A 55,294-nucleotide genomic window follows, 5' to 3' on the forward strand; every position below is an offset into this window, starting at 1 on the left:
CGATCTCGCACGGGTCGAGGGGCGCGCAGGTGTCCTCGCCGTCGGTGATCAGCACGATCCTGCGGGTCGCGTCACCGCCGTCCAGGTCCTCCGCCGCGCCCAGCAGCGCCGGGCCGATCGGCGTCCAGCCCGTCGGCGCCAGCGTGGCGACGGCCGTCTTCGCCTCCGTACGGTCCAACGGCCCCACCGGGTAGAGCTGGCGGGTGTCCTTGCAGCCGCGCTTGCGGTCCTCGCCGGGGTAGTCGGCGCCGAGCGTCCGGATGCCGAGCCGCACCTCCTCCGGCACGGCGTCCAGTACCTCGTTGAACGCCTGCTTCGCGGCGGCCATCCGGCTCTTGCCGTCGATGTCGCGGGTCCGCATCGAGCCGCTGACGTCCAGCACGAGCTCGACCTTGGGGGCTTCCTTGGTCGCCGGTTCGTCGGCGACGGCGGGGGCCGGGGCGAGCCCGGCGATCAGCACGGCGAGCACGGCGAGGGCGCCGGCCGCCGGCCATCTTCTTATGATCATCGGCGGATCGTATTGGCGATCCCCCACGTATCCAAACCGAGCCCCGAACCCCCGCCCCCCGGGCCGGGGTTACGCCTCGGGGCGGGCTCGGCCCGCGCGCGGCGTCGGGCGCCGCTCCAGCGGAGAGCGCTGTTCTTACAAAGCAGATGTCGGCGGATCGAAACCGTTCGCGCCCACCAGTGAACAACTGCTGGTGACAGCTGGGTTCGGCTCTCCGGTCGTGATCGACCGGAGGGGCCGTTTCCCCACGGGAGGGCGTATTCCGCTCACCCGTCTGCGGGACCGAATCAGAGCGCAGCGGATGTACGGACGTTGGTGGTCGGCAGCGGACATCCGGGCGCACTTACCAGGCAGATGCCGAACGGTACGAAGCTCCAAGCCCCGGGGGCCGGCGTCAACGGGGCGGCTACCGACGTCCGGGGGGCCGCTCCGGCCTGTGGTTCGTGATGATCCGTGAGGCAGAGTGGGGGCATGCCTGCCTACGAGACGATGCCCTTCCACCTGGAGACCGAGCGGCTGATACTGCGGCCCTGGGTCGAGTCGGACGCCGCCAAGTTCTCCGCCCTGCTCTCCGAACGCGGCGACGGGACACCCACGGTTGAGCACATCCGGACGGCCATCGCAAAGCTGCTCACCGCGACGGCGACGACGGGGATCGCCCTGCTGCCCATACAGCGCCGGGACGAAGGGGACTTCATCGGGTACTGCGGGTTGATCATCGGCCGCTCCACCCTGGAAGAGCCCGAGATCGCGTACGAGTTGTTCCAGCGCGTGCATGGGCGTGGCTACGCCACCGAGGCGGCCCGTGCGGTGCTCGATGCCGCTGTGGTGACCGGGCGGAAACGGCTCTGGTCGACCGTCGCCACGTGGAACGCACCGTCGCTCCGGGTCCTGGAGAAGCTCGGGTTCGAGCGGGATCACGTGACCATGGAGGACAACGGGGAAGTCGTCTGGCTCACCCGCACGTTGCCCTGACGCGGGGTCGTGGGCGGGGGGTGTCCGGAAGCCGCCCCCCCGGCCCGGTCAGGGCGTGGTCGCCGACGCGCGGGTCGTGTCCGGGGACGGAGGGGACGGCGGGGACGCGGGGGACGGTGCGTTGCGGCGGAGGAGGCGGCGGGCCAGGGGTTCCGTGAAGCGGGCCGTCAGCGGGCCGACGATGACCAGGATCAGGACGTACGCCGTCGCCAGCGGCCCGATCCGCGGTTCGACGCCCACCGCGAGGCCCGCGATGACGATGGAGAACTCGCCGCGGGCGACGAGCGCCCCGCCCGCCCGCAGGCGTCCGCGGGGGCCGATGCCCGCGCGGCCGGCCGCGTACCACCCCGTGGCGATCTTCGTCAGCGCGGTGACGAACGCGAGGATCAGCGCCGGCACGATGACCGGCGGAATGGCCGCGGGGTCGGTCGACAGACCGAAGAAGACGAAGAAGACCGCGGCGAACAGGTCACGCAGCGGCGCAAGCAGATTGTGCGCGCCCTCGGCGACCTCGCCGGAGAGCGCGATGCCCACGAGGAACGCGCCGACGGCGGCGGACACCTGGAGTTCCTGCGCGATGCCGGCGACGAAGAGGGTGAGGCCGAGGACGACCAGGAGCAGCATCTCCGGGTTGTCGGAGGAGACGGCCCGGCTGATGAGGCGGCCGTGCCGCAGGGCGACGTACAGGACGATGCCGACGGTGCCGAGCGAGATCAGCAGGGTCAGGCTGCCGCCGGCCAGGCTCAGTCCGGCGAGCAGCGCGGTCAGCAGCGGCAGGTAGACGGCCATGGCGAGGTCCTCGATGACGAGGACGCCGAGGATGACGGGTGTCTCACGGTTGCCGAGCCGGCCGAGGTCGCCGAGGACTTTCGCGATGACGCCGGAGGAGGAGATCCAGGTGACGCCGGCGAGGGCGACCGCGGCCACCGCGCCCCAGCCGAGGAGGAGTGCCGCCACCGCGCCGGGCAGGGCGTTGAGGACGAAGTCGACGAGTCCCGACGGGTACTGCGTCTTCAGGTTGGTGACGAGCTCCGAGGCGCTGTACTCGAGCCCGAGGAGGAGCAGCAGGAGGATCACGCCGATCTCGGCGCCGGTCGCGATGAACTCCTCGCTGGCGTTCATCGGCAGCAGTCCGCCGTGGCCGAAGGCGAGCCCCGCGAGCAGGTACAGCGGGATGGGCGAGAACCCGATGCGTCCGGCGAGCCGGCCGAGCAGGCCGAGGGCGAGGATGACGGCCCCGAGTTCGATGAGCAGCGCGGTGGTGTCGTGCACGGGTCTTTATCCTCCGGTGATCAGTTCGGCAACCGCGTCGACGCCTTCACGCGTGCCGACGACGACGAGCGTGTCGCCGATGGCGAAGCGGAAGTCCGGGGCGGGCGAGGGGAACGCCGCGGTGCGACGCAGTACGGCGACGATGGACGCGCCTGTGCGGGTGCGCGCCCGGGTGTCGGCGAGGAGCCGTCCGGCGTAGGGGGACCGTTTCGTGACGGGGATCTGTTCTGTGACGAGGTCGATCTCGAGGTGCTGGGAGAGGTCGGCGACCGGGTCGGGGACGAGGAGCTTGGACAGCGCGGTCGCCTCGTGGGGGGCGAGGGCGGCGGCGTCCTTGCAGTTGTCGTCGTCCTCGGGGTCGTGGAAGGCGAGGATGCGGCGGCCGTCCTGGTGCACGACGACGGACAGATGGGCGCCGGCGCCGGTCTTGAGGTCGTACCTCGTGCCGACTCCCGGCAGGGTCGCTTTGCTGACGTGGGCGGTGGGTTCCATGGGGGCTCCCGTACGGCGGTCGGTCGATCGGTGGGTGCGGCGCGGGCGCGCAGGTCCGGCTCCGGCAGCCGTCGACATGCCGGCGACGGCCGCGGGAAGATTTTTTCACCACGTGCCGCACGCCGGCACCCACCGGGCCGCGGCGGGGTCGTCCGATCCACTCGGCCCGTTCCGCCCGTTCCGCCCGTTCGGCCCGGTCGGCCCGGTCGGTCGTCAGACGCCGGGAGCGGTCCGGCAGCGGTCCGCCGGGCAGCCGCAGCGGGCCGGATCCGGCACCCCGTCGCGCGCACGGGCGTCGATACGCGCGGACCTCGGAGCGGAGACCGACAGGCCGGTCCGCGGCAGGGCGGCGGACGGCCGGTGGCCGTGGCGTCCGTGTGCCATCCCCGCCCCCTCCGTCCGGCCGGCGCGCAGCACGGCGCCGGCAACCCTCCTGCCACTGACGCACATCGCGCCGCTCCAGGAGCGTTGCAATGACTCGGTAAAGAATCGTACCGCAGGCCAAATGGCCTAAATCCTACGGTTGAGGCGTCATCCGCCGGTCCGCAGATGCGGGCGCCGCCCGAGGAGTTCGGCCGCTCCCCGGCGGGTCGCGGCGACGACCACCCGGTCCTGGGCCCGCAGCACGTACCCGGGATGGAGGTCCCACACCAGGCCGGTCCCGTCGTTCTCCGGGTCGCGGCGCGAGTACGCGAGGTCCGGCGGGCGCTCGTCGGGCGCGGCGGAGTCGAGGGCCACGATCCGCCACGCGCCGGGCCGGAACGCCTCGGCGACCGTGCGTCCCTCCAGCCGCGGGTGCCCGGCCACCTCGACGGCGGCGAAGACCAGCACCTTGCGTTCGACCGGCACGGCGCCGAGGATCTGGCGCCCCATCATGGCCACGGCGAAGGCGGGCGCGGCGAGCGTGGAGACGCTGCGGCTGCGGGTCAGGGCCTCGGGGTGCGCGGCACGCAGACTGCGGTAGACCGCGGTGGCGAAGTCGTCGTCGTAGACGCGCAGGGCGACCCGGAGGTCGGGTTTGGCGGAGCGCGCGTAGAGGGCCGCTTCGAGGTTGGTGGTGTCGATGCTGGTGAGGGCGAGCAGCGCGTGGGCCCGGTGGATCTTGGCGGCCTCCAGCACGCCTTCCTCCGTGACGTCGCCCAGTACGGTCGGCACCCGCAGCCGGCGGGCGAGCGGGACACCCCGGGCGTCCGGGTCCTCCTCGACGCACACCACCGGGATGCCCAGTTCGCGCAGCCTCATCAGTACGCGGGTGCCGACCTTCCCGAGGCCCAGCAGCACGACGTGGCCGGAGAGTCCGCGCGGCGGCCGGCGCAGGGCGGAGGCGCTGCGGAAGGTGCCGAGGGCCTCCAGCACGGCGGCGACGGTCAGCGGCAGCAGGAGCAGTCCGACCACGCCGGTGAGCAGTTGCAGGATCTGCCGGTCGGCGTCCGCGCCGACGGCGGGGTCGCCGATGCCGAACAGGTCGAGCAGGATCAGGTACATGGCGTGCAGGGCGGTGTCGCCGGTGGCCACGGCGGAGACGACGGCCAGGGCGACGACGGTGGCGCCGAGGGCGGCGAGCGACCAGCGCAGCCGCCGGGAGAACAGCTGCTTCAGCGGGGCGCCCCGGCCGGCGAGCCGGGCCTGACCGCCGTCGGCCGGGCTGTGGGAGATCGCTTCGAGGACGATGGTGCCGCGGCCGGTGGCCTCCGCGACGCTGCGGTCGTCAGGGAGCAGGCGTGGCCCTTCCTGGCCGCTTCTGTCGGAACCCTCGGCGCCGGCCGGGTCGTTGGTGGTGGACGACAGCAGGGCGAGGGTGCACAGTCCCGGGTCGGCGATCTCGCCGCGGGCCGGCGGGGTGCGTTCGACGGCCCGCAGCAGCAGGCCGTCGGCCTGTACGACCTTGCTGGTGCCGGCCACGGCGGTGGCGGCGAGCGCGGGCGCGGCGGTGTCGGCGTCCGACAGGACGGTGGTGGAGGCGTCCAGCGTCGCAGTGTCCAGGCCGGGGTCCGCCAGCGCGGCGGCCTGGTCGAGGAGTTCCTCGAGATGCTGGCCGAGCTTGCGGTTGTAGAGGCGGATCACCAGCCGCAGGTGCGGATTGTGCCTGCGGGCGGCCAGCGCGGCCCGGATGTTGGTCTCGTCGTCGTCGTACACCAGCGCCAGCGCGGCGGCGTGGCCGACACCGGCCTCGATCAGTGTGTCCTCGCCGAATTCGAGGACTTCGACGACCCGGGGGAGAGCGGGCGGCGGGGTGTCGCCGGGGTTGACGGGCGCGGCGACGGCACGTGTCATCACGGCGGACATCCGGCCGAACAGCGCGGAGGCCCGCACCCGGCCCGCCGGCTGCGTCTCCGAGCTGCGGGCCGCCGGCGCGGCGGGGACGACGAGCGTGATCCGCTCGCCGTAGACCTCCCGCAGTTCGGTGGCCAGCCGGTGGGCCAGGGCGTCGTCGCCGCACACGATCATATGACCGCCGGCGGTGGGGGGTTGGGCCTGGTGAGGCAGTGAGGAGGACACGCCCCTAGGGTGCCCTGCCCGGTCCGCCGGATACCCCCCGGGGCCTGCGGCGATGCCGGTCGCGCCGTCGTCCGCGCGCGCCCGGCCCGGCGGTTACGCGGCGGCCGCCTCCAGCTCCCCGGCGACGGCGCCGAAGAAGCGCGCATGGGCGCGGGCGCTGGGCGGGGTCTCCGGGTTCCACGGCAGGAGCCGCGCCCCGGCCGCGATGGCCTCCCAGTCCGGCACACCGCCCAGTTGGGCGACGGGGTGTGCGTTGGACCGTACGTCCGCGAGGACGATGTGCGGTTCCAGCCGCCGGGCGGCGGCCCAGTCGGTGGTGGACCAGTTCGCTCCGGGGCCCGGTTCCGGTTCCACCAGGCCGACTCCGTGCTCCGACAGCGCCCTGAGGTCCGGCCAGGCGCCGGGCCTGGCGAGATGGACGCTGCCGGGGCCCGCGGGCGACAGTGCCAGGACCCGCACACCTGCGGCCGCCCGGGCCGCCTCGCGCAGCCGGGCGCGTGCGGCGGCCAGGTCGGCGGCGGCCGACGGCCCCGGGTCCGCCCCGAGGGAGTGCGCGAGCTCCCCGACCCGGTCGCGGATCGCGTCGAACGAGCGGCCCTGGCCCACGTCGATCACCACCACGGGGACGCGTTCCTCGAGGTGCTTGGCCGTGTCCGGCTCCAGGCCGTAGATCTGGTCGGAGCCGTACGTCACGGCCACCACCAGCTCTGGTCCGGCCGCCAGCACGGCGCCGGCGTCGACTCCGGACCCCGACCCCAGGTACGGGACGCCGTCCAGCGGCAGGTCGCCGGCCTTGGCCGGATCGGGGCCGGCGCCGTCGTGGGCGGAGCCGAACAGCCCGGCCGGCAGCAGCCCGTGGTCGTACAGCGCGGCCCCCGCCTGTATGTAGGCGACCAGCCGGCCCGGTATGTGCGGCGCGGAGGCCAGCCGGCCGCGGTCGTCGAGGAATTCCCACTGTGTCCGTTGCGCCATGCGGCACGCCCCCCACATCGAGCAGTCTTCGGCCCTGTCCGGCCCGTCCCCGACCGTGTGACTGCCCAGCCGCACGGCGGCTCACGCCTCACGGCCGCGGCGGTTTCGCCCGCGCTCCGGTCGGTGTGGGACAGCGGCCGCCGGTCGGTGCGGGACCGTGCCCGGCCGGTCACTGCAGTGCGGCGGCCGCGGGCAGGGACACCTCGAAGCGGCAGCCGCCCGTCACGTTGCTCACCTCGGCGCGGCCGGCGTGGGCCTCCACGATGCCGCGGACGATCGCCAGGCCCAGGCCCGCCCCGGCCGGCGGCGTACGCGCCTGGGAGCCGCGCCAGCCCGTGTCGAACACCCGGGGCAGGTCGTCCTCGGGGATGCCGCCGCAGCCGTCGGTGACGGACAGGACGACCCAGCCCTCGCGCCGCTCGGTGGCCACGGCGACGGTCCCGTCGGCCGGGGTCCGGCGGATCGCGTTCACCAGCAGGTTGGCGAGGACCCGGGTCATCTCCTTGCCGTCCACCTCGACCGGCACCGGCTCCACGCCCTCGCCGACGAGACGCACCCCGTGCTCGCGGGCGAGCGGGTCCGCGCCCGCCAGGGCCTCCCCCACCAGGTCGTAGACCGACATCCGGGTCGGGGACAGCGCGAGCGCGCCCGCGTGGATACGGGAGAGCTCGAAGAGGTCGCCGACCATCGAGTTGAGCCGGTCGACCTCGGTGCGGATCTGTCGGAAGTAGCGCTCGGGGTCCTGGACGACACCGTCCTCCAGCGCCTCCGACATGGCACGCAGACCGGCGAGCGGGGTACGCAGATCGTGCGAGATCCAGGCGACCAGCTCGCGCCGGGACGTCTCCAGGGCGCGCTCGCGCTCCCGGGACGCCGCGAGCCGGTCGCTCGTCGCCGCGAGTTCCCTGCTGAGGGCGTCCAGTTCGGCGGTGGAGACGCCGCCGGGCGCGGCGAAGGCCCCGCCGTCGCCGAACGAGCGTGCCGCCAGGGTCAGTTCCCGGCTGCGGGCGACCACCCAGCGGCCGAGCAGCAGCGCCGTCGCGAGCGACACGACGGACGCCATCGCCACGACCATGGTGACGACGGTCAGGTCGTGGGGCGAGAGGAACATCGCCTGCGCGACCGCCAGGGTGCCGCCGAGCATCGCGGTGACGGTCACGGCCGCGACCACCGTCAGTGAGACGGTGACCGAACGGTGCCGCAGCACCCGCAGCACGAGGGCGCCGACGGCGCCGGCCGCCGCGGCGCCGGAGAGGGCGTACGCGGCGATGAGGAGCATGTCCCGCACGGTGATCAGCCCTCTTCCGGGACGTCGAAGCGGTAACCGACGCCCCACACCGTCTGGATGAGTTTCGGCTGCCCCGGGTCGTCCTCGATCTTGCCGCGCAGCCGGCGCACATGGACGGTCACGGTCGACAGATCGCCGAACTCCCAGCCCCACACCTCCTGCATCAACCGCTCCCTGCCGATCGCCTGGCCCGGGTGCCGCATCAGATGGGCGAGCAGATCGAACTCCCGGAGCGTCAGGGCCAGTTCGCGCCCGTCCTTCACCGCTCGCCGGGCCGCCGGGTCCAGTACGATCCCGGCGGCCGCCAACTCCGGTCCGGCGCGCCGCTCCCCCGCCGCTGCGCCGCCCCGGCGCAGGACCGACTCCACCCGCAGCACCAGCTCCCGCGGGCTGAACGGCTTGGTCACGTAGTCGTCCGCGCCCACCTCCAGCCCGAGGATGCGGTCGTCCTCGTCACCACGGGCCGTCAGCATGATCACCGGTACCGGCCGCGCCTCGCCGGCCCGCAGCCTGCGGCACACCTCCAGGCCGTCCATGCCGGGCAGCATCAGGTCGAGAACAACCAGGTCGGGGCGGCGTCCGGCGGCGAGCCTGAGCGCCTGGGGGCCGTCCGCGGCCCGGTCCACGACGAAACCGGCGCGCTCGAGATAGCCGGTGACGACCTCGGAGACCGTCGGATCGTCGTCCACGACGAGAATGCTGTGCATACCGCCAGTGTCCCCGCACGGCGCGCGGCGCGGTGGAGAGGGTCGCCTTACGAATCCGTGACGTCCGGCCCACCGTCCGGTCCGGGTCCGGGTCCGGTCCGGGTCCGGGTCCGGTCCGGGTCAGGTCGACGTCCGATTCGTTCAAGACCGCGGGCCCGGCGCCGTCCTACGTTGGGGCCATGACTCCACGATTCGACGCGGTCGGCCTGGTCGTCAGCGACATGGCCGCCTCACTCGCCTTCTACCGCCGCCTCGGGCTGGACATCCCCGCCGAGGCGGACTCCGCACCGCACGCGGAGGCCGAGCTCCCCGGCGGGCTGCGCCTGCTGTTCGACACCGAGGAGACGGTCCGCTCCTACGACCCCGGCTGGACCCGGCCCACCGGCGGCGAACGCATGGGTCCGGCGTTCCTCTGCGACAGCCCGGCCGAGGTCGACGCGCTCCACGACGAGCTCGTCGCCGCCGGCCACCGCAGCCATCTGAAGCCGTAGGACGCCGTGTGGGGCCAGCGTTACGCGGTCGTGCTCGACCCCGACGGGCTCGGCGTCTCCCTCTTCGCCGACGCGGCGTAGGCGCCGAGGGTCGTCCCGGCCAGTGCGCGCATCTCCCGGGCGAGGTGCGCCTGGTCGGCGCAGCCCGCGGCGAGCGCGGCGTCCCCGAACGGGACACCGCGGCGCACCAGCGTCAGCGCGCGCTGCAGCCGCAGGATGCGGGCCAGCGTCTTGGGGCCGTAGCCGAACGCGTCCAGCGACCGCCGGTGCAGCTGCCGGGCGCTGAGCGCGGCGGCGTCGGCGGCCCCGGCGACGGTGCCGCCGGCGTCCAGATGCCGTACGACGGCGGCCGTCAGCGGGTCCGGCGGCCCCGTCCGCTCCAGGGCGATCGCCTCCAGCGCGGCGGCCTCGTCGCCGGCCTCGCCGAGCCGCTCTTCGAACCTGCGGGCCGGTCCCGCGCCCCACAGGTCCGACAGCTCGACGCGCCGGTCGCGCAGCTCGTACGCCGGTACGCCGAGCAACCCGGGCGCGGTCCCCGGCGCGAACCGGACACCCGTCCACGCGGCCGCGCCGCCGGGCGGGTGGGCGCGGGTGTCGGGCCCGGCGACGATCAGCCGCCCCTGGGACCAGAGCAGGTCCATGCAGCCGTCGGGCAGCACGGGGCGCGTCGTTCCGGTCCCGACGGCGCGGGTCCAGACGACGGCGCCGGGGACTCGGGACGGGCGCTCCTCGTACACGCCTCCGAGGCTACGACGGCGGGCGCGACGCCGTTTCCGGGTGCGGGGTCGGCCGGTCCCGTCGGGGCGCTGCCCCGAGCCCCGCGCCTCAAACGCCGGCGAGGCTTGATGTGCCCGGCGGGCTGGATTGCCGCGCAGCGGTATTTCCAGCCCGGCCGGCGATTGAGGCCACCGCGCGGAGCACGGTACCGGGCCCGGGCGGAGCCCGGTTCGGGAAGGGGCGGGTAGGGGAACGCCCCGCGCAGCGGCCCTCGCCCCACCCCCTTACTCCCGCCCGTTCTCGCGCCCGTTCTCGCGCCCGTTCTCGCGCCCGTTCTCGCGCGTCGTGTGCAGCCGCGCCCGTACGTCGTCCACCGGCAGGAACTTGGACCAGCGTTCCGGGAACTCGGACGGCATGTCACCGCCGCCCTCCTCGTCGTCCGCGTCGGTGTCGCCGTACATCTCCGCCGCCCGCGCCCGCGCGAGGAGCTGAGCGGCGTCCGCGGCGCGGGCGCGTTCGTTCGCGGCGCGGGCCGCGGCCGTGGCGGCCGCAGGCCAGACGCGGTCGATCGCCGCGTTGACCGCGGCGCCGACGAGGACGGCGAAGGCGGAGATGCCGATCCAGAGCAGGAAGGCGATGGGCGCGGCGAGGGAGCCGTAGATCGTGGGGCCCTCGACCGTGTTGGTCAGGTAGATGCGCAGCAGGAAGCTGCCGAGGATCCACATGCCGAGCGCCACGAGCGCGCCGGGCACGTCCTCCACCCAGGGCGAGCGCACGGGCACGGACACGTGGTACAGCGTCGTCAGGAAGGCGATGGAGAGCAGGATGACGACCGGCCAGTACAGGACGCGGACCACTTCCGTGCCGAAGGGCAGGAGCTCCACGACCCGGTCGGGGCCGACGACGGCGAGCGGCAGCACGACCGCGCCGATCAGCAGGGCCACGAGGTAGAGCAGGAAGGCGAGGAGCCGGGTGGCGACGATGCCGCGGTGCCCGTCGAGCCCGTACATGACGGTGATGGTGTCGATGAAGACGTTGACGGCGCGGGAGCCGGACCACAGGGCGATGGCGAAGCCGATGGAGATGATGTCGGGCCGGCCGCCCTGGGTGACGTCCTCCAGCAGCGGCTTGGCGATGTCGTCGACGCCGCGGTCGGACAGCACGGTGCCGACGGCGGTGAGGATGTTCTCCTCGATGGAGGCGACGGTGGTGGTGCTGGTCCAGTCGTCGATGTAGCCGAGCAGGCCGATCAGACCGAGCATCAGCGGCGGCACGGACAGCAGGGTGAAGAACGCCGCCTCCGCCGCGAGGCCGAGGATGCGGTACTCGATGCCCGAGTTGACGGTGTCCTTCAGCAGCAGCCACGCCATCTTCCGCTTCGAGACGTTGCGGTAGAGGACTCGGGCCCGGTGGAGCCGGCCCGTGGGCCGCTCGGGTGTTTCGTTTGCTGCCTGCACGTCTTTACCGTATCGGCATGGCACCGAGCACCCACACAGTGACCAACCAGGCCCCGCCCCTGGTGGGGTACGACGTCTTCACCGCGGACCGTGCGCTGCGCGAGGCGGTGGACCGGCATGTCGCCCCGGAGGTCCGCGACGAGGCGCGCGGGGAGCTCTCCCGGCTCGGCCGGACGGCGGGCTCCGCGCAGGCGCAGGAGTGGGGCGCGCAGGCGAACGACTTCCCGCCGCGGCTGCGCACGCACGACCGGTACGGGAACCGGATCGACGAGGTGGACTTCCATCCCGCCTGGCACCGGCTGCTGGGCCACGCCGTCTCCGCGGGTCTGGTGAACGCGTGGGGCAGACCGGCCGGCCATGTCCGCCGGGCGGCGGGCTTCCTCGTGTGGACGCAGGCGGAGGCCGGTCACGGCTGCCCGCTGTCGATGACGCACGCGGCGGTGCCCGCGCTGCGTACGGACCCGGCGCTCGCGGCCGAGTGGGAGCCGCGGCTGACGTCGGCGGTGTACGAGCAGGGGCTGCGCCCCGCCGGGCTGAAGGGCGGCGTCCTGTTCGGGATGGGCATGACGGAGAAGCAGGGCGGCAGCGACGTACGGTCGAACACGACCCGGGCCGAGCCGCTGGCGCAGGACGGCGAGTACGTCCTCACCGGCCACAAGTGGTTCTGCTCGGCTCCGATGAGCGACGGCTTTCTGGTCCTGGCCCAGGCCGCGGAGGGCCTGACGTGCTTCCTGGTGCCGCGGGTGCTGGAGGACGGCAGCCGGAACGTGTTCGCGGTCCAGCGGCTGAAGGACAAGCTCGGCAACCGGTCCAACGCCTCGGCGGAGGTCGAGTTCGAGGGGACGTGGGCCCGGCGGGTGGGTGCGGAGGGGCGGGGTGTCCGCACCATCATCGGGATGGTGGCGGCGACGCGTCTCGACTGCGTGCTCGGCTCCGCCGCGCTGATGCGGCAGGCGGTGGCGCGGGCGATCCATCACACGGCGTACCGCGGCGCGTTCGGCGGGCTGCTGATCGACAAGCCGCTGATGCGCAACGTGCTGGCCGATCTGGCGCTGGAGTCGGAGGCGGCGACGACGCTGGGCCTGCGGCTGGCGGCGGCGTACGACGCGGACACGGACGAGGAGCGGGCGTTCCTTCGGATCGCGGTGCCCGCGGCCAAGTACTGGGTGACGAAGCGGTGCGCCCCGGTGGTGGCGGAGGCGCTGGAGTGCCTGGGCGGCAACGGGTACGTGGAGGAGTCGGGCATGCCGCGGCTGCTGCGCGAGGCGCCGCTGAACTCGATCTGGGAGGGCTCGGGCAACGTGCAGGCGCTCGACGTGCTGCGGGCTCTGTGGGGGTCCCCCCACGCCGCGAGGCGTAGGGGGAGGGAGCCGCTGGCCCTGAACGCGTTCCTCCAGGAGGTCGGCAGGGCGCGTGGCGCCGATCACCGGCTGGACGCGGCGATCAAGGACCTGCTGACGGAGCTGGCCGACCTGGAGGGCATCGAGGCGCGGGCGCGGCGGCTCGTGGAGCGGATGGCGCTGGTGCTGCAGGGGGCGCTGCTGGTGCGGTGGGCCCCGTCGGAGGTGTCGGACGCGTTCTGCGCGTCGCGGCTCGGCGGTGACTGGGGGTCGGCGTTCGGCACGCTGCCCCACACGCTGCCGCTGGCCGCGATCGTGGAGCGTGCGCGGGCGGTCGTCTGAACGGGCCGGCCGCCCTGTGGACAGGCCGGGTGCAAACACTCCCGCGGGAACGCCGCAGGGCGCGGGCCCCGGTGGCGGCCCGCGCCCTACGGCGTTGTGTGGGTGGTGCTGCGCCGACACGGCACCACCCGCACCGGCGAACCGGTGTGCCGCCACCTTCGTACACGCGCACACCTGTTCGCGACGGTTGCAAAGGGTTGCATTGTTGTCCGGCATGAACCGACGCGCCGTGACCGGGTGGAGGGAGGATTGAGCCGGCCACCCCAGCTTGTCGGACAGCGGCGTCGCCGAGGAGGGACCCGTGAAGAACACATCGCTCGATCTGGCCAGGCTCGCGGCCATGGACACCGCGGACGCCCTGCGACTGCTGAAGGGTGTGCGGGACGCCGCCCTGTCGGGCCGCAGACCGCGGGTCGGGCCGCGGGCGGACATCGACGAGTCGTGGCAGCGCATGCTCCGGCGGGGGCTGGATCCCGAGCGGGACCGCCGAGCGGGGCTGCTGCCACTGGAGGAGATCGAGCGCCGCAGGCACACCTCGCCGTTGCTGGAGGTGCTGCCGGTGCTGCGCGAGGGTCTGGTCTCCATGGCGGACGCGGCGCAGCACATCATGGTCGTCGCGGACGCCGAGGGCCGGCTGCTGTGGCGGGAGGGCAGTTCCGCGGTCCTGCGCAAGGGCGACGCGCACGGCTTCGTGCCCGGCGCCGACTGGAAGGAGGAGTTGGTCGGGACGAACGGCATCGGCACTCCGCTGGTGTCCCGGCGCCCTGTCCAGGTCCACTCGGCCGAGCATTTCGTGTCCACGCACCACACGTGGACGTGCGCCGGCGCGCCGATCACCGATCCGCGGGACGGCCGGCTGATCGGTGTCGTCGACATCAGCGGTCCGCTGTCGACCGTGCATCCGGCGACCCTGGCGCTGGTCACCTCGGTCACCCGGCTCGCGGAGGCCGAGCTGCGAAACCGTCACCACCAGACGCTGGACGTGCTGCGCAGTGTCGCCTCGCCGCTGCTGGCGCGCATGGGCGGCCGGGCGTTGGCGGTGGACGCGAACGGCTGGCCGGCCGCGGTGACGGGCATGGCGCCGCCGCGCGGCCGGCTGTCGCTGCCGAAGCAGGTCGGGGCGGGCCGGGCGTGGCTGCCGTCGCTCGGCATGTGCACGCTCGAGCCACTGCCGGGCGGCTGGTTGATCCGGCCGGACGAGGCGTGTCCCGGCGCTCCGGTGGCGGGCCGGGTGGTGCTGGACCTGAGCGTCGCGCGCCGGCCCGTGGTCACGGTCACGGGCGGCTCGGGCAGCTGGTCGCACGAGCTGACTCCCCGCCATGCCGAACTGCTGTACGCGCTGGCGAAGTGCCGCGACGGGCGGACCGCGGCGCAGCTCGCGCAGGACGTCTTCGACGATCCGACGCGGACGGTCACGGTGCGGGCGGAGATGTCCCGGCTGCGGCGGCATCTGGCGCAGGTCCTGGCGCACCGGCCCTACCGGTTCGCGGAGGAGCTGGAGGTGGAGCTGGTCGTGCCGGAGCGCCCGGAGGATCTGCTGCCGCACTCGAACGCCCCGGCCGTGCGGCTGGGACGGGTGCCGTGATTCCCTGTCGCGCATGAGCGCCATCACTGTGACCACCTGGTCCCTGGAGCAGACCTCGGCCGCGGACCTGCGCCCCGCGGCCGACCCCGGGGACGCCGTACGGATCATGCGGGCCGAGGTGCCTTCGCCCGAGTTCAGCCGCTTCCTCTACGCCTCGGTCGGCGGCGACGTCCGCTGGACCGACCGGCTCTCCATGACGTACGCCGAGTGGCAGAAGCTGCTGGACCGGCCGGGCGTGGAGACCTGGGTCGCGTACGAGAAGGGGACGCCGGCCGGTTATGCGGAGCTGGCGGCGCAGGAGGACGGGACGGTGGAGATCGTCTACTTCGGGCTGATCCCGGCGTTCCGCGGCCGGCGGATCGGCGGTCATCTGCTGTCGGTGGGGGCGGCCCGTGCCTGGGATCTCGCCGACCGGTGGCCCGGGCTGCCACGGACGGAGCGGGTGTGGCTGCACACTTGTTCCAAGGACGGTCCGCACGCGATGGACAATTATCTGCGCCGGGGCTTCCGTCTCTTCGACACGTTGGTGGCGGAGGAGACCGAGGTCCCGCCGCCCGGCCCGTGGCCCGGCGCCGCGGTCTGAGCCGTCGGCCGCGCCCGAACACGCCTCCGTCGGCCCGCCTCGTACGGTCTGCGGTGATCCAGGACACACTGTCTCGCGATGCGGGACAGTGTTGTCCACATTTTGGATGTCGGTGGACTGGGTCCAAAGTCCCATGACACGCTTCCGTCATGTCCAGCACTGGAATTGCCTTGGTGAGTCGGCGGCACGTCGACCTCGGCCGCATGTCCAGCGCCATCTGTCCGGCCTGCTGACAGCTCAGCACCGCCGCACTTCGACTCTCTTCACCCCGCCCTGCGCACCGTCGCGCTTTCCGCGCGAGTGTGCAGCTCAGAGCCGCCCTCCTGCAGTCTCGAAGGACTATCGCCATGGCCGCCAGCCCGGAACAGCCCGACTCCGTCACGCCTCGCCGCAAAGCCGGACGCCACCGCGGCGAGGGTCAGTGGGCCATGGGGCACCACACGCCCCTCAACGGCAACGAGCAGACGAAGAAGGACGACGACGGTCTCAATGTGCGGACACGCATTGAGACGATCTACGCGCACCGCGGTTTCGACTCGATCGACGGCGCAGACCTGCGCGGCCGGATGCGCTGGTGGGGTCTCTACACCCAGCGCAAGCCCGGGATCGACGGCGGCAAGACCGCGATCCTGGAGCCGGAGGAGCTGGACGACGAGTACTTCATGCTGCGGGTCCGCATCGACGGCGGCCGGCTGACCACCGAGCAGCTGCGGGTCATCGGCGAGATCTCCCAGGAATTCGCCAGTGGCACCGCGGACCTCACCGACCGGCAGAACGTCCAGTACCACTGGATCCGCATCGAGGACGTCCCGGAGATCTGGCGGCGTCTGGAGGCCGTGGGCCTGTCGACGACCGAGGCGTGCGGGGACACTCCCCGTACGATCCTCGGCTCTCCGGTCGCGGGCATCGCCGCCGACGAGATCGTCGACGGCAGCCCCGCCGTCGACGAGATCCACCGCCGGTACATCGGCAACAAGGAATTCTCGAACCTGCCCCGCAAGTTCAAGACCGCGATCTCCGGCTCGCCGCTGCTGGACGTCGCACACGAGATCAACGACATCGCCTTCGTCGGCGTGAACCACCCCGAGCACGGCCCCGGCTTCGACCTCTGGGTCGGCGGCGGCCTGTCCACCAACCCGAAGCTCGGCGTGCGGCTCGGCGCCTGGGTGCCGCTGGACGAGGTCCCCGACGCCTGGGAGGGCGTGGTCTCGATCTTCCGCGACTACGGCTACCGCCGGCTGCGCAACCGCGCCCGGCTGAAGTTCCTCGTCGCCGACTGGGGGCCCGAGAAGTTCCGCCGGGTCCTCGAGGACGAGTACCTGAAGCGCAAGCTCGTCGACGGTCCGGCGCCCGAACAGCCCGCGCAGCAGTGGCGCGACCACATCGGCGTCCACCGCCAGCAGGACGGCCGTTTCTACGTCGGCTTCGCGCCGCGCGTCGGCCGCGTCGACGGGGCGACCCTCACCAAGATCGCCGAGCTGGCGGAGGGCCACGGATCGGGCCGGGTGAGGACCACGGTCGAGCAGAAGATGATCGTGCTGGACGTGACGGAGGACCGGGTCGACTCGCTGGTCGCCGGTCTGGAGGCGCTGGACCTGCGGGTCACGCCGTCGCCGTTCCGGCGGGGCACGATGGCCTGCACGGGCATCGAGTTCTGCAAGCTGGCCATCGTCGAGACCAAGGGCCGCGGCTCCGCCCTGATCGACGAACTCGAGCGGCGGCTGCCCGGCTTCGAGGAGCCGCTCACCATCAACCTCAACGGCTGCCCCAACGCCTGCGCCCGCATCCAGACCGCGGACATCGGTCTCAAGGGCCAGCTCATGCTGGACGACGAGGGCAACCAGGTCGAGGGCTACCAGGTGCACCTCGGCGGGGCGCTGGGTCTCGACCCGGCGTTCGGCCGCAAGGTCCGCGGCCTGAAGGTCACCTCGGACGAACTGCCCGACTACGTCGAGCGGGTCCTCAAGCGCTTCGAGAAGGAGCGCGAGGACGGCGAGCGCTTCGCGACCTGGGCGGCCAGGGCCTCAGAGGAGGCCCTCTCATGAGCGAGCGCGCCGCGCCGTTCTACTGCCCGTACTGCGGCGACGAGGACCTTCGTCCCAGCGAAGAAGGTCACGGCGCGTGGGAGTGCGGGGCATGCAATCGGGCCTTCCGGCTGAAGTTCCTCGGGCTGCTGAGCCGGGGACTCCAGCAGGGCGACGGTGGAGGGGAAGCGACATGACGACGGTTCAGGCCGAGCGGGACCTCAAGTCACTGGCCGAGCAGGCGGGCCGGGACCTCGAGGACGCCTCCGCCCTGGAGATCCTTGACTGGGCCACCGAGACCTTCGGCGCCCGTTTCTGCGTCACCTCCTCGATGGAGGACGCGGTGGTCGCCCATCTCGCCTCCCGTGCCATGCCCGGCGTGGACGTGGTCTTCCTCGACACCGGCTACCACTTCGAGGAGACCATCGGCACCCGTGACGCGGTGGACGCGGTGATGGACGTCAACGTCATCACGCTCACCCCCCGCCAGACGGTGGCCGAGCAGGACGCCGAGTACGGCCCGAAGCTGCACGACCGCGACCCCGACCTGTGCTGCGCCCTGCGCAAGGTCAAGCCGCTGGAGCAGGGCCTGACCGGATACGACGCGTGGGCGACGGGCCTGCGCCGCGACGAGTCCCCGACCCGGGCGAACACCCCGGTGGTCGGCTGGGACGAGAAGCGGCGCAAGGTCAAGGTCTCCCCGATCGCCCGCTGGACGCAGGACGACGTGGACGCCTACGTCGCCGAGCACGGCGTGCTCACCAACCCACTGCTCACGGACGGCTACACCTCCGTCGGCTGCGCGCCCTGCACCCGCCGGGTGCTGGAGGGCGAGGACGCCAGGGCCGGCCGCTGGGCCGGGCGCGGCAAGACCGAGTGCGGGCTGCACGGCTGATGACGACCGATCAGATTCCTTTGGAGAACGACGTGACCGGAGCCACGATCTGGCTCACGGGTCTGCCGAGCGCCGGCAAGACCACCATCGCGTACGAGCTGGCGGACCGGCTGCGCGCGGAGGGCCACCGTGTCGAGCTGCTCGACGGCGACGAGATCCGCGAGTTCCTCTCGGCGGGCCTCGGTTTCAGCCGCGAGGACCGGCACACCAATGTGCAGCGGATCGGCTTCGTCGCCGAACTCCTCGCGTCCAACGGCGTGCAGGTGCTGGTGCCGGTCATCGCCCCGTACGCGGACAGCCGCGAGGCGGTCCGCAAGCGCCACCAGAGCCAGGGCACGCCGTATCTGGAGGTGCACGTCGCCACTCCGGTCGAGGTGTGCTCGGCGCGTGACGTGAAGGGGCTGTACGCCAAGCAGGCCGCGGGCGAGATCAGCGGACTGACCGGGGTCGACGACCCGTACGAGGAGCCCGAGACGCCCGACCTGCGGATCGAGTCCCAGAACCAGACCGTGCGGGAATCCGCCGACGCGGTCCACGCACTGCTCGCCGAAAGGGGTCTGCTGTGACGACCAGCGTCGACATCGTGAGCGAGGGTACGGACAGCCCGTACGCGCTGTCCCACCTGGACGCGCTCGAGTCGGAGGCGGTGCACATCTTCCGCGAGGTGGCGGGCGAGTTCGAGCGGCCGGTGATCCTCTTCTCCGGCGGCAAGGACTCCATCGTCATGCTGCATCTGGCGCTGAAGGCGTTCGCGCCGGCGGCGGTGCCGTTCTCGCTGCTGCACGTGGACACCGGGCACAACTTCCCCGAGGTCCTGGAGTACCGGGACCGCACGGTCGCCCGGCACGGGCTGCGGCTGCATGTGGCCTCCGTGCAGGAGTACATCGACGCGGGCAAGCTGCGTGAGCGTCCCGACGGGACCCGCAATCCGCTGCAGACCGTGCCGCTGACCGAGGCGATCCAGGAGCACCGGTTCGACGCGGTGTTCGGCGGCGGGCGGCGTGACGAGGAGAAGGCGCGGGCCAAGGAGCGGGTGTTCAGCCTGCGCGACGAGTTCTCCCAGTGGGACCCGCGCCGGCAGCGCCCGGAGCTGTGGCAGCTCTACAACGGCCGCCACGCGCCGGGTGAGCATGTGCGGGTGTTCCCGCTCTCCAACTGGACCGAGCTGGACGTGTGGCAGTACATCCAGCGCGAGAGGATCGAGCTGCCGCAGATCTACTTCGCGCACGAGCGGGAGGTGTTCAAGCGTTCCGGCATGTGGCTGACCGCGGGCGAGTGGGGCGGCCCGAAGGACACCGAGACGTCCGAGAAGCGGCTGGTCCGCTACCGCACCGTCGGCGACATGTCCTGCACCGGCGCCGTCGACTCCGACGCCACCACACTCGAAGCCGTGATCACCGAGATCGCCGCCTCCCGCCTCACCGAACGGGGCGCCACCCGCGCCGACGACAAGATGTCAGAGGCCGCGATGGAAGACCGCAAGCGCGAAGGGTACTTCTAGAGATGACCAGCCCCACCGAGCAGCTGGCGGAACAGGTCTCCGCCACCACCCTGCTGCGCTTCGCCACCGCCGGGTCCGTCGACGACGGCAAGTCCACCCTCGTCGGGCGGCTGCTGCACGACTCCAAGTCGGTCCTCACCGACCAACTGGAGGCCGTGGAGCACGCCTCCCGCAGCCGCGGGCAGGAGACCCCCGACCTGGCGCTGCTCACCGACGGTCTGCGGGCCGAGCGCGAGCAGGGCATCACCATCGACGTGGCCTACCGCTACTTCGCCACGCCCCGCCGCCGGTTCATCCTCGCCGACACCCCCGGCCACGTGCAGTACACCCGCAACATGGTCACCGGCGCCTCCACCGCCGAACTCGCGGTCGTCCTCGTCGACGCCCGCAACGGCGTCGTCGAACAGACCCGCCGGCACGCCGCGGTCGCCGCCCTGCTCCGCGTCCCGCACGTCGTCCTGGCCGTCAACAAGATGGACCTCGTGGACTACGCCGAGCCCGTCTTCGCGAAGATCGCCGAGGAGTTCACCGCGTACGCCGCCTCGCTGGGCGTCCCCGAGATCACCGCGATCCCGATCTCCGCGCTCGCCGGCGACAACGTGGTGGAACCGTCCGCGAACATGGACTGGTACGGCGGCCCCACCGTGCTCGAACACCTCGAGACCGTGCCTGTCAGCCACGACCTGGCCACCTGCCACGCCCGGCTGCCGGTGCAGTACGTGATCCGGCCGCAGACCGCCGAGCACCCCGACTACCGCGGCTACGCGGGCCAGATCGCCGCCGGCGCCTTCCGCGTCGGCGAGTCCGTCACGGTGCTGCCCTCCGGCCGCACCTCGAAGGTCTCCGGCATCGACCTGCTGGGCGAGCCGGTGGACGTGGCCTGGACGCCGCAGTCGGTCACGCTGCTGCTGGAGGACGACATCGACGTCTCCCGCGGCGACCTGATCGTGCCGACCGACGACGCCCCGCCGACCACGCAGGACGTCGAGGCGACCGTCTGCCACGTCGCCGACCAGCCGCTCACCGTCGGCCAGCGGGTGCTGCTCAAGCACACCACCCGCACCGTGAAGGCGATCGTCAAGGAGATCCCCTCGCGGCTCACCCTCGACGACCTCTCCCAGCACCCGGCCCCCGGGCAGCTCGTCGCCAACGACATCGGCCGCGTCAAGGTGCGCACCGCCGAGCCGCTGGCGCTCGACTCGTACGCGCACTCGCGCCGCACCGGGTCGTTCCTGCTCATCGACCCCGCCGACGGCACTACGCTCGCCGCGGGCATGGCGGGCGACGCCTTCGCCGCCGAGGCCGCCGCCGAGCAGTCCGCCGACGACGCGGCCTGGGACTTCTGATGACCGACGTCTTCTCGACCTTCGCCAAGGAGGGCGGCCGCGTAGGCAGCGGGGTTCTCGGCGCGGGCACGGGCGGGGTGGCGCGATGTGCGCGATGACCGCAGTACCGGGGGCGCTGCCCGAGCGCGCCCCCGGCGTCCCGCACCGCCGAAAGCCTGACCGCCCGCCGACGACCCGGCCCGACCTGACGTAGGGACCGGGCCTACGAGAGGAAGACCTCCCGTGCCAGCCACCCGTACGTTCCTGGGCCGCGGCCTCGCCGCCGCAGCCGCGCTGCCGCTCCTCGCCGTGGTCCTCACGGCCTGCGGCTACGGCTCCCAGGCCGTGAAGGCACCCGTCGCCCACGCGGCGGAGGGTCCGAAGGTCGGGGGTCTGGACACCGTGCGGATCGGGTACTTCCCCAACCTCACCCATGCCACGGCGCTCGTGGGCGACCGGGAGGGCATCCTGCAGCGGGAGCTGGGCGGCACCAAGGTGTCGACCGCGAGCTTCAACGCCGGCCCCTCCGAGATCGAGGCCCTGAACGCGGGCTCGATCGACATCGGGTTCATCGGCCCCTCCCCCGCCGTCAACGCCTATGTGAAGTCGGGCGGTGAGAGCCTGCGGATCATCGGCGGTTCCGCGTCCGGCGGGGTGAAGCTCGTCGTGAACCCGGAGAGGATCACGTCCCCGGCCGACGTCGAGGGCAAGCGGATCGCCACCCCGCAGCTCGGCAACACGCAGGACGTGGCGTTCCTCAACTGGGCCGCGGAGCAGGGCTGGAAGATCGACCCCCAGAGCGGCAAGGGCGACGTCTCGGCCGTCCGGATGCAGCCCAAGGTGACGCCGGGCGCCTACCGGTCCGGGGCGATCGACGGGGCGTGGATGCCGGAGCCCGCCGCCTCCAGGCTGGTGGCCGCGGGCGCGAAGGTGCTGGTCGACGAGGCGGACCTGTGGCCGGACGGGAAGTTCGTGATCACGAACATCGTCGTGTCGCAGAAGTTCCTCAAGGAGCACCCGGCCGTCGTCGAGGCGGTACTGCGCGGCACGGTGAAGACGAACGAGTGGATCGCCGCCAACCCCGAGCAGGCCAGGGCCTCGGCCAACGCCAAGCTCGAGGAGCTGACCGGCAAGCCGCTGCCGCCGGAGGTGATCGACCCGGCGTGGAAGTCCCTCCGGTTCACCGACGACCCGCTCGCCGCGACGCTCGACACGCAGGCCGACCACGCGGTGCGGGCGGGCCTGCTGGAGCGGCCCGACCTCGCCGGGATCTACGACCTGAAGCCACTGAACAAGGTCCTCGGCGCCGCGGGCGCGCCCGAGGTCTCCGACGCCGGACTCGGCGTCAAGTGATCCGTACCAGCCGAGTTCCCCAGGAGGTGACGACCATGGCCACTGCCATCGCCAAGGCCGAGGACCGCGTGAGTGTCGAGCAGACGTACGCGGCCCGTATCGGGCATGTCTCCAAGTCCTTCAACGGGCCCGCCGGGCCGCAGCTCGTGCTGGACGACATCACGCTCGATGTCGCGCCGGGCGAGTTCGTCACTCTGCTGGGAGCGTCCGGCTGCGGCAAGTCGACGCTGCTGAACCTGGTCGCGGGGCTCGACCGGCCGACCGCGGGCTCCATCGAGACGCCCGGCGGCCGGCCCGCCCTGATGTTCCAGGAACACGCCCTGTTCCCGTGGCTGACCGCGGGCAAGAACATCGAACTGGCGCTCAGGCTGCGCGGCGTGCCGAAGAGCGTACGGCGCGGCGAGGCCGAGCGGCTGCTGGAGCTGGTGCGGCTCGGCGGCGCGTACCGCAAGCGGGTGCACGAGCTGTCGGGCGGGATGCGGCAGCGGGTCGCCATGGCCCGCGCGCTGGCGCAGGACAGTCAGCTGCTGCTGATGGACGAGCCGTTCGCGGCGCTCGACGCCATCACCCGGGACGTGCTGCACGACGAGCTGACCCGGATCTGGCGGGAGACGAACGTCTCCGTCCTGTTCGTCACCCACAACGTCCGTGAGGCGGTGCGGCTCGCGCAGCGGGTGGTGCTGCTGTCGTCACGGCCGGGGCGGGTGGCGCGGGAGTGGAGCGTCGACATCGAGCAGCCGCGGCGTATCGAGGACACCGAGGTGGCGGAGCTGTCCGTCGAGATCACCGAAGAACTGCGTGGGGAGATCCGCCGACATGGCCAGCACTGACACGACCGGGACCGCCGGGAAGGGCGCGGGCCGGGCCGACGACCTGGCGGGTCTCGAGGCGGGGCTCGACGCGCTGGACGCGGTGCAGGTGAGCCGCACGCCGGTGCGCGAGGTGCTGCTGAAGAAGGTGCTGCCGCCGCTCACCGCCGTGGCGCTGGTGCTCCTCGCCTGGCAGGTGCTGGTGTGGGCGGAGGTCACCGAGGACTACAAGCTGCCCGCGCCGTCCGCGGTGTGGGACAGCGTGTCCGGCATGTGGCTGCAGGGCACGCTGTTCGAGGTCATCTGGACCAGCGTCTCCCGCGGTCTGCTCGGCTTCCTGCTGGCCCTCGCCATCGGCACCCCGCTCGGACTGCTGGTGGCCCGGGTCAGGTTCGTCCGTGCCGCGATCGGGCCGATCCTGTCGGGCCTGCAGTCGCTGCCGTCCGTCGCCTGGGTGCCGCCGGCCGTGATCTGGCTCGGGCTGAACGACAAGATGATGTTCGCCGTGATCCTGCTGGGCGCGGTCCCGTCGATCGCGAACGGCCTGGTCTCCGGCGTCGACCAGGTACCGCCGCTGTTCCTGCGGGCCGGCCGCACACTGGGCGCGACCGGGCTGCGGGGCGCCTGGCACATCGTGATGCCGGCGGCGCTGCCCGGTTATGTGGCGGGGCTGAAGCAGGGCTGGGCGTTCTCCTGGCGTTCGCTGATGGCCGCGGAGATCATCGCATCCTCCCCCGACCTGGGCCTCGGCCTCGGCCAGTTGCTGGAGAACGGCCGCAACAACGCCGACATGCCCGGCGTGTTCCTCGCCATCCTGCTGATCCTGATCGTCGGCATCGCGATCGACCTGCTGATCTTCAGTCCGCTGGAGCGGTGGGTCCTGCGCAGCCGCGGTCTGCTCGTGCGGAGCTGAGCCGATGACCCACGGACCGGCCCTCCTCGTCATGGCGCACGGCAGCCGCGACCCGCGGCACGCCGCGACCGTCGACGCCCTGGTGCGGCGGGTGCGCGCCATGCGGCCGGGCCTGCGCGTCGAGACCGCGTTCCTCGACTTCGACGCCCCCTCGGTGCCGCGGGTCCTCAACCGGCTGGCGGCCGACGGCGTACGGGACGTGGTGGCGCTGCCGCTGCTGCTGACGCGCGCCTTCCACGCCAAGGCGGACATCCCGGCCGTGCTGCGCCAGGCGCCGCCCACGCTGCGCGTCCGCCGGGCCGCGGTCCTCGGCCCGTCGCCGCTGCTGCTCGCCGCGGTCGAACGGCGGCTGTACGAGGCGGGCCTCACCCCCGCCGACAAGAGCTCGACCGGCCTGGTACTGGCCGCCGCGGGCTCCACAGACCCGGAGGCGATCGCAGTGATCGCTCACACAGCGCGGGAGCTGCGGCACACCGGTTGGTGCGCCGTGCGGCCTGCGTTCGCCTCCGCATCCCTTCCGCGCACCGAGGACGCGGTCCGCGCCCTGCGCGCCGACGGCGCCGCCCGCGTCGCCGTGGCCCCGTACGTGATCGCCCCGGGCCGCCTCCCCGACCGCATCGCGGCTGGCGCCGCCGACGCGGACACCGTGTCCGACGTCCTGGGCGCCGCGCCGGAACTGGCACGGCTGCTGCTGCGGCGCTACGAGGAGTCGCCGGCGGAACACCTGCTGGCGGTGGGCGCGTAGCCCTGCGGGCGGCGTCAGTCGAAGACGAGGCTGCCCGTACGGGCGCGCTTCAGTTCGAAGAGGTCCGGGTGGTCGGCGAGGACCCGGAAGCTGTCGAAGAGGCGTACGGCCTCCGCGCCCCGCGGGACCGAGTTGAGAACCGGACCGAACCAGACGGTGCCGTCGACGTGGATCGTCGGGGTGCCGACATAGGCGTCGGCACCGGGGTCCTTGCCCGCGTCGTGGCTGCGGCGGACGGCGTCGTCGTACGCGGGGTCGTGCGCGGCGGCCGCCAGGGACGCTGGCAGGCCGAGCTCGGCGAGGGACTGGGCGACGACCTCGTCGAAGTCCTCGTTCTTCTCCCGGTGGATGCGGGTGCCGAAGGCGGTGTAGAGGTCGCGCAGCACGTCGTCGCCGTGCTGCTCGGCCGTGGCGGCCGCGACACGCACCGGGCCGATCGACTTGTCGACCAGTTCGCGGTACCAGTCGGGGAGCTCGTTGCCGAGGTTGTGGAAGTACAGGCTCATCACGCGGAAGCGGAGGTCGAGCGCGCGTTCGCTTTCGACCTCCAGCAGCCAGCGCGAGGTGATCCAGGCGAAGGGGCAGGCGGGGTCGAAGTAGAAGTCGACGGCGGTCCGGCGGTCGGTGTCCGTGGTGGTCATGCCGACGACGCTAGCCGTCAAGTCGCCTGCGTCCCTGGGCCATTGACCATCCGCTTCGCCGGGCCACTTCGACGCCGGGCCGCTTCCGCCCGTGGCCGTTCGCGCGGCCGCTTCCGCCCGAGCCGCTCGCGTCAGCCGCGGGTCATCTCCACGAGCTTGACGACGGTGTTCCAGTTGCGGCTGGTGCCGACGAGGTCCTTGAGCAGACCGGGCCGGGAGAGCGTGGCCGCGAGCTTCGAGCGACCGAGGCCGTCCGGCGCGTACAGATACAGGACGCGGTCGCCCAGCCGGAACTCCTCCGGCAGATGGGCCGCCGCGTCGACGGACGCGAAGCGGTCGGCGGTGACGGGCCCGGAGAAGAACGTGACGTGCAGCTGCTTGCCTTCGAGGGAGGCCGCCGGGAAGGGGCATGCCTCGGCGACCGCGCGGAGATACCCGGCGCCGCGCACCAGGGTGTCGACCCGGAAGCCGAACTCCTTCTCGATCGCCTGCTCCAGCGCGGCGGCGAGGACGTTCTCGTCCGTCTCCTCGCTGCTGAACACCGCGTTGCCGCTCTGCAGGTAGGTGGCGACGTCCGCGTACCCCAAACCGTCGAGGACGGCGCGCAGTTGTGCCATGGGGACCTTCTTGGCGCCGCCGACGTTGATCCCGCGCAGGAGGGCCGCATACTTCGTCGTCATGCCGGAACGATAGGCGGTCGCCGCGCCCCGTGGGGGAGGGCACGGCGACCGCCGGTTTCAGCGGCGTGGGCCGTCGGTCACTCGACGATCTTCAGCAGCTTGTTGGGCGTTCCCGCGCTGGGGTTGGTGATCTTGTCGGCCGTCGCGCCCTCGGTGAGGGCGGTGGCGACCTCCTCCGGGGTGGCCTCCTGGTGGCCGGCGAGGTAGACCGCGGCGGCGCCGACGACGTGCGGGGTCGCCATCGAGGTACCGGAGATGGTCTTGGTGCCCTCGTCGCTGTCGTTCCACGCGGAGGTGATGTCGGAGCCGGGGGCGTAGATGTCCACGATCTCCCCGAAGTTGGAGAAGTCCGACTGGGCGTCGTCCTTGGTGGAGGAGGCGACGGTGATGGCCTCCTGCACGCGTGACGGGGAGCCCTGGCCCGCGTCGGAGGACTCGTTGCCGGCCGCGACACCGAAGGTGACACCGGCGGCGACGGCCTTGCGCACGGCCTCGTCGAGGGCCTCGTCGGCGCTGCCGCCGAGGCTCATGTTGGCGACCGACGGGCCCTCGTGGTTTTGGGTGACCCAGTCGATGCCGGCGACGACCTGCTCGGTGGTGCCGGAGCCGTTGTCGTCCAGCACCCGGACGGCGACGATCTTCGCCTTCTTGGCGACGCCGTGCGCCGCACCGGCGATGGTGCCCGCGACATGGGTGCCGTGGCCGTTGCCGTCGTCGGCGGAGTCGTCGTCGTCCACGGCGTCGAAGCCGTGCGTGGCGCGGCCCTCGAAGTCCTTGTGGGAGACGCGGACTCCAGTGTCGATGACGTACGCGGTCACACCCTCGCCGGCACTGTCCGGGTAGGTGTACGCGCTGTCGCCCGCCGTGTCGGTCTGGTCGACCCGGTCGAGACCCCAGGACGGCGGGTCGGTCTGGGTGGCGTCGATGGTGAACTTCTTGTTCTGGACGACCTTGGCGACGGCCGGGTCGGCGGCGAGGCGCTTGGCCTCGGTCTCCGAAAGGCCGCTGGCGGAGAAGCCGTTGATGGCGGAGCTGTAGTTGCGACGCAGCGTGCCGCCGTACTCCTCGGCCAGTCCCTTCTTGTCGGCCTTCTCGTCCAGCATGACGATGTAGCTGCCGGCGACGGCGCCTTCGGCGTTCGCGCCGTAGATCTTGCCCTCGGCGGGAGCGGCCGCTCCGGCGAAGGACGTGTTGATCAGTGTGACGCCTGCTGCGGCGGCCACTGCGGTTATGGCGGCGGTGAGCTTGATCCGGCTCGCGCGCTTGTGAGTTGCCATGAAGAGGGGGCTCCTCGTCATCTTTTTGTGGGGGGATGGCCCCGTGGACGGAAGATCTCCCGGGGCTGGCTCGAAACCCTGACCGATTGACGGGCTCATATCAAGACCTTCATGAAGCTGTGACTTACTCAACAAGGTTTCTTAATAAGAAATCGGCCATCGCTCTCCAAGTCGGGCCGGAGGGCCAACGGCCTTTAGCTGTAGGGGGCTTCCATCCCTCGCATCAGGGACGCCCACCGTCCTGGAGAAGGAGCGGCCGCGCCCCGAGTCACCGTGCGGCAGAACGAGACGACCGGATAACGCCCATGGCTCCGAAGCAAGCAGAAGGGCTGTGTACAGACACCGCGCACATGCGCCCCACGCTCCGACCACGTGTACGACCATTCATGCACGCAATTCACACACGTCCGCACATATTCCGGGACCGTGACGACGGACGACCGGGAAAGCCGGGACGGCCGTACGCAGTGTGGGGGCCCCAGCCCCCGTACCGCCCTCCCGGCGGTGGGCCGGGCTTCGCCCGGGCCGGTACCGCGCTTCGCGCGGTGGCCTCAAACTCGCCCTACGGCCTGGCGGCCGTGGGTGGGGGCACCCCACGCCGCCAGGCGTAGGGGGAGCACTCCAGGCCGGGCCGGAGCCGCCCGGGCCACCTCAGCCCCGCGGGACGCCCCGCCTGCCGGGCTTGAGTTGCCCGGCAACTCAAGCCCCGCCTGGGGGCACCTCCCACGGCCGCCAGGCCATAGGGGGAGATTGAGGCGCGGGGCCCGGGGGCGGAGCCCCGACGAGACCGGCCAACCCAGCCCCGCCTGGGGGCACCTCCCACGGCCGCCAGGCCGTAGGGGGCGATTGAGGCGCGGGTCCGGGCAGAGCCGGGACAGGGCAGGTGGGGGTCCGCCGGCCGCCGGGCCGGAGGGTGGGGGCAGGGGAACACGCTCCGCGCAGTCCCCAGGCGTCCGGCTCGTCCTCGGTGGGCAGTGTCGACTTGTAGACGACCGGCTCCGCGCCGGTCTCCGCGATCCGGTCGGCGAACGACTCGGGGATCGCGTAGCCGACGCGGTGTCCGCGGGCGACGAGCTCGCGGATCACTTCGAGGCTCGGGTTCACATGCCCCGGGGCCGCGATGGAGAACATGGCGAGGTGGGCCCGCTGCGGTTCGGTCAGGCGACGACGATAGACGAGACGTCTCGTGCGATCGCCTGGATATTCCGCTCCGAAACTTTCGAGGTCCCGACGACCTCCATAGGCGAAATTCGGCCGACCTTCCGCGCCAACTCCGCTTGCGGCATAGACCTTTACCGCAGCTCAAAGAATTTGAGGGCTCTGACCGGCCAGGAAAATATTTCGAGAAGTTTCGAGAAATTTTCCGTTGACGACACCTCAGAACCACTCGCATACTCTCCACCGATCGCACCTCCCCGCCCGAGCGCCTCCGGCGCCCGGCGGGTGCACACGGCACCACGAAAGGTCCACCTACCGCGCCCCGGCACGATTTTCCGCTGCCCGGGCACCGGAAGAAGAGGTCGCAATGATCGGCAGTTCGTCACGTCGGCGTGCCCGCGGGGCACTCGTCGTCACAGCCGCGGTGGCCATGGCCGCCGCCGGAACGGTCGCCCTGCAGGGCACCGCCCACGCCGCAACCACACTCGGCGCCTCGGCGGCGGAGAAGGGCCGCTACTTCGGTACGGCCGTGGCCGCCAACCGTCTGGGAGAGTCCGACTACGTCTCCACGCTGAACACCGAGTTCAACTCGGTCACCCCGGAGAACGAGATGAAATGGGACGCGCTGGAGAGCTCCCGCAACTCGTTCAGCTTCGGTGCCGCCGACCAGATCGTCAACCACGCCCGGAGCCGGGGCATGGACGTCCGCGGCCACACCCTGGTCTGGCACTCCCAACTGCCCGGCTGGGTGGGCGGACTGAACGCGACCGAGTTGCGTTCCGCGATGAACAACCACATCACTCAGGTGATGCAGCACTACCGCGGCAAGATCCACTCCTGGGACGTGGTCAACGAGGCATTCCAGGACGGCGGCAGCGGAGCCCGTCGCAGCTCGCCCTTCCAGGACAAGCTGGGCAACGGGTTCATCGAGGAGGCGTTCCGCACCGCCCGCACCGTCGATCCCGCGGCGAAGCTCTGCTACAACGACTACAACACCGACGGTGTGAACGCGAAGAGCAACGCCGTCTACAACATGGTGAAGGACTTCAAGCAGCGCGGTGTCCCGATCGACTGCGTCGGCTTCCAGTCCCACTTCAACAGCGCCTCGCCGGTGCCCAGCGACTACCGGGCCAACCTCCAGCGCTTCGCCGACCTCGGTGTCGACGTGCAGATCACCGAGCTGGACATCGAGGGCTCCGGCTCCTCGCAGGCCGACAGCTACAGCCGCGCCGTGAACGCCTGTCTGGCCGTCACCCGCTGCACCGGCATCACCGTCTGGGGCGTCACCGACAAGTACTCGTGGCGCAGCAGCGGCACCCCGCTCCTGTTCGACGGCAACTACACCAAGAAGGCTGCCTACCACTCGGTGCTGGCCGCACTCGGCGGCACGTCCGGTGGCGGCGGCGGGGGCGGCGGTGGCGGCGCCGCCACCTGCACCGTGCGCTACGCGGAGACCACCCGCTGGGGCGACCGCTTCAACGGCCAGGTGACCGTCACGGCCGGCAGCACCCCGATCAGCAACTGGTCCGTCAACGTGACGGTCTCCTCGCCCCAGAAGATCTCCGCCACCTGGAACGGCAGCCCGACCTGGGACAGCAGCGGCAATGTGATGACGATGCGGCCGAACGGCAACGGCAACCTCGCGGCCGGAAGCTCCACGAGCTTCGGCTTCACGGTCATGGCGAACGGCAACTGGAACGCGCCGAGCGTCGGCTCCTGCACCGCTTCCTGACGCCTCCCGACCGCCTCCTGTCCGCCTGACGGCAAGCACCCGCGCGGCGCGGCGACCCTCCCGGTCGTCGCGCCGTCGTCCATGCCTCGTCAGCGCCGGGGCCGGACCCCGCGCTGCCCGTACCACCCCGGGATCGCCGCCGGCGACCTGCGGCAGCGGTCCGTCGTGCCGCGTCGCCGTACCGGGCGACCTGCGCTGATGCGAGACTCTGTCGGGTTCACCAACGGTGCTGGGAGCGGGCGATGGACGAGACACGGGCACGCGAGGTGCTGGCGGCGGCCGGCTTCCCGAGGGAAGCGGCGCTGCTGGCGCTCGGCGAGAACGCCGTGTTCGCGACGGACCAGGTGGTCGTGAAGGTCGGCAGGGACGCCGGCCTGCTGGCGCGTGCGGAGCGGGAACTGGCCGTCGCCGGCTGGCTGGAGGCGGCCGGGGTGCCCGCGGTACGGGCCGCCGCCGGGACCGGCCCGCGGCTGGTCGACGGCCACCCCGTGACGGTGTGGCACCGGTTGCCCGACGCCGTACGCCCGGCGGAGCCCGCCGACCTGGCCCAGCTGCTGCGCCTTGTCCACGCGCTCGCTCCTCCTTCCTTCACCCTCCCCCGACGGGAGCTGCTCGGCGGTGTCGAACGCTGGCTGCGGCTGGCGGGCGACGCGATCGACCCGGCCGACGCCGACTATCTGCGGGCCCGCCGTGACGGTTTCGCGACGGCCGCCGCCGGGCTCGCTCCACACCTGCCGCCGGGGCCGATCCACGGCGACGCCCTCCCCCGCAACGTCCATGTGGGCCCGGACGGCCCGGTCCTGGTCGACCTCGAGACCGTCTCGTCGGATCTGCGCGAGCACGATCTGGTGGTCATGGCCCTGTCCCGCGACCGCTACGGCCTCGCCCCCCGGGCGTACGACGCCTTCACCGAGACCTACGGCTGGGACGTACGCGAGTGGGACGGCTGCCCCGTCCTGCGCGGCGCCCGCGAGACGGCAAGCTGCGCATGGGTCGCCCAGCACGCGCCGTCCAACCCCAAGGCGCTGGCCGAGTTCCGCCGCAGAGTGGGCTCACTGCGCGACGGGGACCCCGAGGTGCGCTGGTACCCCTTCTGACGGGACCCGGCCGGACCGGACCGGCCTCCCGTGTCGGCCCACCTGTCAGCCCGCGACCGGGGCCAGCTCGCGCATCGGCCAGGATGTGTCGACCACCGCGTCCACCGTGCCCTTGCGGCGCAGGAAGCTCTGGAAGTCGGTCGCCCACTGGGCGTACCACTCCACCTGCCGGTCGTGCAGCTCCGCCACGGCGAGGGTGGCGACCATGGCGTGCCGTTCGGCTATCGCGCACGCCACCAGGACCGCCGCGCGGGCGTCCGCGTCGGCGTGGTGGGCGCTGGCGAGCACCACCCCGTACTCGACGCAGACCGCTTCGAGGGTGCGCTTGCCCTTGCGGTACCGGTCGACGGCCCGGTCGATCGTGTACGGATCGATCACGGGGCCGACCGGCCGGCCGTGCAGCCGCTCCGCCAGGGAGGGCAGGCCGTGCCGCTGCAACTCGGCCGCCAGCAGCGTCAGGTCGAACGCGGCGTTGTACGCGACGACCGGGACGCCCCGGCGCCAGTGCCCGCACACGAGGGTGGCGATCTCGTCGACCACCTCGCGCGGGGGCCGGCCCTCGGCCGACGCCCGTTCGTTGCTGATGCCGTGGATGGCGGAGGCCTGTGCCGGGATGCTTATCCCCGGGTCCGCCATCCAGCCGTGGCTCCGCACCGGCTCGCCCGCGCGCAGCTCGACGACGGCTGCCGTCACGATGCGCGCGTCGAGCGGATCGGTCCCCGTCGTCTCCAGATCGAAGCCGACCAGCAGCTCGCGGTGCCAGGACATGATGCCCCCTTCTCGGTGGTGCGGTGGTACTTCCCCCAGTTGACGACCACTCTCGCACGCGCCACTGACAGCGGGTCCGGCGGCGAACGCTGAAGGACACTCAGGAGGCTCAGGACACAGGGCGCGAATCGACCCAGACCGACTCGAACTCCTCGCGATATGTCTGGAAAAGTCCCGTTTCGCTGTCCTGTCCCGCCCGCACCACGGAGCGTCCTCCGCCCCGCAGCACCAGCACCGGCGCCTCCATGCCGCGGGCCCGGCGGAGGTAGGACTGGATGACGGCGAGGCCGTCGGGGCCGTCGCCGTCCACGAGGTAGGCGGTGAAGCGGGGCGTCTCGTCGAAGACCTGGATCTCGAAGGCGCCTGGGTCGCGCAGCCGGGAGCGGACGCGGCGCATATGGAGGATGTTCATCTCCACCGTGCGGCTCAGCTCGCCCTTCTTGAGACCGAGTTCCCGCTCGCGGCGTTTGACGGCGCTGCTCGCCGGGTTCAGGAAGAGCAGCCGGACCCGGCATCCCGACTCGGCGAGCCGGACGAGCCTGCGGCCGGAGAAGTTCTGGACCAGCAGGTTCAGTCCTATGCCGATCGCGTCGAGGCGGCGGGCGCCGCCGAAGAGGTCCTCGGCGGGCAGCTGGCGCTGCAGCCTGACGCGGTCGGAGTGGACGGAGACGACGTCCGCGTACCGGTCGCCGACCAGGTCCTCCACCGCGTCGACACGGAGCCGGTCGGCCGAGGGGACGCCGGCGCCGTTGCCGAGTATCTCCAGCAGCCGTGACGAGGCCCGCTCGGCCTGGGCGAGCACCGCCTCGTTGAGCGCGCGGTTGCGGGAGACCACGTTCCGGGCCACCTCGAGCTCGTCGAGCGCCAGCTCCACGTCGCGCCGGTCGTCGAAGTACGGCTCGAAGCAGGGCCAGTGCTGGACCATCAGCTCGCGCAGCTGCGGCAGGGTCAGGAAGGAGAGGACGTTGTCGTCCGCCGGGTCCAGCAGATAGCCCTTGCGGCGGGAGACCTCCCGTACCGCGACGGCCCGCTGCACCCACTCCTGGCCGGCCGGGCCGGCGGCTGCGACCACCCAGTCGTCGCCGTGCACCGGCTCGTAGACCGGGCGCAGCACGGCGGCCACGACCGCCCGCAGCCGCTGTTCGACCAGATTCAGCCAGATGTAGGCGCGGCCGGCCCGCTGGGCGCGTGTCCGCACCTCGCTCCAGGCGTCCGCGCCCCAGTCCAGCTCCGCCCCTATCTCCATCGGCCGCGCGAGCGAGACCGCTCCTGGCGGGACCTCGGTGGAGTCTCCCCCCTCGTGACCCGTGTCACCGGGGGGTAGCTCCAGCCCTCCCGAGCTCACCCGCGCACCGCCTTCTTCCGCGTATCTGACGCCCGTCTCCAACGATCAAGGAAGGGTACTCCGGCTGCGGGAGGCGGTGCACCAGGATCGTCCGGGGAATCTATCCAACTCGCCTGCTGATGCGCTCCGTTACGGCAACGGCACTCTTCGTGGAGTGAGGGGATTCATAGAATTGACGCCGCCCCCGGCCGGTCGGCCCCCGGCCACGGCGCCGCCCAGCGCGCGGGGGCGCGCCGGGCCGATCCGTACACGCGCGCGGTCGGCTCCGGCGCAGTCACCCGGTAGGACGGCGCGAAGTCCTAGGAGCTTGCCCCACTTTGCGGGAGGATCTTGTCCGAGTAGCTCCCATTACCCGGATCAGAATGGAAGAGTCGAATCTATGCAGGTCTGGCCGGGACAGGCGTACCCCCTCGGCGCCACGTACGACGGCGCCGGCACCAACTTCGCGGTGCATTCGGAGGCCGCACACCGGATCGAGCTGTGTCTGCTCCACGACGACGGCTCGGAGACAGCGGTGGAGCTGCGCGAGACCGACGCGTTCGTGCGGCACGCCTATCTGCCGGGCATCATGCCCGGCCAACGCTACGGCTTCCGGGTGCACGGCCCGTACGAGCCCGCCCGCGGGCAGCGCTGCAACTCCGCAAAGTTACTGCTTGATCCGTACGCGCGTGCGATCAGTGGCTCGATCGAGTGGAACGAGTCGGTCTACGGCTACCACTTCGGCAGACCGGACTCCCGCAACGACCTGGACTCCGCGCCGCACACCATGACGTCGGTGGTCGTGAACCCCTACTTCGACTGGGGCGACGACCGGCTGCCGCGCACCGACTACCACCGCACGGTGATCTACGAGGCCCATGTGAAGGGCCTGACCATGCTGCACCCGGAACTGCCGCCCGAGCTCCGCGGCACCTACGCCGGGCTGGCCCACCCCGCCGTCATCTCCCACCTGACGGAACTGGGCGTCACCGCGCTCGAATTGATGCCGGTGCACCAGTTCGTCAACGACCACCGGCTGGTCGACGCCGGGCTGAACAACTACTGGGGCTACAACACCATCGGCTTCTTCGCCCCGCACAACTCCTACGCGTCCTGGGGCGACCGCGGCGAGCAGGTGCTCGAGTTCAAGCAGGCGGTGCGGGCCCTGCACCAGGCGGGCATCGAGGTCATCCTCGACGTGGTCTACAACCACACCGCCGAGGGCAACCATCTCGGCCCCACGCTCTCCTTCCGCGGCCTGGACAACGAGTCGTACTACAGGCTCACCGAGGACCGCCGGTACTACATGGACACCACCGGCACCGGGAACTCCCTGCTGATGCGCAGCCCCCATGTGCTGCAACTGATCATGGACTCGCTGCGCTACTGGGTGACCGAGATGCACGTGGACGGATTCCGCTTCGACCTCGCGGCGACGCTCGCCCGCCAGTTCCACGAGGTGGACCGGCTGTCGTCCTTCTTCGACCTGGTGCAGCAGGACCCGGTGGTCAGCCAGGTCAAGCTGATCGCGGAGCCGTGGGACGTCGGCGAGGGCGGTTACCAGGTGGGCAACTTCCCGCCGCTGTGGACCGAGTGGAACGGCAAGTACCGCGACTGCGTACGGGACCTGTGGCGGGGCGAGCCGCGCACCCTCGCCGAGTTCGCGTCCCGGCTGACCGGCTCCTCCGACCTGTACCAGGACGACGGCCGCCGCCCCCTGGCCTCGATCAACTTCACCACCTGCCACGACGGCTTCACCCTGCACGACCTCGTCTCCTACAACGACAAGCACAACGAGGCCAACGGCGAGAACAACCGCGACGGCGAGAGCCACAACCGTTCGTGGAACTGCGGCGCGGAGGGCGACACCGACGACGAGGGCGTGCTGGAGCTGCGCGAGCGCCAGATGCGCAACTTCATCGCCACGCTGATGCTCTCGCAGGGCGTGCCGATGCTCAGCCACGGCGACGAGTTCGGCCGCACCCAGGGCGGCAACAACAACGCGTACTGCCAGGACAACGAGATCGCCTGGGTGCACTGGCCCGACCCCGGCGACGACGAGGAGGGGTCGCTGCTGGCGTTCACCAAGACGATGGTGTGGCTGCGGCGTGACCACCCCGTCTTCCGGCGGCGGCGGTTCTTCCACGGCCGGCCGGTGGAAGGGACGCACGACGAGCTGACGGACATCGCCTGGTTCACCCCGCAGGGTGACGAGATGGTCGCCAGGGACTGGCAGGCCGCGCACGCCAAGGCGCTGTCGGTCTTCCTCAACGGCCACGCGATCTCCGAGCCGGGGCCCCGGGGCGAGCGGATCTCGGACGACTCGTTCCTGCTGATGTTCAACGCCAGCGCGGAGGAGCTCGACTTCACCGTGCCGGTGAGCCACGGCGAACAGTGGCAGGTGGTCGTGGACACGGCCTGCAAGGAAGGTGTCCCGCCGGGCCGGGGACCGATGGTCTCCGCCGGGGACGAGCTGCGGCTGGTGGGCCGCAGCATGACGGTGCTGCGGCGCCCCGCGTAACACCCGCCCGGTGACGGCCGGGCAGCCGGCGGCCGGGCTGCCACGACGGTCGGACTTCCGCGGGCCGGCTCGATGCACATCGGGCCGGCCCCCGCCAGGGCGCACAGCCGCACGTGCCTCCGGTTCACCCGATCGGCCGACGCCGCCCCCGGGGCCGGGCGCAGGAACCTCTCCGGCCGGGTACGTATGTTCGCATGACGCCCACCTCCACATACCGGCTCCAGCTCCAGCCCGGCTTCCCCTTCGCGGCGGCCGCGGCCGCCGTGCCCCACGCGGCCGCACTCGGTGTCTCCCATCTGCATCTGTCACCGGTGCTGGAGGCCGTCCCCGGTTCGACGCACGGCTACGACGTGGTCGACCACGGCCGCGTCCGCGAGGAGCTCGGCGGCGAGGCGGGGCTGCGGGAGCTGTCCCGTACGGCACGGGAGCACGGCATGGGGCTGGTCCTCGACATCGTCCCCAACCACATGGCCGCCGTGCCGCGCCACAACCGCGCGCTGTGGGAAGTGCTGCGCGAGGGGCCCGAGTCCCCGTACGCCCGCTGGTTCGACATCGACTGGGAGGCGGGCGACGGGAGGATCCTGCTGCCGGTGCTCGCCGGACGCGTCGGCGACGAGATGGACAAGATGCATGTCGAGGGGGACGTCCTGCACTACGGCGAGCAGCGCTTCCCCGTGCGCGACTCGACGGCCGGTCCGCCGATGGCGGAGCTGCTGGACGCCCAGTGGTACCGCCTCTGCTGGTGGCGGCTGGCCCGCACCGAGCTGAACTACCGCCGGTTCTTCACCGTCTCGGAGCTGATAGGGCTGCGCGTCGAGGACCCGGTCGTCTTCGACGCGACCCACGCCAAGATTCTGGAGCTGGTACGGGACGGAGTCGTCGAGGGCCTGCGCGTCGACCATCCGGACGGGGTGGCCGACCCCGAGGGGTATCTGCGCCGGCTGCACGAGGCGACCGGCGGGGACTGCTGGATCGTCGTGGAGAAGATACTCACCGGTGAGGAGCCGCTGCCGGACGCCTGGCCCGTCGCCGGCACCACCGGGTACGACGCGCTGCGCCGGATCGACGGCCTGTTCACCGACCCCGCCGGAGTGGCCGGACTCGACGCGGACCACCGCCAGTTCACCGAGGCGGCGGCGGGACTGGGCGGCCGCTGGGAGGAGACGGCGCGGCACGCCGCGTACGAGGTGGTGGACCGCGAACTGGCCGCAGAGACCACGGCGCTCGTCCGGCTCGCCGAGCGGGTCTGCGCCGCCGGCCCGCGGCTGCGCGACCACGCGCCGTGGGCACTGCGGGCCGCGCTGCGGGAGCTGCTGGTCCGCGTCCCCGTCTACCGTCCCTACCGGCCGGGCGACGAGACGGCGCTGCCGCGGGAGGCCGCCCGCGAGGCGAAGGAGACCTTCGCCGTGCCCGCCGAGGCGGCCGCCGTCGACCTGGTCCGCGACCTGGCCCTCGGCCGCCTCGGCAGCGGGCCCGACCACGAGGCGTTCCGCGCCCGCTTCGCCCAGACCGCGTCCGCGCTGCGGGCCAAGTCCGTGGAGGACAAGGCGTTCTACCGGTACGCGCCGCTGGTCTCCGGATGCGAGGTCGGCGGCGAGCCGGGCGAACCGGCCGTCGCTCCGGAGGCGTTCCACGCGTACTGCGCCCGGCTCGCCCGCGACTGGCCCACCACCGGGACCGTCCTGACCACGCACGACACCAAACGCAGCGCCGACGTGCGGGCGCGGATCGCGGTGCTCTCCGAATGCCCGGAACGCTGGGCGGACTTCCTCACCCGGATCACCGAGGAGGCGGAGACCGTGCCCGGCGGCGCCGCGCCCGACCCGCAGGTGGCCTGGACCGCGTGGCAGACGGCCCTCGGCTTCGGCCCGCCCGACGCGGGCCGGCTGGACACCGCGCTGCTGAAGGCCGTACGGGAGGCGGGGCTGCGCACGAGCTGGACCGAGCCGGACGCGGCGTACGAGAAGGCGGTCTCGGCCTTCGTCGACGCCGGCCCGGCGGGGCCGCCACAGCACTCAGTGGCGCGGTTCGCCCACGAACTCGCCCCGTACGCGCGGGCCAACGTGCTCGGAGCGACACTGCTCCAGCTGACGATGCCGGGGGTGCCGGACGTGTACCAGGGCTGCGAGCGCGAGTTCCTCGCGCTGGTCGACCCGGACAACCGCCGGCCGCTCTCCCTCGCGGCCGCGCCCGCGGAGGGCCTGAGCGCGGAAAAGCAGGCGCTCACCACGGCGGCGCTGCGGCTGCGCCGGGCGTCGCCGGAGCTGTTCGGCCCGGCGGCCACGTACGCCCCGCTCGCGGCTGCCGGCCCGGCGGCCGGCCACTGCGTGGCCTTCTGCCGCTCCGGCGAGGTGGTCACGGCGGTGACCCGGCTGTCCCTGCGGCTGGAACGCGGTGGCGGCTGGCGCGACACGGAGCTTCGCCTCCCGGCGGGCCGTTGGGTGGACGTGCTGTGCCCCGAACGGGAGTTCGCCGGAGGGCGGGTGGGGGTGGCGGAGCTGTTCGCGCGGAGGCCGGTGGGGTTGTTGCGGCGGGCGTGACGGTCCGCTGCGCGGAGCCGCTTCCCCAACCCCGCCCCTTCCCGACCGGGCTCCGCCCGGGCCCGCGCCGCAATCTCCCCCGACGGCCTGGCGGCCGTGGGAGGTGCCCCCAGGCGGGGCCGGGTGCGGCCGGTCCCGTCGGGGCGCTGCCCCGAACCCCGCGCCTCAATCGCCGGCGAGGCTCGAACGTGCGGGTCCCGTCGGGGCTGCGCCCCGAAGCCCCACGTCTCAAACTGGTGGGCGACCTGCTGCCCCCGCCGTTCCCGGGCCTGGCCCACGCGTCGTTCGCGGAGGGCCTGTTGGTGGCGGAGTCGCTGGCGGGGCTCGCGACCCGCCCGGTCGACTACGCGGCCGTGCCCCGGGTCACGTACTCCTCGCCGCAGACCGCCGCCGTGGGTCTGAGCGAGGCGGAGGCGCGGGCCGGCGGCCTGGACGTGCGGGTCAACAGGATGCCGCTGACGGCGGTCGCCAAGGGCATGGTGCACGGGCAGGGCGGGATGGTGAAGGTCGTCGCCGAGCGGGACGGCCGGGTGCTGGGCGTGCATCTGGTGGGGCCGCATGTCTCGGAGATGATCGCCGAGAGCCGGCTGATCGTCAGCTGGGACGCGGAGCCCGCGGACGTCGCGGGGCATGTGCCCCGCATCCGACGCTGTCGGAGGCGGTCGGCGAGGCGTTCCTGACGCTCGCCGGGCGCGGCCTGCACCAGCAATGAGGCGCCGGTACGGGCCCGGTGGTGTCAGCGGGCCGTGAGACGGAAGGTCATGCTGCCGAAGCCGACCATGTCGCCGTCGGCGACGACGATCGAGCCCGTCACCCGGCGGCCGTTGACCGTCGTTCCGTTGGTCGAGCCGAGGTCGCGCAGCACCCACAGCCGGCCGTGGTGGCTCAGCTCCGCGTGCAGACGGGAGACCGTGTCGTGGCTGAGCCGCAGGCCGTTGGCCGGGTCACGGCCGATGCGCAGGGGGTGCGGGCCCGGCTCGGGGAGGAGCAGCGGGGGGAGTTTCTCCGCCTGCCAGGCCCTGCGCAGCCGGACCGAGAAGGCGGAGATCCGGCCGACCGCGCCGTAGAGCCGGCGCGACCAGCGGGGCTCGCCCGTCAGATCGGCGGTGAGCGCCGCCAGCTCCTCCGAGCGGCGTGCGGCGAGGACCAGTTCCATCCGGTGCACAAACGTCTCGTGCGACAGCTTGCCCTGGGCCGCGCCCTCTTTCAGCACGTCGAGGACACGCTCGCGCTCGGCGTCGGACAGCCGCGCGGGATACGTGTGGGACTCGTAGGAGGACGTCACGCTCCAGATTGTCGGGCCGAAAGGGCCGAGGTGTCCAGAAGGGGCGCCGGAAGGGGCGACTCCTCCGCCGTCGCTGACCTGCACGGAAGCGCGGGTTCCGCCCCCACCGGCACGGAAGGCCGCCCGGGAATACCGATGGACGGCCCACCGCCCGGACCTCTACTCTGAGCGCTACGCCGAACACGACGGAAGGAGGCGAGTGCCGTGTACACCACACCGTTCCCGCGCTCCCGCCCCGTCCGCCCGGCGTCCGCAGTCTGACCGGGAGCGCAACGCACTTTCTCCCGGAGGACCGTCCTCATGACCGATCTGGTCATCCGCGCGCTCGACGAGAGCGACGCGCACCTTTTCGACACCCTGCCCGACCCGCTCGGCGTGGGCCGCGCACTGGCCCGTGCCACGCACCGCCCCGACTGGAAGCGGGTGGCGCTGCGCGACGGCAGGCTCGTCGCCCGGGCCGCCTGGTGGGGCGGCCCCGACGACGAGGCCCCCGTCAACGTCAACTGGTTCGACATCGCGGAGGGCGAGGAGGAAGCGGGCGCCGAACTGCTGCGCACCTCACCGTTCCAGGTCGAGTACGAGCTGATCCTGCCTGCCGGCTGGCGGGACGATCCCCGTGCCCGGGCGGCCGGTGAGGCCCGCATCCGGGCGGCGAAGGCGGCCGGTATGGAGGTGCTGGTGGAGCGCTACCAGTACCGGTGGACGCCCGACTGCGGACTGCCCGAGCGACCGGGACGGCTGGTGTTCCGGCCGGAGCCGGACGACGCCGTGTTCTTCGACGCCCTGCGCCGCATCCACTCCGTGACCCTGGACGCGCACGCGCTCCGCGCCGTCGCCGAGGGCGGTCTCGACCGGGCCGCCCAGGAGGAGCTGGACTTCTTCAACTGGTGCCCGTCGCCCCGCGACTGGTGGCAGCTCGCCCACACGCGAGACGGTGAGCTGGTCGGCATCCACATCCCCGCACGCAACCCGTCGGGCCCGTGCGTCGGCTTCATCGGCGTCGTCCCGGAGCAGCGGGGCCGGGGATACGCGTACGATCTGCTGGCCGAGTGCACGCACCGACTGGCCGAGCAGGGCGCCGAGTTCATCGCGGGCGCCACCGATCAGGGAAACTTCCCCATGGCCGCGAACTTCGCCAAGGCCGGTCACCCGGTCGTCCAGGAACGCGTCCACCTCGTGCCGCCGTCAGGGCACTGACGCGCCGAGCGGCCGGGGGCACCCGTACCGCGGGCGTCCCCGGCCGCGGTCACGCACTGGCGGCCCGCTTCTGCGCGGCGATCACGTCCCGGTACCAGGCGTACGACGCCTTGGGCGTGCGCCGGAGCGTGTCGTAGTCGACGTGGACGAGGCCGAAGCGCTGCGACGCGCCCTCGACCCACTCGATGTTGTCGGTGAGGGACCAGGTGAAGTAGCCCCGCACGTCGGCGCCTTCGCCGATCGCCCGGTGCAGCGCGCGCAGATGCGCGTCGAGGAAGGCGATACGGCGTCGGTCGTCGAGCCCGCCGTACGAGCAGCCGTTCTCGGTGATGACGACGGGCGGCAGCCGGTCGCCGTAGCGTGAGCCGAGCGAGCCGAGCAGTTCGCGCAGCCCGTCGGGGACGACGGGCCAGCCGAAGTGGGTGCGTTCGGCCGTTTCGATCTCCCGCAGCCCGAACGGCAGTTCGTCGGGCATGTCCACGCCGGCGAAGCCGTCGAGGGCGTCGTCGGCGGGGGCGCCGACGAGCATGGGGCAGTAGTAGTTCACGCCGTAGAAGTCGAGCGGCTGGGAGATGACCGCCAGGTCGTCGGCGACGGGGCCGGGCATCAGGGCGGCGAAGTTCTCGTCCGGGTAGGCGCCGGTCAGCAGCGGGTCGGCGAACAGGTGGTTGGTGACCGTGTCGTACAGCTCCGCCGCGAGCCGGTCCTCGTCGCTGTCCCCGGCCGTCCACACCGGGGAGTGGGAGACGGCGATCCCCACCCGCTCGGCGCCGGCCGCCCGCAGGGCCTGGACGGCGAGGCCGTGGGCGAGCAGCTGGTGGTGGGCGGCGGGCAGCGCGTCGAAGAGCAGCCGCCGGCCGGGGGCGTGCTCGCCCAGCGCGTAACCGAGGAGGGTGACCTCGGCCGGCTCGTTGACGGTCATCCACATCGGGACCCGGTCGGCGAGCCGCTCCGCGACGACGGACGCGTACTCGGCGAACCGCAGAGCCGTCTCGCGGCGCAGCCAGCCGCCGGCCTCGTCCAGCGGGAGCGGGGTGTCCCAGTGGTAGAGGGTCGGCGCGGGCGTGATGCCGTGGGCGCACAGCTCGTCGACGAGCCGGTCGTAGAAGTCGAGCCCCCGGGCGTTGACCGGGCCGCTGCCGCCGGGCACGACCCGCGGCCAGCTGACGGAGAAGCGGAACGCGTCCGCACCGAGCCCCGCGAGCAGCGCGACGTCCTCCCGGTAGCGCTCGTGGAAGCCCGTGCCGCGCGCGGCGTCGGCGCCGTCCTTGATACGGCCCCGGGCGGCGAAGGCGTCCCAGCCGGAGGGGCCCTTGCCCTCGGCGTCGGCCGCGCCCTCGGTCTGGAAGGCGGAGGCGGACGCTCCCCACAGGAAGCCGGGCGGGAAGGCGGGCAGCGGCTCGGGCGGCGTCGACATGCTCCGTGACCTTAATGGCCCAAGCGCCCCGCCTGAAGAGCGCGTTGTTGCCAGGATGTGTGGACAGAACATGGGTGGATAGGGCATCGACGACGAGGGGACGCCAGTGCTGCTGTTCGAGGTGTGGGCGCCGAACGCCGAGGAGCGGGTCACCCTGTGGCTCGAGGGTGCCGAGCATCCGATGGAGCGTGCCCAGGGCCGGGAGGGGTGGTGGGTCACCGAGGCGGCGGCCGAGGACGGCGCCCGGTACGGCTTCGCCCTGGACGGCGGCCCGGTACGGCCGGACCCGCGCTCCCGCCGGCAGCCGGACGGCCCCGACGGCGCCAGCGCCGTCGTCAGCCAGGACGCCTACACCTGGCGGCAGGACTGGCCGGGCCGCGGCCTGAGGGGCGCCGTCGTCTACGAGCTCCACATCGGCACGTACACGACGGAGGGCACGCTCGACGCGGCGGCGGCGCGCCTGGGCGAGCTGGCGGAGCTCGGCATCACCCATGTGGAGCTGATGCCGCTCTGCTCCTTCCCCGGCGTGCACGGCTGGGGTTACGACGGGGTGTCCCCCTGGTCGGTCCACGAGCCGTACGGCGGCCCGATGGCGCTGAAGCGCTTTGTCGACATGGCGCACGGGCACGGCCTGGGCGTGGTGCTCGACGTGGTCCACAACCACCTGGGTCCGTCCGGCAACCATCTGCCCGCCTACGGGCCGTACTTCACCGACACGCACCACACGCCGTGGGGCTCCGCGGTCAATCTCGACGCCCCCGGCTCCGACGAGGTGCGCGCCTATCTGATCGGCAGCGCGCTGGCCTGGCTGCGCGACTACCGGCTCGACGGGCTGCGGCTGGACGCGGTGCACGCGCTGGTGGACGACCGCGCGCTGACGTTCCTGGAGGAGCTGTCGGCAGCCGTCGACTCCCTCGCCGGCGACCTGGGCCGCCCGCTGTTCCTGATCGCCGAGTCCGACCGGTGCGACCCCCGGACGACGACCCCCCGCGAGCAGGGCGGCCTCGGGCTGCACGCCCAGTGGAACGACGACTTCCACCACGCCCTGCACACCGCTCTGACCGGCGAGTCCCAGGGATACTACGAGGACTTCGCCCGCGCCCCGATGGCGGCGCTGGCCAAGACGCTGACCCGCGGCTTCTTCCACGACGGCACGTACTCGTCGTTCCGCGGCCGGACGCACGGCCGCCCCGTCGACGTGGCGAACACCCCCGCGCACCGCTTCCTCGGCTACGCGCAGACCCACGACCAGATCGGCAACCGGGCGCTCGGCGACCGGCTCTCCGCCACCCTCTCCCCCGGCCTGCTGGCGTGCGCGGCGGCGCTCGTGCTCACGGGCCCGTACACGCCGATGCTCTTCATGGGCGAGGAGTGGGGCGCCGGCACCCCCTGGCAGTACTTCACCGACCACACCGACCCCGGCCTCGCGGAGGCGGTACGGGCGGGCCGGCGCCGGGAGTTCACCGCACACGGCTGGTCCGAGGACCAGGTGCCCGACCCGCAGGACCCGGCGACCCGGGAGCGTTCGTGCCTGGACCGGTCGGAACGGGAGCGCGAGCCGCACGCCGCGCTGCTGGCGTGGCATCGCGAACTGATCGCGCTGCGCCGCGCGCTGCCGGACCTCGCCGACCCGGACCTGGCGGCGGTGAAGGTCGCCTTCGACGAGCAGGCCCGCTGGCTGGCGTACCGGCGCGGTGATCTGCGGGTCGCGGTCAACCTCGCCAAGGAGCCGGCCGAGATCGCGCTGGGCGGCGGCGGGCGGGTCGCGGCGGCGTGGGGTGAGGTGTCGCCGCCCGACCGCGACGGGGTGCTGCGGCTGCCGCCGCAGAGCTGCGCGGTGCTCGCCGACTCCTGACGCGTACGGGACCGCCGAGTCGGGTGGTCGGTCAGCTTCGTCCGGAGCCGTAGCTGTCGCGGCACATCGCGGTGATGTCCCGGTTCGTCAGCCCGTCGGACGCCTCGCACAGCCCGCGCATGTCGTGCCCCGTACGCGGCTGCGGCGGGCGCGGCTGCTGGGGCCGGGGGCGGGGCGGCTTCACCCGGCGGTCCGGCTCCGGGACCGCCCGGCGGTTGGGCGGGGCCGCCGTGGGGCGGTGCTGCCGGACCGGTCCGCTCCGCCTCTTCGGGGCGGGGCCCTCGGCGACCGCCTTCTCCTTCGCCTCCGGCCGCGTTTTCGGCTGCTTCCTGGGGCCGGTGGGTGCGAGGGTCTGGCTCGGCGACGGCTGGATGGCGTCCCTCGGTTCGAGGGGCGCCGACGAGCGGTCCCCCGCCGGGGCCAGGCTCGGGGCCGGTGCGGCCGGTGGCGTCGAGGGGACGGACACGCAGCCGGTCACACCGGTCAGGAGCAGCGAGGCGAGGGCCAGGGTCCGGGAAGTGCGCATCCACCCAGCCTGCCGCAGAGGACGCCTCCGACCTGCGCCGACACCGCGTAACCACCGACACGGGTGACCCCGGTCAACCACGCGCCCCGACCCGTGTCACCCTCGGTCCGAACCCCGGGCCGGCCCGCTCAGCCCTGGTCGTCGTCGCCCCGGTGCCGCTCCTCCTCGGCGACCAGTCGTTCCAGCAGCGCCTGGAACTCCTCGCCGATCAGGATCTGCAGGCCGTCGCCGTCGTCGACCCGCTCACTGAGCTGGGTGAGCCTGCCGTCGTGCCACCAGTAGACGAACGGGCTGATGGCACCCGGGGTGTCCTCGAAGCCCGTGGCCGCGAAGGCCGCCATCCCGTTGAGCGCGGGAAGGATGCCGGTGTCGTGGATGGCGTGGAACGCGATCTGGTGCCGGAAGGGCATCGCCACCAGCGCGCCGTCTGCGGTCAACTCCTCGCCGGTGACCTGCCGTACGAGCGTCTCCAGCGCCAGGACCCGGCTCGCCGTGTAGAAGGAGTCGCCGAGCACGACCTCGAAGCGCATGCCCTCGGCGTCCCTGATGGACTCGTGCGCCTCGATGGGCAGGCCGCGGAGGTTGTAGAGCGCCTGGTCACGCAGGTACGGCAGGTCGCCGAGCGGTTCGAGGGCGTCGTCCGTGAGCATCATGACGCTCTCCGGCAGGTCCAGCGCGAGGATCTCGTACAGGCCGGGGGCGACGGTGCGGGCGTAGGCGAAGTCGCGCGGGTCCAGGCCCTCCGCGCCGACGACGCGCGGGTAGAGCTGGGCGCGGATCTGCTCGGGGGGCAGGGTCTCCAGGGCGGAGGGCGCGTCCATGGTGCGCAGCACCATGCCGACGTGCTGGCGGACCAGTTCGGACCAGACGCGCGGTCCCCGTTCGTCGTTGTGGCAGACGGCGGCGAGATTGCCGAGCCCGAACTGCCGGCCGGCGCTGTCGGAGACCATGTCGGCGTAGACGGTCACCTCGAGGCCCTTTTCCGCGAACGCCTCGCGGACCTGGGAGCGGAACCGGGTGCCTTCGTCGGCGGAGAAGAAGGAGAACTCGGGGTCCCGGGGCGCATCGCGTCCGTCACGCTTCGGCCCTCGCCGGAACAACCCCACGTCAACCGCCCTCCGCTCGAACATGTCAGTGATTCGAGCGTACCGATCCGAGGTGAACGGCGGGGCCCGCCCCTCGGTGGGCCGGCCCGTCGGTCCCGCGTCGGCCCGTCCTCAGGTCTGCTCGACCACGAGGTCGGCCCGGTCCCGGCCGCGTGCGACCAGCCGCGCGTTGGCCTCGTCGGAGTCGTGGACCCAGCGCTCGGCGAAGGGCCGTTCCTTCCCGAAACGCACATGCCGGTCGACGAGTCGGCGCACCCGCACATCCTGGCGGAGCTCCAGGAACCACGTCTCGTCGAGGAGCGGACGGACGCGGGCCCAGTCGCCCTCGTCGTGCAGCAGGTAGTTCCCCTCGGTGACGACGAGCGGCACACCGGCCGCGACCGGGATGCAACCGGCGACCGGCTCCTCCAGCGCCCGGTCGAAGGCGGGCGCGTAGACGGTGACCGCCGGGTCGGGGTCGCGCAGCCGGGCCAGCAGGGCGGCGTATCCGGCGGCGTCGAAGGTGTCGGGCGCGCCTTTCCGGCCGGCGCGCCCGAGGCGGGCCAGCTCCCGCTGGGCGAGGTGGAAGCCGTCCATGGGGACGAGGACCGCCAGGCCGTCCAGCGCGCCTACGAGCCCCTCCGCGAGAGTGGACTTCCCGGCTCCGGGGGCGCCCGCGATCCCGAGGACGCGGCGGCGCCCGGGCACGGCGAGCCGGCGGGCGCGCTCGATCAGGTGGTCAGGGACGGCCATGGCGAGCATTGTCGCACTCACGTACTACGTATAACGTGCCCTGCATGTCCTACATCGCCCTGGTCACCCTCGTCGTCCGCGACTACGACGAGGCCATCGCCTTCTACACCGACGCCCTCGGTTTCGACCTGGTCGAGGACACCGACCGCGCCGGGGGTACCTCCCATGCCGAAGGCCATGGGGGAGGCGGCCGCTGGGTCGTGGTCCGCCCGCCGGGCTCCGACCCGGGGACGGGCCTGCTCCTGGCCCGTGCCAAGGACGAGGGCCAGCGCGGCTGTGTGGGCGCGCAGACCGGCGGCCGGGTCGGATTCTTCCTCCACACCGACGACTTCGCCCGCGACCACGCCCGGATGACGGCGGCGGGGGTCCGTTTCCTGGAGGAACCGCGGCACGAGCCGTACGGCTCGGTGGCGGTCTTCGAGGACCTGTACGGCAACCGGTGGGACCTGCTGCAGCCCAAGTAGCCCTCGGCGTATGACGGATCAGGCGCTGGAGATCGTCCTCGGCCTGCCCGCCTGGCAGGACCTGGCCCACCCGGGCGCCGGTCCCGCCCTGGCACATGTGCTCCGACGAGTTGACGGCGTACGAGCCGCTCGACACGCTGCCGCGCACCGCGCTGCGGGACGTGGGTGCCGGTGCTCCCCCGGCGCGCTCCCGGCAGCCCGGCCCGCGGCTCCGCTCAGCGGTCCGAGCCGGGCACCACGCTGAAGCGGACGCAGACCACGTCCGTGTCGTCGTCCACCGCGTGCCCCACGCTCCGCCAGTAGTCGAGGTGCACCTCGCGCCAGTGCGCGAGGCTCGTGCAGCCCTCGCCCTCGGCCTGCGCGAAGTCCCACGTCACCGACCGGAACGGGACGGTCTCGACCGACTCGACGTCGACCTCCGCGACACGCTCTCCCATGCTGCCGACGAGCACCAGCCGCTCGCCCACGGTCTCCGGTGCTCAGGTCAAGGGTGCGCAGTCCGTCGATACGTGGCCACATGACCGCCACTTCACGACCGGCCGTCCCCTACAGCGGCAGCGCGCACACGGCGACCGGGGACCTGAACGCCGGTCCGGCCGGGCGGAGTCCACCGGTGCGGCGGTCGACGTGGAAGACGGTGACCGTGCCGGAGCGCTGGTTCGCCGCGAAGAGCAGACCGCCGGGCGGCGAGAGCGCGATGTGGCGGGGGAACTCGCCGCCCGCGGGCACGGTGTCCAGCAGCCGCAGCCGCGAGCCGCCGGCCTCGACGGCGTAGCGGGTCAGGCTGTCGTGGCCGCGGTTGGCGAGGTACGCGTACCGGCCGTCGCCCGTGACGACGAGCTGGGCGGGGTGGTTGATGCCCGGCCCGGTGCCGGTGGGCTGCGGCGCGGCGGGGCGCAGCCGGCCGGTCGCGGGGTCGTAGGCGCAGACCTGGACGGTGTTGTCGAGTTCGTTGGCGAGATACGCGTACCGGCCCGAGGGGTGGAAGGACAGGTGCCGCGGTCCGGCGCCGGGGCGCACGGTCGCGCGGGAGACCTCGTGCAGCGTCCCGGCCCCGGTGTCGAGGCGGTACGTGTAGACCGTGTCGGTGCCGAGATCGACGGCGAGCACATGGCCTCCGTCCGGGCTGGTGACGATCTGGTGCGCGTGCGGGCCGTCCTGCCCGGGTCCGGGCGGCGGGCTGTCGTGGCTGACCTTGTCCGTACGCCCGCCGAGCGCGCCGGACGCCTCCAGCGGGTGCACGGCCACGGTCCCGGAGCCGTAGTCGGCGCTGAGCAGCCAGCGCCCGGACGGGTGCACGGAGAGGTGGCAGGGCGCGGCCCCGCCGGTGGGACGGCTGCCGAGGACGTCGGCCGTGCCGCCCTCGGCGATCCGTACGGCGGTCACCGAGCCGTTCTCGCGCTCGTTGACGGCGTACAGGGTGTGCCCGGAGGGGTGCGCCGCGAGGTACGAGGGGTCGGCGACGCCTTCGACGACACCGGTCCCGGTGATCCGCCCGGTCCGTTCGTCGTACGTCGCCAGCCCGATGCCGGACCCGCCGCCTTCGGCCGAGGTGTACGTCCCCAGGAACAGGGGGCGGGTGCGCTGCCGGGGAGCGGACGAGGCGGGGGCGGGCGCCGGCTGCGAGCGGGGCCGGGTGGTGGCGGAGTCCTGGGCCGTTCCGCAGCCGGGCAGCGCGGCGGCCGCGGCCAGCGCCGGCAGCCCGGTGAGGAAGCGGCGCCGGCCGGGCCCCGTGACCGTGTCCGTACTCATGTCCCTGCCCATGCCCATGCAGCGTAGGGCAGCGGGCGCGGCGGGGGTCATCGGCGCGGTTCGGCCTCCTCGTCGTCGTACTCCGCGTCCTCGTCCTCGTCCTCGTCCTCGTCCGCTTCGTCTTCCTCGTCCTCGTCCGCTTCGTCTTCCTCGTCCTCGTCCGCTTCGTCTTCGTCTTCCTCGTCTTCCTCGCCCTCGTCCCGGCCCTCGCGTTCCGCGTCCTCCTCGTCGTGCTCGTCCTCGCGCGACGCTTCCTCTTCCTCGATCGCGTCCTCGTGGCTGACCACGACCTCACCGTCGCGGATCTCACCGCGCCAGCCGTCGGGCTCCTCTTCCGTCAGGGTCGCGTGGCGCTGGAAGTTCTTGAAGTCCAGCCGCAGCCGACGTCCTTGGGCACGCCACAGGTTGCCCGTCTTCTCGAAGAAGCCGGAGGGGTAGTACTCGACAACGAGCACGATGCGGGTGAGGGACGGAGCCAGTTCGTGGAAGCTCACGCATCCCCGGGTGCTTCCCTTTGCGCCCTCCGACGTCCAGACGATCCGGTCGTCGGGTATCTGTTCCTGGACCGTCGCCGACCAGCCGCGCGTGGACGGCCCCACCTTGACCTTCCAGTCGCTGGAGATCTCGTCCTTCTGCGAGACGCTTCGTACACCCTTGGTGAAGCCGCTGAATGCCTCGTACTGGGTCCAGTGGTCGTACGCGGTACGGATCGGCACCCCCACGTCGAGCGTCTCGATGATGTTCATGACCTTGGTCTCACCGGACTTGCGCCCGCCGCCTTTGCCGCCCACTGCGTCCTTCACCTTGCCCACGACGTTGTCCTTGATGCTCCCGGCCTTGGCTGCCACCACCTTCTTCATCAGCCCGCCGGCGAGCTTTCCGCCGGGGTTCCCGCCACCGAGGTTCAGGCCGCCGCCTTCTGCGACGTCGAGAAGCCTGTCCGTGAGGCCGGTCAGCTTGTCCCCGGCCGAGTCGGCCAGGCGGTCGGCCCGGGCCCCGAGATAGTCGACGACCTCCTCACGGAGCTGGTCCATGCCGGAACTCTTCCCCTTGCCCGGGATTCGCGTGTCTGTGCCGGTCATGGCGCTACCTCTGCCGTGAGTCGGAGCTTGACGGCGGGCTCTTCGCGGCGGATCCCTTCCCGCCTGCCGCTTTCTTGGCGGGTGCCTTGGCTTGGGCCGCCTTCTTGCCAGGGGCCTTCTTCGCCGACGTCTTCTTGACGGGCCCCTTTCCTACGAGGGCCCGGTCGCCGGCGCGGTTCTTCGAGGGCCGGGCACTCTTTCCGGCGGGCGCGCCACCGCGCCGCTGCCGCGGCTCGTCGCCCTCGTCCCGGTCCTGGTCCTCCCCCTCGCCCTTCTCCTCGTCCCGCTCTTCGTCCTCGTCCCGCTGTTGCTCCTCGTCCTCGTCCCGCTGTTGCTCCTCGTCCCGCCCTTCGTCCTCGCCCTGCTCCTCCTCGTCCCGCTTCCCGCGTCCCTCCAGCCTCCGCGTGCGCTCGTGGAGAGAGTCGGCCAGCCCTGCCAGGCTGCGGTCCGCGGAGGCGGTCAGCGCCTGGCGGCCCGCTTCCATCAGCTCGCCACGGACCTGGTCGCCCAGCTCGGCGAACTGCGGCGCGTCCTTCAGCTTCTGCAAGCCCCCGGCGACCAGCTCCTGCGGATCGAGCCCGAGGCGACGGCCCGTGAGGTAGGTGGCCACTGCGAAGGCGAGGCGCCCCTTCTTCGCGCGCCCGAGGACGTAGCCGCCGGCGACGGCGGCCCCCAGCGCGACTTTGGTCGTGTCCTTCATGAACTGCTCCCTCTGCCTGGGCGGCAAGCCCTTCATCCCAACGCCGTTACTCCAGCGAGCCGTTGCGGCCGCCCGAGTCCCAGGCCACGTGACGATCGATGCAGCGGAGATATGCCTATATGCTGAAATTGTACGTTTGGGTAGCAATCGACACGAGACAGGGCGAACGGCACCCCTCAGACCGACGAGAAGGGCCGATGACTTCCTCAGAACCCGCCCGGCGGCGGTCCAAGACCAAGCCCGCCCACATCATTCGGTCAGCGGCCGACCAGCTGTCGGAGCTGCTCGGCCGCGCCCCGGAGTCCGTTTCGGCACTGAAGCCGACCGAGGACGGCGGCTGGGAAGCGGACGTGGAGGTGCTGGAACTGGAACGGATCCCCGACACCACGAGTGTGCTGGCCAGCTACAAGGTCACGCTGGACGACGAGGGCGATCTCGTGGAGTACCGGCGGACCCGGCGCTACACACGCGGCCAGCTCGACCGGCCGACCTGAGCGGAACCGCCACCGACGAAGGGAGGCACCATGACCGTGGTGCCGCAAGGCGGAGGCAACGTCTCCCGAGGGGGAGGCGCCGGCTCCGGAAATCTCTACGACGTCCTCGAGCTCATCCTCGACCGCGGATTGGTCATCGACGTCTTCGTGCGCGTCTCGCTGGTCGGCATCGAGATCCTGAAGATCGACGCCCGGGTCGTGGTGGCCAGTGTGGACACGTATCTGCGCTTCGCGGAGGCGTGCAACCGGCTCGACCTCGAGTCCGGCAGAAAGGCGCCGACCCAGCTGACCGACATCGTCGGCGACTCGGTCGAGAGCGGTGCCCGCGGCAAGTCGAAGGGCGCCCTCAGCGGAGCGGTGGAAGCGGTCACCGATTCGCTGACGGGGGGCGGAGAGAACAGGCGCGCCGACGAGGGCGAGGAGGAACGCGCGGAGGCCGCGGAGAAGGAGCCGGTGGAGAGGCAGAGGCCGGCCCGGCGGTCCAGCCGGCGGGAAAGGGAACGCGGGAGGGAGTGACCCCCGCAGTGAGGAGTGACCATGGCCGTGTACGTCTACTCGATCACCAGCGACCGGCACCCTCTGCGCATCGATGACGTCGAGGGCGTCGGCGATCCGCCCGCGTCCGTGCGGAAGGTGGCCGCGGGGCCACTGTGCGCGGTCGTCAGTGACGCACCGGAAGGCCTGCGTCCCAAGCGCCGGGATGTGGCCGCGCACCAGGCGGTACAGGAGCGCCTCATGGCGGACGGCCCCATCCTCCCCCTCCGCTTCGGCCTCACCGCTGCCGACGACGAAGCGGTCCGGGAGGCTGTGGAGAAGCGGACCGCCGAGTACGCGGAACGTCTGGACGCGCTGCGCGGCTGTACCGAGTACAACCTGAAGGCACGGCAGGAGGAAGAGGCGCTGCTGCGCGAGATCCTGCAGGAGTCGGAGACCGCCCGGCAGCTCAACGACGAGATCCGCGGCGGCAACGCCTCTCCGGATCTACCGGTGCGACTCGGTGAGTTGGTGGCCGCTGAGGTCCAGGCACGGCAGGAGGCCCTGGCCTCCGGAATCGTGGAGGCGCTCCGCCCCTTCGCCCGGGAACTGAGCGTCTCCCAGCCGGCGGGCGAGGACTTCGTCAATGTGTCGTTCCTCGTGGCGGAGGACCAGGAGGAAGCCTTCCTGACCACCGAACTGAGTGTCGCCAATCAGCTGGGCGACGGTTTCGAGTTCCGGCTCAACGGGCCGCTGCCGCCGTACAGCTTCGTCTGAAAGGCCGGTCGTCATGGGCTTGTTCACCCAGATCGTCACGCTGCCGCTGGCGCCCGTGCGGGGTGTCGTGTGGGTGGTGGACCGCGTGCGGGAGGCGGCGGAGGAGGAGTACTACGACCCCGCGCCCGTCCACCGTGCCCTGGCGGAGCTGGAGGCTCGGCTCACCGCGGGCGAGATCGACGAGGAGACCTTCGACCGGAGGGAGGACGAACTGCTGGACCGCCTGGAAGAGATCATGGCGCACCGGTCGGAGATCCGGCAGTGACGCCGACACGGCATGCACAGTGACGCAGCGCGAGACGCGAGGTCCCGATCGTGACCGAACCCCTGGCCGGCCGGACCGGCTCCTACCCTTCCCGAGCAGCGCCGCAGTACGCGCAGGGCTCGTCGGCGAACCTCGCCGACATCCTGGAACGGGTCCTTGACAAGGGCATCGTGATCGCGGGCGACATCCAGATCAATCTGCTCGACATCGAGCTGCTGACCATCAAGCTCCGGCTGATCGTCGCCTCGGTCGACAAGGCGAAGGAGATGGGCATCGACTGGTGGGAGCACGACCCCTCCCTGTCGTCCCGTGCCACTCCCGAGCGCTCGCTCGCCGCGGAGAACCGGCGCCTGCGCGCCGAGATCGACGCACTTCGGCGCAGCGAGGCGCTGACCGACCCCGGCACGGAGGCCGATGAGGTGCCTCCCGCCGCAGAGGCCGATGAAGCACCCGCCCGCCGCGGAGGAAACCGGAGGAACACGAACCGATGACCGCTGAGGACACCGCGTACGTCACCTACGTCTACGCCGTCGCCCGCTGCGGCGACGCCCTGCGCGGGCCCGTGACGGAGCTGGAGGGCGTGGCGGGCGCGCCCGTACGGCTCCTCCCGGGCACGGGTGACGGGGCTCCGGCCTTCGTGGCGAGTTCGGTGCGCGCGGATGACTTCGACGAGGCCGCCCTGCGCCGGCACCTGGAGGACCTCGAATGGCTGGAGACGGTCGCACGGGCCCACCACGCGGTGATCGAGGCGCTCGGTGCCGCGACGACGGTCCTGCCGCTGCGGCTCGCGACCGTGTACCTGGACGACGATCGCGCCCGTGCGGCGCTCGCCGAGGGCCGCACGGCGTTCGAGCGGCTGCTGGCGCGACTGGAGGGGCATGTCGAATGGGGCGTCAAGATCTATGTGGACTCCTCCGACGAGGCCGTGGAGCCGCCGGCACCCGATCCCGCCGCCTCCACGGGAGTCGGGCCAGGACGGTCCTATCTGCGCAACCGCCGCGCCCAGTACAGCGTCCGGGAGAGCGCGCACCGGGCCGCACAAACGGCGGCGGACCGCGTCGAGGCGGCGGGGCGGGCGCTCGCCGGCGACCGGGCGCGTCACCGGGTCCAGCAGGGCGAGCTCGCGGGTGCGGCGGGCTCACGGGGCGAGAACGTCGTCAACGACGCGTATCTGCTGTCCGAAGACCGCTCGGACGCGTTCCGCGCCGAGGTGGCGCGGGCCGCCGACGACCTGCCCGGTGTACGGGTGGAGATCACGGGCCCCTGGGTGCCGTACTCCTTCACGACCCCTCCGGAGACGGCCCACGCCGAAGGCGCCGAGGGCGGCCGGTCATGACGGAGCCCGCCGCACCCGCTGCGCGGGACCCTCTCCCCCAGCGGCAGGTCGCCCTGATCGATCTGCTGGACCGGCTGCTCAGCGGCGGGGTCGTCATCACCGGCGACGTACTGCTCTCCATCGCGGACATCGACCTCGTCCGCGTCTCGCTGCGGGCCATCGTCGTGTCCGTCAACGCCGAGACCAGGCCGCTCTGGGCGCGGTCGTTGCCGGAGGGCGAGCCGGATGTCCGATGACGCCCCTCGTTCCCCCGGACGGCTGGAGGAGGTCGCCGACGCCGCCGCCCGCGCGTTCCGGCTCCTCCCGGCGCCTCCGCAGGACCTGCCGGCGGACGGGGGACGGACGCCCGCGCCGGCCCGCAGGATCCGCGCCGATCCGGACACCGTCGAACGCGATCTGATGAAGCTGGTCCTCACCCTGGTGGAGCTGCTGCGCCAGCTCATGGAGCGACAGGCACTGCACCGCGTCGATCAGGGTGATCTCACGGAGGAAGAGGAGGAGCGGCTGGGGGCGACGCTGCTCCTGCTGCACGACCGCATGACCGGCCTGTGCGCCCAGTACGGGCTGAGCATGAAGGACCTCAACCTCGACCTCGGCCCCCTGGGGACTCTGCTGCCGCCCGGCGACTGACCGCCGGCGACCGCGGCCCGGATCACGGACCCGGAGTACGGGGCAGGGAGCACAGGCCAGGCGTTCGGCCCGGAGTACGGCTTCGGAGTGCGGGTGGGCAGTGCCGGTCCGGTGTGCGGCGCCGATGCGGGCGCTGACCGCGCGGCACGGACTGCGGCGGCACGCGGCCGGGTACGTGCTGACGACGACACGGACAGCGAAAGGCGGACCCGGATGACCACGCTCCGCCACGAGAACGCCTTCCCCGGCGCGGACGCCCTCGTCGAGGGCGCCCCCGGTCTGCGCGCGACCGGGCGTGGGCTGCGGGCCGCGCGGCTGCCCGAGTGGACGCGGCGGCAGGTGCTCGACCCGTTCTTCGGGCTGGAGGCCGAACTGTCCGCCGGTGCGCGGCTCGCGCTGCGCACCGAGTCCACCTCGCTGGAGCTGACGCTGCACGCCGTCCGTGTGCCGGGCCCCGACGGGGAGCCGGCGCCCGCCGCGGTCGATCTGGTCGCCGACGGCCGCCTGCTCCGCCGTGAGCGGCTCACCGGCGGGGATCTGATGCTGCCCGCCACGGCGGAGAGCGAGGCGACGCTCGTCCCCGGCCGGCCGGAGACGATCCGCTTCGCCGGTCTCCCCCCGGGACCGAAGGAGGTCCGGATCTGGCTGCCGCACACCGCCGTCTGCGATCT

At 72.4% G+C, this 55,294-nt stretch carries 54 protein-coding genes, 1 tRNA gene and 3 pseudogenes (2 of these 58 only partly in view); 34 read left to right on the forward strand and 24 right to left on the reverse strand.

Annotated elements, in window-relative coordinates; translation table 11 throughout:
• Positions 1-508: the start of a VWA domain-containing protein gene (locus tag ACFYOP_RS17845; protein ID WP_356897488.1), read on the reverse strand. Its footprint begins 764 nt before the window's first position; 508 of the gene's 1,272 nt are visible here — the first part of the coding sequence; the start codon lies at positions 506-508; its stop codon lies beyond the left edge, outside the window.
• A 106-nt stretch (positions 509-614) separates the two neighbouring features.
• Here ACFYOP_RS17845 and ACFYOP_RS17850 point away from each other — a divergent pair.
• A tRNA-Val gene (locus ACFYOP_RS17850) sits at positions 615-687 on the forward strand.
• Between the two features lie 292 nt (positions 688-979).
• The gene (locus ACFYOP_RS17855; protein WP_356897487.1) at positions 980-1,483 is read left to right on the forward strand and encodes a GNAT family N-acetyltransferase; all 504 of its coding nucleotides are present in this window, start codon (positions 980-982) and stop codon (positions 1,481-1,483) included.
• Positions 1,484-1,531: 48 nt separating this feature from the next.
• Here the strand turns inward: ACFYOP_RS17855 and ACFYOP_RS17860 are convergent, their stop codons facing one another.
• The 6 genes from ACFYOP_RS17860 to ACFYOP_RS17885 all read right to left on the reverse strand — a co-directional run bounded on the left by ACFYOP_RS17860 (position 1,532) and on the right by ACFYOP_RS17885 (position 8,713).
• Positions 1,532-2,755: a cation:proton antiporter gene (locus ACFYOP_RS17860; RefSeq protein ID WP_356897486.1), complete on the reverse strand. Its 1,224-nt coding sequence runs from the start codon at positions 2,753-2,755 to the stop codon at positions 1,532-1,534.
• A gap of 6 nt (positions 2,756-2,761) precedes the next feature.
• Complete coding sequence (locus ACFYOP_RS17865) at positions 2,762-3,247, reverse strand: TrkA C-terminal domain-containing protein (protein ID WP_356897485.1); 486 nt, start codon at positions 3,245-3,247, stop codon at positions 2,762-2,764.
• A 531-nt stretch (positions 3,248-3,778) separates the two neighbouring features.
• A complete protein-coding gene (locus tag ACFYOP_RS17870) occupies positions 3,779-5,695 on the reverse strand; it encodes an NAD-binding protein (RefSeq protein WP_356897589.1) in 1,917 nt (638 codons plus the stop codon).
• A 144-nt stretch (positions 5,696-5,839) separates the two neighbouring features.
• Positions 5,840-6,718, reverse strand: coding sequence for an ABC transporter substrate-binding protein (locus tag ACFYOP_RS17875; RefSeq protein ID WP_356897484.1), 879 nt, complete (start codon positions 6,716-6,718; stop codon positions 5,840-5,842).
• A 169-nt stretch (positions 6,719-6,887) separates the two neighbouring features.
• Positions 6,888-8,006: a HAMP domain-containing sensor histidine kinase gene (locus ACFYOP_RS17880; RefSeq protein ID WP_356897483.1), complete on the reverse strand. Its 1,119-nt coding sequence runs from the start codon at positions 8,004-8,006 to the stop codon at positions 6,888-6,890.
• Between the two features lie 5 nt (positions 8,007-8,011).
• Complete coding sequence (locus ACFYOP_RS17885; RefSeq protein ID WP_356897482.1) at positions 8,012-8,713, reverse strand: response regulator transcription factor; 702 nt, start codon at positions 8,711-8,713, stop codon at positions 8,012-8,014.
• Positions 8,714-8,892: 179 nt separating this feature from the next.
• Between ACFYOP_RS17885 and ACFYOP_RS17890 the strand changes: the two are divergent.
• Positions 8,893-9,285 (forward strand): annotated as a pseudogene (locus ACFYOP_RS17890) (VOC family protein).
• Here the strand turns inward: ACFYOP_RS17890 and ACFYOP_RS17895 are convergent.
• Both ACFYOP_RS17895 and ACFYOP_RS17900 read right to left on the reverse strand, forming a co-directional pair.
• Positions 9,225-9,941, reverse strand: coding sequence for a helix-turn-helix domain-containing protein (locus tag ACFYOP_RS17895; protein WP_356897481.1), 717 nt, complete (start codon positions 9,939-9,941; stop codon positions 9,225-9,227). The pseudogene ACFYOP_RS17890 and the gene ACFYOP_RS17895 overlap by 61 nt on opposite strands.
• Positions 9,942-10,205: 264 nt before the next feature.
• Positions 10,206-11,378: a YihY/virulence factor BrkB family protein gene (locus ACFYOP_RS17900; protein WP_356897480.1), complete on the reverse strand. Its 1,173-nt coding sequence runs from the start codon at positions 11,376-11,378 to the stop codon at positions 10,206-10,208.
• A gap of 17 nt (positions 11,379-11,395) precedes the next feature.
• Here ACFYOP_RS17900 and ACFYOP_RS17905 point away from each other — a divergent pair, with 17 nt between their 5' ends.
• The 14 genes from ACFYOP_RS17905 to ACFYOP_RS17970 all read left to right on the forward strand — a co-directional run bounded on the left by ACFYOP_RS17905 (position 11,396) and on the right by ACFYOP_RS17970 (position 24,793).
• The gene (locus tag ACFYOP_RS17905; RefSeq protein ID WP_356897479.1) at positions 11,396-13,060 is read left to right on the forward strand and encodes an acyl-CoA dehydrogenase family protein; all 1,665 of its coding nucleotides are present in this window, start codon (positions 11,396-11,398) and stop codon (positions 13,058-13,060) included.
• 301 nt (positions 13,061-13,361) lie between these two features.
• Positions 13,362-14,645 (forward strand): GAF domain-containing protein, encoded by a 1,284-nt coding sequence (locus ACFYOP_RS17910; RefSeq protein WP_356897478.1) that lies wholly within the window; start codon positions 13,362-13,364, stop codon positions 14,643-14,645.
• A 13-nt stretch (positions 14,646-14,658) separates the two neighbouring features.
• Positions 14,659-15,228: a GNAT family N-acetyltransferase gene (locus tag ACFYOP_RS17915; protein ID WP_356897477.1), complete on the forward strand. Its 570-nt coding sequence runs from the start codon at positions 14,659-14,661 to the stop codon at positions 15,226-15,228.
• A 149-nt stretch (positions 15,229-15,377) separates the two neighbouring features.
• Entirely contained in the window at positions 15,378-15,461 is an 84-nt protein-coding gene (locus ACFYOP_RS17920) for a putative leader peptide (RefSeq protein ID WP_310650533.1), read from the forward strand.
• 114 nt (positions 15,462-15,575) lie between these two features.
• Positions 15,576-17,273, forward strand: a complete 1,698-nt coding sequence (locus tag ACFYOP_RS17925; RefSeq protein ID WP_356897476.1) for a nitrite/sulfite reductase — start codon at positions 15,576-15,578, stop codon at positions 17,271-17,273.
• Positions 17,270-17,449 carry a hypothetical protein gene (locus ACFYOP_RS17930; RefSeq protein WP_356897475.1) on the forward strand — a complete coding sequence of 60 codons (180 nt, stop codon included), beginning with the start codon at positions 17,270-17,272 and terminating at the stop codon, positions 17,447-17,449. The genes ACFYOP_RS17925 and ACFYOP_RS17930 overlap by 4 nt, the downstream gene beginning before the upstream one ends.
• Positions 17,446-18,147 carry a phosphoadenylyl-sulfate reductase gene (locus tag ACFYOP_RS17935; RefSeq protein WP_356897474.1) on the forward strand — a complete coding sequence of 234 codons (702 nt, stop codon included), beginning with the start codon at positions 17,446-17,448 and terminating at the stop codon, positions 18,145-18,147. The genes ACFYOP_RS17930 and ACFYOP_RS17935 overlap by 4 nt, the downstream gene beginning before the upstream one ends.
• Positions 18,147-18,713: an adenylyl-sulfate kinase gene (cysC, locus tag ACFYOP_RS17940; RefSeq protein ID WP_356897473.1), complete on the forward strand. Its 567-nt coding sequence runs from the start codon at positions 18,147-18,149 to the stop codon at positions 18,711-18,713. The genes ACFYOP_RS17935 and cysC overlap by 1 nt, the downstream gene beginning before the upstream one ends.
• Positions 18,710-19,648, forward strand: coding sequence for a sulfate adenylyltransferase subunit CysD (gene cysD / locus ACFYOP_RS17945; RefSeq protein ID WP_388451962.1), 939 nt, complete (start codon positions 18,710-18,712; stop codon positions 19,646-19,648). Before cysC ends, cysD begins: the two co-directional genes overlap by 4 nt.
• A gap of 2 nt (positions 19,649-19,650) precedes the next feature.
• A complete protein-coding gene (locus ACFYOP_RS17950; RefSeq protein ID WP_356894651.1) occupies positions 19,651-20,994 on the forward strand; it encodes a GTP-binding protein in 1,344 nt (447 codons plus the stop codon).
• A gap of 222 nt (positions 20,995-21,216) precedes the next feature.
• A complete protein-coding gene (locus ACFYOP_RS17955) occupies positions 21,217-22,326 on the forward strand; it encodes an aliphatic sulfonate ABC transporter substrate-binding protein (RefSeq protein ID WP_356894653.1) in 1,110 nt (369 codons plus the stop codon).
• A 35-nt stretch (positions 22,327-22,361) separates the two neighbouring features.
• Positions 22,362-23,156, forward strand: coding sequence for an ABC transporter ATP-binding protein (locus ACFYOP_RS17960; RefSeq protein ID WP_356894655.1), 795 nt, complete (start codon positions 22,362-22,364; stop codon positions 23,154-23,156).
• Positions 23,143-24,048: an ABC transporter permease gene (locus ACFYOP_RS17965; protein WP_356894657.1), complete on the forward strand. Its 906-nt coding sequence runs from the start codon at positions 23,143-23,145 to the stop codon at positions 24,046-24,048. The genes ACFYOP_RS17960 and ACFYOP_RS17965 overlap by 14 nt, the downstream gene beginning before the upstream one ends.
• Before the next feature lie 4 nt (positions 24,049-24,052).
• The gene (locus ACFYOP_RS17970) at positions 24,053-24,793 is read left to right on the forward strand and encodes a sirohydrochlorin chelatase (RefSeq protein WP_356894659.1); all 741 of its coding nucleotides are present in this window, start codon (positions 24,053-24,055) and stop codon (positions 24,791-24,793) included.
• 14 nt (positions 24,794-24,807) lie between these two features.
• On the opposite strand, the gene ACFYOP_RS17975 is transcribed toward ACFYOP_RS17970, so the two are convergent.
• From ACFYOP_RS17975 to ACFYOP_RS17990, 4 genes and pseudogenes are all read right to left on the reverse strand, one after another.
• On the reverse strand, positions 24,808-25,434 hold the full coding sequence (locus tag ACFYOP_RS17975; RefSeq protein ID WP_356894661.1) for a DsbA family protein: 627 nt from the start codon (positions 25,432-25,434) through the stop codon (positions 24,808-24,810).
• A 131-nt stretch (positions 25,435-25,565) separates the two neighbouring features.
• Positions 25,566-26,114 (reverse strand): DUF1697 domain-containing protein, encoded by a 549-nt coding sequence (locus tag ACFYOP_RS17980; RefSeq protein WP_356894663.1) that lies wholly within the window; start codon positions 26,112-26,114, stop codon positions 25,566-25,568.
• 77 nt (positions 26,115-26,191) lie between these two features.
• On the reverse strand, positions 26,192-27,391 hold the full coding sequence (locus ACFYOP_RS17985; RefSeq protein WP_356894665.1) for a S8 family peptidase: 1,200 nt from the start codon (positions 27,389-27,391) through the stop codon (positions 26,192-26,194).
• Between the two features lie 942 nt (positions 27,392-28,333).
• A pseudogene (locus ACFYOP_RS17990) lies at positions 28,334-28,552 on the reverse strand (glycosyl transferase); the annotation flags it as partial.
• 364 nt (positions 28,553-28,916) lie between these two features.
• Here ACFYOP_RS17990 and ACFYOP_RS17995 point away from each other — a divergent pair.
• Both ACFYOP_RS17995 and ACFYOP_RS18000 read left to right on the forward strand, forming a co-directional pair.
• Entirely contained in the window at positions 28,917-30,281 is a 1,365-nt protein-coding gene (locus tag ACFYOP_RS17995) for an endo-1,4-beta-xylanase (RefSeq protein WP_356894667.1), read from the forward strand.
• Between the two features lie 242 nt (positions 30,282-30,523).
• Positions 30,524-31,378, forward strand: a complete 855-nt coding sequence (locus ACFYOP_RS18000) for an aminoglycoside phosphotransferase family protein (protein ID WP_356894669.1) — start codon at positions 30,524-30,526, stop codon at positions 31,376-31,378.
• Between the two features lie 45 nt (positions 31,379-31,423).
• Here ACFYOP_RS18000 and ACFYOP_RS18005 read toward each other — a convergent pair whose 3' ends face one another.
• Complete coding sequence (locus tag ACFYOP_RS18005; RefSeq protein ID WP_356894671.1) at positions 31,424-32,146, reverse strand: 3'-5' exonuclease; 723 nt, start codon at positions 32,144-32,146, stop codon at positions 31,424-31,426.
• A gap of 109 nt (positions 32,147-32,255) precedes the next feature.
• The gene (locus ACFYOP_RS18010; protein WP_356894673.1) at positions 32,256-33,491 is read right to left on the reverse strand and encodes an SAV2148 family HEPN domain-containing protein; all 1,236 of its coding nucleotides are present in this window, start codon (positions 33,489-33,491) and stop codon (positions 32,256-32,258) included.
• Between the two features lie 379 nt (positions 33,492-33,870).
• On the opposite strand from ACFYOP_RS18010, the gene glgX reads away from it, so the two are divergent.
• The 3 genes and pseudogenes from glgX to ACFYOP_RS18025 all read left to right on the forward strand — a co-directional run.
• Positions 33,871-35,991, forward strand: coding sequence for a glycogen debranching protein GlgX (gene glgX / locus ACFYOP_RS18015; RefSeq protein ID WP_356894675.1), 2,121 nt, complete (start codon positions 33,871-33,873; stop codon positions 35,989-35,991).
• 194 nt (positions 35,992-36,185) lie between these two features.
• Positions 36,186-38,531, forward strand: a complete 2,346-nt coding sequence (treY, locus tag ACFYOP_RS18020; RefSeq protein ID WP_356894677.1) for a malto-oligosyltrehalose synthase — start codon at positions 36,186-36,188, stop codon at positions 38,529-38,531.
• 230 nt (positions 38,532-38,761) lie between these two features.
• Positions 38,762-39,243 (forward strand): annotated as a pseudogene (locus ACFYOP_RS18025) (dihydrolipoyl dehydrogenase); the annotation flags it as partial.
• A 24-nt stretch (positions 39,244-39,267) separates the two neighbouring features.
• Here the strand turns inward: ACFYOP_RS18025 and ACFYOP_RS18030 are convergent.
• Entirely contained in the window at positions 39,268-39,816 is a 549-nt protein-coding gene (locus ACFYOP_RS18030) for a DUF1707 and FHA domain-containing protein (protein ID WP_356894679.1), read from the reverse strand.
• A 300-nt stretch (positions 39,817-40,116) separates the two neighbouring features.
• Here ACFYOP_RS18030 and ACFYOP_RS18035 point away from each other — a divergent pair, with 300 nt between their 5' ends.
• A complete protein-coding gene (locus ACFYOP_RS18035) occupies positions 40,117-41,013 on the forward strand; it encodes a GNAT family N-acetyltransferase (protein ID WP_356894681.1) in 897 nt (298 codons plus the stop codon).
• 49 nt (positions 41,014-41,062) lie between these two features.
• On the opposite strand, the gene ACFYOP_RS18040 is transcribed toward ACFYOP_RS18035, so the two are convergent.
• Positions 41,063-42,430: a GH1 family beta-glucosidase gene (locus tag ACFYOP_RS18040; protein ID WP_356894683.1), complete on the reverse strand. Its 1,368-nt coding sequence runs from the start codon at positions 42,428-42,430 to the stop codon at positions 41,063-41,065.
• Positions 42,431-42,539: 109 nt separating this feature from the next.
• On the opposite strand from ACFYOP_RS18040, the gene treZ reads away from it, so the two are divergent.
• Entirely contained in the window at positions 42,540-44,285 is a 1,746-nt protein-coding gene (gene treZ, locus ACFYOP_RS18045; RefSeq protein WP_356894904.1) for a malto-oligosyltrehalose trehalohydrolase, read from the forward strand.
• Positions 44,286-44,316: 31 nt separating this feature from the next.
• Here treZ and ACFYOP_RS18050 read toward each other — a convergent pair whose 3' ends face one another.
• From ACFYOP_RS18050 to ACFYOP_RS18060, 3 genes are all read right to left on the reverse strand, one after another.
• Complete coding sequence (locus ACFYOP_RS18050; protein ID WP_356894684.1) at positions 44,317-44,811, reverse strand: hypothetical protein; 495 nt, start codon at positions 44,809-44,811, stop codon at positions 44,317-44,319.
• 128 nt (positions 44,812-44,939) lie between these two features.
• On the reverse strand, positions 44,940-45,917 hold the full coding sequence (locus ACFYOP_RS18055) for a hypothetical protein (RefSeq protein WP_356894906.1): 978 nt from the start codon (positions 45,915-45,917) through the stop codon (positions 44,940-44,942).
• A 111-nt stretch (positions 45,918-46,028) separates the two neighbouring features.
• A complete protein-coding gene (locus ACFYOP_RS18060; protein ID WP_356894908.1) occupies positions 46,029-46,658 on the reverse strand; it encodes a nucleoside/nucleotide kinase family protein in 630 nt (209 codons plus the stop codon).
• 35 nt (positions 46,659-46,693) lie between these two features.
• Here ACFYOP_RS18060 and ACFYOP_RS18065 point away from each other — a divergent pair, with 35 nt between their 5' ends.
• The gene (locus ACFYOP_RS18065; protein WP_356894686.1) at positions 46,694-47,113 is read left to right on the forward strand and encodes a VOC family protein; all 420 of its coding nucleotides are present in this window, start codon (positions 46,694-46,696) and stop codon (positions 47,111-47,113) included.
• 215 nt (positions 47,114-47,328) lie between these two features.
• Here ACFYOP_RS18065 and ACFYOP_RS18070 read toward each other — a convergent pair whose 3' ends face one another.
• The 4 genes from ACFYOP_RS18070 to ACFYOP_RS18085 form a co-directional block, all read right to left on the reverse strand.
• Positions 47,329-47,580 carry an ASCH domain-containing protein gene (locus ACFYOP_RS18070; RefSeq protein WP_356894688.1) on the reverse strand — a complete coding sequence of 84 codons (252 nt, stop codon included), beginning with the start codon at positions 47,578-47,580 and terminating at the stop codon, positions 47,329-47,331.
• A gap of 79 nt (positions 47,581-47,659) precedes the next feature.
• Positions 47,660-48,865, reverse strand: a complete 1,206-nt coding sequence (locus tag ACFYOP_RS18075) for a lactonase family protein (protein ID WP_388451975.1) — start codon at positions 48,863-48,865, stop codon at positions 47,660-47,662.
• Between the two features lie 47 nt (positions 48,866-48,912).
• Positions 48,913-49,947 carry an SRPBCC family protein gene (locus ACFYOP_RS18080; protein ID WP_388451978.1) on the reverse strand — a complete coding sequence of 345 codons (1,035 nt, stop codon included), beginning with the start codon at positions 49,945-49,947 and terminating at the stop codon, positions 48,913-48,915.
• A gap of 4 nt (positions 49,948-49,951) precedes the next feature.
• On the reverse strand, positions 49,952-50,647 hold the full coding sequence (locus ACFYOP_RS18085) for a histone protein (protein WP_356894694.1): 696 nt from the start codon (positions 50,645-50,647) through the stop codon (positions 49,952-49,954).
• A gap of 197 nt (positions 50,648-50,844) precedes the next feature.
• Here ACFYOP_RS18085 and ACFYOP_RS18090 point away from each other — a divergent pair, with 197 nt between their 5' ends.
• The 9 genes from ACFYOP_RS18090 to ACFYOP_RS18130 all read left to right on the forward strand — a co-directional run.
• A complete protein-coding gene (locus ACFYOP_RS18090; protein WP_356894696.1) occupies positions 50,845-51,141 on the forward strand; it encodes a gas vesicle protein in 297 nt (98 codons plus the stop codon).
• Positions 51,142-51,171: 30 nt separating this feature from the next.
• On the forward strand, positions 51,172-51,657 hold the full coding sequence (locus ACFYOP_RS18095) for a gas vesicle structural protein GvpA (RefSeq protein WP_356894698.1): 486 nt from the start codon (positions 51,172-51,174) through the stop codon (positions 51,655-51,657).
• Positions 51,658-51,678: 21 nt separating this feature from the next.
• Positions 51,679-52,392: a GvpL/GvpF family gas vesicle protein gene (locus ACFYOP_RS18100; protein WP_356894700.1), complete on the forward strand. Its 714-nt coding sequence runs from the start codon at positions 51,679-51,681 to the stop codon at positions 52,390-52,392.
• Positions 52,393-52,405: 13 nt separating this feature from the next.
• A complete protein-coding gene (locus tag ACFYOP_RS18105; RefSeq protein WP_356894702.1) occupies positions 52,406-52,657 on the forward strand; it encodes a gas vesicle protein GvpG in 252 nt (83 codons plus the stop codon).
• 50 nt (positions 52,658-52,707) lie between these two features.
• On the forward strand, positions 52,708-53,148 hold the full coding sequence (locus tag ACFYOP_RS18110) for a gas vesicle protein (RefSeq protein WP_356894704.1): 441 nt from the start codon (positions 52,708-52,710) through the stop codon (positions 53,146-53,148).
• On the forward strand, positions 53,145-53,993 hold the full coding sequence (locus ACFYOP_RS18115) for a GvpL/GvpF family gas vesicle protein (RefSeq protein WP_356894706.1): 849 nt from the start codon (positions 53,145-53,147) through the stop codon (positions 53,991-53,993). The genes ACFYOP_RS18110 and ACFYOP_RS18115 overlap by 4 nt, the downstream gene beginning before the upstream one ends.
• The gene (locus ACFYOP_RS18120; RefSeq protein ID WP_356894708.1) at positions 53,990-54,229 is read left to right on the forward strand and encodes a gas vesicle protein; all 240 of its coding nucleotides are present in this window, start codon (positions 53,990-53,992) and stop codon (positions 54,227-54,229) included. The genes ACFYOP_RS18115 and ACFYOP_RS18120 overlap by 4 nt, the downstream gene beginning before the upstream one ends.
• Entirely contained in the window at positions 54,219-54,623 is a 405-nt protein-coding gene (locus ACFYOP_RS18125) for a gas vesicle protein K (RefSeq protein WP_356894710.1), read from the forward strand. Before ACFYOP_RS18120 ends, ACFYOP_RS18125 begins: the two co-directional genes overlap by 11 nt.
• A gap of 213 nt (positions 54,624-54,836) precedes the next feature.
• Positions 54,837-55,294 carry the 5' end (the start) of a GDSL-type esterase/lipase family protein gene (locus ACFYOP_RS18130; RefSeq protein WP_356894712.1) on the forward strand. 718 nt of this gene lie beyond the right edge of the window, so the window shows 458 of its 1,176 coding nt (coding positions 1-458); it begins with the start codon at positions 54,837-54,839; the stop codon falls past the right edge of the window.

Origin of the sequence: Streptomyces sp. NPDC006294, from assembly GCF_042870895.1 — a bacterium.
Lineage (GTDB): Bacteria > Actinomycetota > Actinomycetes > Streptomycetales > Streptomycetaceae > Streptomyces.

What these genes read in the sequence shown, in the direction of transcription:
- ACFYOP_RS17855 (WP_356897487.1), top strand. Translation starts at nt 980, where the DNA reads ATGCCTGCCTACGAGACGATGCCCTTCCACCTGGAGACCGAGCGGCTG.
- ACFYOP_RS17865 (WP_356897485.1), bottom strand. Translation starts at nt 3,247, where the DNA reads ATGGAACCCACCGCCCACGTCAGCAAAGCGACCCTGCCGGGAGTCGGC.
- ACFYOP_RS17870 (WP_356897589.1), bottom strand. Translation starts at nt 5,695, where the DNA reads ATGATCGTGTGCGGCGACGACGCCCTGGCCCACCGGCTGGCCACCGAA.
- ACFYOP_RS17875 (WP_356897484.1), bottom strand. Translation starts at nt 6,718, where the DNA reads ATGGCGCAACGGACACAGTGGGAATTCCTCGACGACCGCGGCCGGCTG.
- ACFYOP_RS17885 (WP_356897482.1), bottom strand. Translation starts at nt 8,713, where the DNA reads ATGCACAGCATTCTCGTCGTGGACGACGATCCGACGGTCTCCGAGGTC.
- ACFYOP_RS17905 (WP_356897479.1), top strand. Translation starts at nt 11,396, where the DNA reads ATGGCACCGAGCACCCACACAGTGACCAACCAGGCCCCGCCCCTGGTG.
- ACFYOP_RS17915 (WP_356897477.1), top strand. Translation starts at nt 14,659, where the DNA reads ATGAGCGCCATCACTGTGACCACCTGGTCCCTGGAGCAGACCTCGGCC.
- ACFYOP_RS17920 (WP_310650533.1), top strand. Translation starts at nt 15,378, where the DNA reads ATGTCCAGCACTGGAATTGCCTTGGTGAGTCGGCGGCACGTCGACCTC.
- ACFYOP_RS17925 (WP_356897476.1), top strand. Translation starts at nt 15,576, where the DNA reads ATGGCCGCCAGCCCGGAACAGCCCGACTCCGTCACGCCTCGCCGCAAA.
- ACFYOP_RS17930 (WP_356897475.1), top strand. Translation starts at nt 17,270, where the DNA reads ATGAGCGAGCGCGCCGCGCCGTTCTACTGCCCGTACTGCGGCGACGAG.
- ACFYOP_RS17935 (WP_356897474.1), top strand. Translation starts at nt 17,446, where the DNA reads ATGACGACGGTTCAGGCCGAGCGGGACCTCAAGTCACTGGCCGAGCAG.
- cysC (WP_356897473.1), top strand. Translation starts at nt 18,147, where the DNA reads ATGACGACCGATCAGATTCCTTTGGAGAACGACGTGACCGGAGCCACG.
- ACFYOP_RS17950 (WP_356894651.1), top strand. Translation starts at nt 19,651, where the DNA reads ATGACCAGCCCCACCGAGCAGCTGGCGGAACAGGTCTCCGCCACCACC.
- ACFYOP_RS17960 (WP_356894655.1), top strand. Translation starts at nt 22,362, where the DNA reads ATGGCCACTGCCATCGCCAAGGCCGAGGACCGCGTGAGTGTCGAGCAG.
- ACFYOP_RS17965 (WP_356894657.1), top strand. Translation starts at nt 23,143, where the DNA reads ATGGCCAGCACTGACACGACCGGGACCGCCGGGAAGGGCGCGGGCCGG.
- ACFYOP_RS17970 (WP_356894659.1), top strand. Translation starts at nt 24,053, where the DNA reads ATGACCCACGGACCGGCCCTCCTCGTCATGGCGCACGGCAGCCGCGAC.
- ACFYOP_RS17975 (WP_356894661.1), bottom strand. Translation starts at nt 25,434, where the DNA reads ATGACCACCACGGACACCGACCGCCGGACCGCCGTCGACTTCTACTTC.
- ACFYOP_RS17980 (WP_356894663.1), bottom strand. Translation starts at nt 26,114, where the DNA reads ATGACGACGAAGTATGCGGCCCTCCTGCGCGGGATCAACGTCGGCGGC.
- ACFYOP_RS17985 (WP_356894665.1), bottom strand. Translation starts at nt 27,391, where the DNA reads ATGGCAACTCACAAGCGCGCGAGCCGGATCAAGCTCACCGCCGCCATA.
- ACFYOP_RS17995 (WP_356894667.1), top strand. Translation starts at nt 28,917, where the DNA reads ATGATCGGCAGTTCGTCACGTCGGCGTGCCCGCGGGGCACTCGTCGTC.
- ACFYOP_RS18000 (WP_356894669.1), top strand. Translation starts at nt 30,524, where the DNA reads ATGGACGAGACACGGGCACGCGAGGTGCTGGCGGCGGCCGGCTTCCCG.
- ACFYOP_RS18005 (WP_356894671.1), bottom strand. Translation starts at nt 32,146, where the DNA reads ATGTCCTGGCACCGCGAGCTGCTGGTCGGCTTCGATCTGGAGACGACG.
- glgX (WP_356894675.1), top strand. Translation starts at nt 33,871, where the DNA reads ATGCAGGTCTGGCCGGGACAGGCGTACCCCCTCGGCGCCACGTACGAC.
- treY (WP_356894677.1), top strand. Translation starts at nt 36,186, where the DNA reads ATGACGCCCACCTCCACATACCGGCTCCAGCTCCAGCCCGGCTTCCCC.
- ACFYOP_RS18035 (WP_356894681.1), top strand. Translation starts at nt 40,117, where the DNA reads ATGACCGATCTGGTCATCCGCGCGCTCGACGAGAGCGACGCGCACCTT.
- ACFYOP_RS18040 (WP_356894683.1), bottom strand. Translation starts at nt 42,430, where the DNA reads ATGTCGACGCCGCCCGAGCCGCTGCCCGCCTTCCCGCCCGGCTTCCTG.
- ACFYOP_RS18050 (WP_356894684.1), bottom strand. Translation starts at nt 44,811, where the DNA reads ATGCGCACTTCCCGGACCCTGGCCCTCGCCTCGCTGCTCCTGACCGGT.
- ACFYOP_RS18060 (WP_356894908.1), bottom strand. Translation starts at nt 46,658, where the DNA reads ATGCTCGCCATGGCCGTCCCTGACCACCTGATCGAGCGCGCCCGCCGG.
- ACFYOP_RS18065 (WP_356894686.1), top strand. Translation starts at nt 46,694, where the DNA reads ATGTCCTACATCGCCCTGGTCACCCTCGTCGTCCGCGACTACGACGAG.
- ACFYOP_RS18075 (WP_388451975.1), bottom strand. Translation starts at nt 48,865, where the DNA reads ATGAGTACGGACACGGTCACGGGGCCCGGCCGGCGCCGCTTCCTCACC.
- ACFYOP_RS18080 (WP_388451978.1), bottom strand. Translation starts at nt 49,947, where the DNA reads ATGACCGGCACAGACACGCGAATCCCGGGCAAGGGGAAGAGTTCCGGC.
- ACFYOP_RS18085 (WP_356894694.1), bottom strand. Translation starts at nt 50,647, where the DNA reads ATGAAGGACACGACCAAAGTCGCGCTGGGGGCCGCCGTCGCCGGCGGC.
- ACFYOP_RS18090 (WP_356894696.1), top strand. Translation starts at nt 50,845, where the DNA reads ATGACTTCCTCAGAACCCGCCCGGCGGCGGTCCAAGACCAAGCCCGCC.
- ACFYOP_RS18095 (WP_356894698.1), top strand. Translation starts at nt 51,172, where the DNA reads ATGACCGTGGTGCCGCAAGGCGGAGGCAACGTCTCCCGAGGGGGAGGC.
- ACFYOP_RS18100 (WP_356894700.1), top strand. Translation starts at nt 51,679, where the DNA reads ATGGCCGTGTACGTCTACTCGATCACCAGCGACCGGCACCCTCTGCGC.
- ACFYOP_RS18105 (WP_356894702.1), top strand. Translation starts at nt 52,406, where the DNA reads ATGGGCTTGTTCACCCAGATCGTCACGCTGCCGCTGGCGCCCGTGCGG.
- ACFYOP_RS18115 (WP_356894706.1), top strand. Translation starts at nt 53,145, where the DNA reads ATGACCGCTGAGGACACCGCGTACGTCACCTACGTCTACGCCGTCGCC.
- ACFYOP_RS18120 (WP_356894708.1), top strand. Translation starts at nt 53,990, where the DNA reads ATGACGGAGCCCGCCGCACCCGCTGCGCGGGACCCTCTCCCCCAGCGG.
- ACFYOP_RS18125 (WP_356894710.1), top strand. Translation starts at nt 54,219, where the DNA reads ATGTCCGATGACGCCCCTCGTTCCCCCGGACGGCTGGAGGAGGTCGCC.